The 55498-nt window shown below is 63.6% G+C and carries 58 protein-coding genes, 2 tRNA genes and 1 pseudogene (2 of these 61 only partly in view); 34 read left to right on the top strand and 27 right to left on the bottom strand.

Going from position 1 to position 55498, the window contains the following annotated elements; all coding sequences use genetic code 11:
• Positions 1-69, bottom strand: the 5' portion of a protein-coding gene (locus ASD73_RS03060; protein WP_056370359.1) for an aspartate kinase. Its footprint begins 1179 nt before the window's first position; 69 of the gene's 1248 nt are visible here — the first part of the coding sequence; it begins with the start codon at positions 67-69; its stop codon lies beyond the left edge, outside the window.
• Between the two features lie 160 nt (positions 70-229).
• Here ASD73_RS03060 and ubiG point away from each other — a divergent pair, with 160 nt between their 5' ends.
• Together ubiG and ASD73_RS03050 are read left to right on the top strand one after the other, a co-directional pair.
• Positions 230-955, top strand: a complete 726-nt coding sequence (gene ubiG, locus ASD73_RS03055) for a bifunctional 2-polyprenyl-6-hydroxyphenol methylase/3-demethylubiquinol 3-O-methyltransferase UbiG (RefSeq protein ID WP_056369245.1) — start codon at positions 230-232, stop codon at positions 953-955.
• Positions 956-969: 14 nt separating this feature from the next.
• Positions 970-1545, top strand: coding sequence for a YdeI/OmpD-associated family protein (locus ASD73_RS03050; protein ID WP_235534110.1), 576 nt, complete (start codon positions 970-972; stop codon positions 1543-1545).
• 100 nt (positions 1546-1645) lie between these two features.
• Here ASD73_RS03050 and ASD73_RS03045 read toward each other — a convergent pair whose 3' ends face one another.
• From ASD73_RS03045 to ASD73_RS03015, 7 genes are all read right to left on the bottom strand, one after another.
• Positions 1646-2317 carry a glutathione S-transferase family protein gene (locus tag ASD73_RS03045; protein WP_056369247.1) on the bottom strand — a complete coding sequence of 224 codons (672 nt, stop codon included), beginning with the start codon at positions 2315-2317 and terminating at the stop codon, positions 1646-1648.
• Between the two features lie 77 nt (positions 2318-2394).
• Entirely contained in the window at positions 2395-2820 is a 426-nt protein-coding gene (locus ASD73_RS03040; RefSeq protein ID WP_056369250.1) for a hypothetical protein, read from the bottom strand.
• Between the two features lie 155 nt (positions 2821-2975).
• Positions 2976-7508, bottom strand: coding sequence for a glutamate synthase large subunit (gene gltB, locus ASD73_RS03035; RefSeq protein WP_056369252.1), 4533 nt, complete (start codon positions 7506-7508; stop codon positions 2976-2978).
• Positions 7509-7531: 23 nt separating this feature from the next.
• The gene (locus tag ASD73_RS03030; protein ID WP_082521382.1) at positions 7532-8719 is read right to left on the bottom strand and encodes a hypothetical protein; all 1188 of its coding nucleotides are present in this window, start codon (positions 8717-8719) and stop codon (positions 7532-7534) included.
• Positions 8720-8739: 20 nt separating this feature from the next.
• Entirely contained in the window at positions 8740-10182 is a 1443-nt protein-coding gene (locus tag ASD73_RS03025; protein WP_056369254.1) for an NAD(P)-dependent oxidoreductase, read from the bottom strand.
• Between the two features lie 158 nt (positions 10183-10340).
• A complete protein-coding gene (locus ASD73_RS03020) occupies positions 10341-11141 on the bottom strand; it encodes an undecaprenyl-diphosphate phosphatase (RefSeq protein WP_056369256.1) in 801 nt (266 codons plus the stop codon).
• The gene (locus ASD73_RS03015) at positions 11141-12079 is read right to left on the bottom strand and encodes a complex I NDUFA9 subunit family protein (RefSeq protein WP_056369258.1); all 939 of its coding nucleotides are present in this window, start codon (positions 12077-12079) and stop codon (positions 11141-11143) included. The genes ASD73_RS03020 and ASD73_RS03015 overlap by 1 nt, the downstream gene beginning before the upstream one ends.
• Before the next feature lie 200 nt (positions 12080-12279).
• Here ASD73_RS03015 and ASD73_RS03010 point away from each other — a divergent pair.
• The 4 genes from ASD73_RS03010 to ASD73_RS02995 all read left to right on the top strand — a co-directional run bounded on the left by ASD73_RS03010 (position 12280) and on the right by ASD73_RS02995 (position 14999).
• Positions 12280-12366, top strand: a tRNA-Leu gene (locus ASD73_RS03010).
• A gap of 226 nt (positions 12367-12592) precedes the next feature.
• Positions 12593-13810 (top strand): tyrosine-type recombinase/integrase, encoded by a 1218-nt coding sequence (locus ASD73_RS03005; RefSeq protein ID WP_056369260.1) that lies wholly within the window; start codon positions 12593-12595, stop codon positions 13808-13810.
• Positions 13811-13849: 39 nt separating this feature from the next.
• Positions 13850-14257, top strand: a complete 408-nt coding sequence (locus tag ASD73_RS03000; protein WP_235534105.1) for an MbcA/ParS/Xre antitoxin family protein — start codon at positions 13850-13852, stop codon at positions 14255-14257.
• Complete coding sequence (locus tag ASD73_RS02995) at positions 14229-14999, top strand: RES family NAD+ phosphorylase (protein ID WP_056370368.1); 771 nt, start codon at positions 14229-14231, stop codon at positions 14997-14999. The genes ASD73_RS03000 and ASD73_RS02995 overlap by 29 nt, the downstream gene beginning before the upstream one ends.
• 99 nt (positions 15000-15098) lie before the next feature.
• Here ASD73_RS02995 and ASD73_RS02990 read toward each other — a convergent pair.
• Positions 15099-15174 (bottom strand) — tRNA-Thr (locus tag ASD73_RS02990).
• Between the two features lie 255 nt (positions 15175-15429).
• On the opposite strand from ASD73_RS02990, the gene ASD73_RS02985 reads away from it, so the two are divergent.
• From ASD73_RS02985 to ASD73_RS02975, 3 genes are all read left to right on the top strand, one after another.
• Positions 15430-17349, top strand: a complete 1920-nt coding sequence (locus tag ASD73_RS02985; RefSeq protein WP_056370371.1) for a hypothetical protein — start codon at positions 15430-15432, stop codon at positions 17347-17349.
• Positions 17350-17622: 273 nt separating this feature from the next.
• Entirely contained in the window at positions 17623-19323 is a 1701-nt protein-coding gene (locus ASD73_RS02980; protein WP_056369262.1) for an ATP-binding cassette domain-containing protein, read from the top strand.
• A 35-nt stretch (positions 19324-19358) separates the two neighbouring features.
• A complete protein-coding gene (locus tag ASD73_RS02975) occupies positions 19359-20480 on the top strand; it encodes an HlyD family efflux transporter periplasmic adaptor subunit (RefSeq protein WP_235534104.1) in 1122 nt (373 codons plus the stop codon).
• Positions 20481-20602: 122 nt separating this feature from the next.
• Here ASD73_RS02975 and ASD73_RS02970 read toward each other — a convergent pair whose 3' ends face one another.
• The gene (locus ASD73_RS02970; RefSeq protein ID WP_056369266.1) at positions 20603-21250 is read right to left on the bottom strand and encodes a YoaK family protein; all 648 of its coding nucleotides are present in this window, start codon (positions 21248-21250) and stop codon (positions 20603-20605) included.
• 153 nt (positions 21251-21403) lie between these two features.
• Positions 21404-21742: a GFA family protein gene (locus ASD73_RS22140; protein WP_082521325.1), complete on the bottom strand. Its 339-nt coding sequence runs from the start codon at positions 21740-21742 to the stop codon at positions 21404-21406.
• A 348-nt stretch (positions 21743-22090) separates the two neighbouring features.
• Here ASD73_RS22140 and ASD73_RS02965 point away from each other — a divergent pair, with 348 nt between their 5' ends.
• The 12 genes from ASD73_RS02965 to ASD73_RS02920 all read left to right on the top strand — a co-directional run bounded on the left by ASD73_RS02965 (position 22091) and on the right by ASD73_RS02920 (position 32025).
• A complete protein-coding gene (locus ASD73_RS02965) occupies positions 22091-23209 on the top strand; it encodes an amidohydrolase family protein (RefSeq protein ID WP_200934865.1) in 1119 nt (372 codons plus the stop codon).
• A 116-nt stretch (positions 23210-23325) separates the two neighbouring features.
• Positions 23326-23868 carry a hypothetical protein gene (locus tag ASD73_RS02960; RefSeq protein ID WP_056369268.1) on the top strand — a complete coding sequence of 181 codons (543 nt, stop codon included), beginning with the start codon at positions 23326-23328 and terminating at the stop codon, positions 23866-23868.
• Complete coding sequence (locus ASD73_RS02955) at positions 23865-24605, top strand: hypothetical protein (RefSeq protein WP_056369270.1); 741 nt, start codon at positions 23865-23867, stop codon at positions 24603-24605. Before ASD73_RS02960 ends, ASD73_RS02955 begins: the two co-directional genes overlap by 4 nt.
• A 265-nt stretch (positions 24606-24870) precedes the next feature.
• The gene (locus ASD73_RS02950) at positions 24871-25662 is read left to right on the top strand and encodes a hypothetical protein (protein ID WP_235534103.1); all 792 of its coding nucleotides are present in this window, start codon (positions 24871-24873) and stop codon (positions 25660-25662) included.
• A gap of 887 nt (positions 25663-26549) precedes the next feature.
• Entirely contained in the window at positions 26550-27083 is a 534-nt protein-coding gene (locus ASD73_RS02945; protein ID WP_056369272.1) for a GNAT family N-acetyltransferase, read from the top strand.
• A 74-nt stretch (positions 27084-27157) separates the two neighbouring features.
• Complete coding sequence (locus ASD73_RS02940) at positions 27158-27568, top strand: group III truncated hemoglobin (RefSeq protein ID WP_056370377.1); 411 nt, start codon at positions 27158-27160, stop codon at positions 27566-27568.
• 20 nt (positions 27569-27588) lie between these two features.
• Positions 27589-28305, top strand: a complete 717-nt coding sequence (locus ASD73_RS02935; protein ID WP_056370379.1) for an alternative oxidase — start codon at positions 27589-27591, stop codon at positions 28303-28305.
• Entirely contained in the window at positions 28211-28648 is a 438-nt protein-coding gene (locus ASD73_RS22135; protein WP_443027943.1) for a DUF1971 domain-containing protein, read from the top strand. The genes ASD73_RS02935 and ASD73_RS22135 overlap by 95 nt, the downstream gene beginning before the upstream one ends.
• Before the next feature lie 82 nt (positions 28649-28730).
• Positions 28731-29102 (top strand): hypothetical protein, encoded by a 372-nt coding sequence (locus ASD73_RS22680; RefSeq protein WP_156377269.1) that lies wholly within the window; start codon positions 28731-28733, stop codon positions 29100-29102.
• Between the two features lie 168 nt (positions 29103-29270).
• Positions 29271-29579, top strand: a complete 309-nt coding sequence (locus ASD73_RS02930; protein ID WP_327196895.1) for an ArsR/SmtB family transcription factor — start codon at positions 29271-29273, stop codon at positions 29577-29579.
• A 96-nt stretch (positions 29580-29675) separates the two neighbouring features.
• A complete protein-coding gene (locus ASD73_RS02925; RefSeq protein WP_235534102.1) occupies positions 29676-30221 on the top strand; it encodes a cytochrome b in 546 nt (181 codons plus the stop codon).
• A 286-nt stretch (positions 30222-30507) separates the two neighbouring features.
• Entirely contained in the window at positions 30508-32025 is a 1518-nt protein-coding gene (locus ASD73_RS02920; RefSeq protein ID WP_056369278.1) for an acetyl-CoA hydrolase/transferase family protein, read from the top strand.
• Between the two features lie 37 nt (positions 32026-32062).
• Here ASD73_RS02920 and ASD73_RS02915 read toward each other — a convergent pair whose 3' ends face one another.
• Positions 32063-32554, bottom strand: coding sequence for a DUF983 domain-containing protein (locus ASD73_RS02915; protein WP_327196894.1), 492 nt, complete (start codon positions 32552-32554; stop codon positions 32063-32065).
• Between the two features lie 157 nt (positions 32555-32711).
• Between ASD73_RS02915 and ASD73_RS02910 the strand changes: the two genes are divergently transcribed.
• From ASD73_RS02910 to ASD73_RS02900, 3 genes are all read left to right on the top strand, one after another.
• Positions 32712-33032 carry a helix-turn-helix domain-containing protein gene (locus ASD73_RS02910; RefSeq protein WP_056369281.1) on the top strand — a complete coding sequence of 107 codons (321 nt, stop codon included), beginning with the start codon at positions 32712-32714 and terminating at the stop codon, positions 33030-33032.
• Positions 33029-34690, top strand: coding sequence for a SulP family inorganic anion transporter (locus ASD73_RS02905; protein ID WP_056369283.1), 1662 nt, complete (start codon positions 33029-33031; stop codon positions 34688-34690). Before ASD73_RS02910 ends, ASD73_RS02905 begins: the two co-directional genes overlap by 4 nt.
• Positions 34691-34775: 85 nt before the next feature.
• Positions 34776-35081: an alkylphosphonate utilization protein gene (locus ASD73_RS02900; RefSeq protein WP_056370381.1), complete on the top strand. Its 306-nt coding sequence runs from the start codon at positions 34776-34778 to the stop codon at positions 35079-35081.
• A 392-nt stretch (positions 35082-35473) separates the two neighbouring features.
• On the opposite strand, the gene ASD73_RS02890 is transcribed toward ASD73_RS02900, so the two are convergent.
• Positions 35474-35941, bottom strand: coding sequence for an NUDIX domain-containing protein (locus tag ASD73_RS02890; protein WP_056370383.1), 468 nt, complete (start codon positions 35939-35941; stop codon positions 35474-35476).
• 186 nt (positions 35942-36127) lie between these two features.
• On the opposite strand from ASD73_RS02890, the gene ASD73_RS22675 reads away from it, so the two are divergent.
• The 4 genes from ASD73_RS22675 to ASD73_RS02880 all read left to right on the top strand — a co-directional run bounded on the left by ASD73_RS22675 (position 36128) and on the right by ASD73_RS02880 (position 38643).
• Positions 36128-36301, top strand: a complete 174-nt coding sequence (locus ASD73_RS22675; protein ID WP_156377268.1) for a hypothetical protein — start codon at positions 36128-36130, stop codon at positions 36299-36301.
• 2 nt (positions 36302-36303) lie between these two features.
• The gene (locus ASD73_RS23400) at positions 36304-36432 is read left to right on the top strand and encodes a hypothetical protein (RefSeq protein WP_267128009.1); all 129 of its coding nucleotides are present in this window, start codon (positions 36304-36306) and stop codon (positions 36430-36432) included.
• A gap of 131 nt (positions 36433-36563) precedes the next feature.
• A complete protein-coding gene (locus tag ASD73_RS02885) occupies positions 36564-38117 on the top strand; it encodes a flavin-containing monooxygenase (RefSeq protein WP_056369288.1) in 1554 nt (517 codons plus the stop codon).
• Between the two features lie 73 nt (positions 38118-38190).
• Positions 38191-38643 (top strand): potassium channel family protein, encoded by a 453-nt coding sequence (locus ASD73_RS02880; protein WP_056369291.1) that lies wholly within the window; start codon positions 38191-38193, stop codon positions 38641-38643.
• Here the strand turns inward: ASD73_RS02880 and ASD73_RS02875 are convergent.
• The 8 genes from ASD73_RS02875 to ASD73_RS02840 all read right to left on the bottom strand — a co-directional run bounded on the left by ASD73_RS02875 (position 38566) and on the right by ASD73_RS02840 (position 45537).
• The gene (locus tag ASD73_RS02875) at positions 38566-39561 is read right to left on the bottom strand and encodes an ATP-grasp fold amidoligase family protein (protein ID WP_082521323.1); all 996 of its coding nucleotides are present in this window, start codon (positions 39559-39561) and stop codon (positions 38566-38568) included. The genes ASD73_RS02880 and ASD73_RS02875 overlap by 78 nt on opposite strands.
• Before the next feature lie 193 nt (positions 39562-39754).
• Entirely contained in the window at positions 39755-40486 is a 732-nt protein-coding gene (locus tag ASD73_RS02870; protein ID WP_056369294.1) for a VIT1/CCC1 transporter family protein, read from the bottom strand.
• Entirely contained in the window at positions 40483-40857 is a 375-nt protein-coding gene (locus ASD73_RS02865; RefSeq protein WP_056369295.1) for an STAS/SEC14 domain-containing protein, read from the bottom strand. Before ASD73_RS02865 ends, ASD73_RS02870 begins: the two co-directional genes overlap by 4 nt.
• On the bottom strand, positions 40845-41402 hold the full coding sequence (locus ASD73_RS02860) for a hypothetical protein (protein WP_056369298.1): 558 nt from the start codon (positions 41400-41402) through the stop codon (positions 40845-40847). Before ASD73_RS02860 ends, ASD73_RS02865 begins: the two co-directional genes overlap by 13 nt.
• A gap of 73 nt (positions 41403-41475) precedes the next feature.
• Complete coding sequence (locus ASD73_RS02855; protein WP_082521322.1) at positions 41476-42129, bottom strand: hypothetical protein; 654 nt, start codon at positions 42127-42129, stop codon at positions 41476-41478.
• The gene (locus tag ASD73_RS02850; RefSeq protein WP_056369302.1) at positions 42126-43193 is read right to left on the bottom strand and encodes a zinc-dependent alcohol dehydrogenase family protein; all 1068 of its coding nucleotides are present in this window, start codon (positions 43191-43193) and stop codon (positions 42126-42128) included. The genes ASD73_RS02855 and ASD73_RS02850 overlap by 4 nt, the downstream gene beginning before the upstream one ends.
• Before the next feature lie 90 nt (positions 43194-43283).
• Complete coding sequence (locus ASD73_RS02845) at positions 43284-44900, bottom strand: MBL fold metallo-hydrolase (RefSeq protein ID WP_056369305.1); 1617 nt, start codon at positions 44898-44900, stop codon at positions 43284-43286.
• A 52-nt stretch (positions 44901-44952) separates the two neighbouring features.
• Positions 44953-45537, bottom strand: a complete 585-nt coding sequence (locus ASD73_RS02840) for an NAD(P)H-dependent oxidoreductase (RefSeq protein ID WP_056369307.1) — start codon at positions 45535-45537, stop codon at positions 44953-44955.
• A 328-nt stretch (positions 45538-45865) separates the two neighbouring features.
• On the opposite strand from ASD73_RS02840, the gene ASD73_RS02835 reads away from it, so the two are divergent.
• The 3 genes from ASD73_RS02835 (at position 45866) to ASD73_RS22980 (ending at position 48735) form a co-directional block, all read left to right on the top strand.
• Positions 45866-47734 carry a PAS domain S-box protein gene (locus ASD73_RS02835; RefSeq protein ID WP_082521380.1) on the top strand — a complete coding sequence of 623 codons (1869 nt, stop codon included), beginning with the start codon at positions 45866-45868 and terminating at the stop codon, positions 47732-47734.
• Complete coding sequence (locus ASD73_RS02830) at positions 47724-48338, top strand: response regulator transcription factor (protein WP_056370388.1); 615 nt, start codon at positions 47724-47726, stop codon at positions 48336-48338. The genes ASD73_RS02835 and ASD73_RS02830 overlap by 11 nt, the downstream gene beginning before the upstream one ends.
• Positions 48339-48411: 73 nt before the next feature.
• The gene (locus tag ASD73_RS22980) at positions 48412-48735 is read left to right on the top strand and encodes a response regulator transcription factor (protein WP_056369310.1); all 324 of its coding nucleotides are present in this window, start codon (positions 48412-48414) and stop codon (positions 48733-48735) included.
• Here ASD73_RS22980 and ASD73_RS02820 read toward each other — a convergent pair.
• The 4 genes and pseudogenes from ASD73_RS02820 to ASD73_RS02805 form a co-directional block, all read right to left on the bottom strand.
• Positions 48732-50050, bottom strand: a pseudogene (locus ASD73_RS02820) (NRAMP family divalent metal transporter). The gene ASD73_RS22980 and the pseudogene ASD73_RS02820 overlap by 4 nt on opposite strands.
• 59 nt (positions 50051-50109) lie before the next feature.
• A complete protein-coding gene (locus ASD73_RS02815) occupies positions 50110-51480 on the bottom strand; it encodes an MgtC/SapB family protein (RefSeq protein WP_327196893.1) in 1371 nt (456 codons plus the stop codon).
• A complete protein-coding gene (locus tag ASD73_RS02810; RefSeq protein ID WP_056369313.1) occupies positions 51410-51739 on the bottom strand; it encodes a TraR/DksA family transcriptional regulator in 330 nt (109 codons plus the stop codon). Before ASD73_RS02810 ends, ASD73_RS02815 begins: the two co-directional genes overlap by 71 nt.
• Entirely contained in the window at positions 51739-51987 is a 249-nt protein-coding gene (locus ASD73_RS02805; protein ID WP_056369316.1) for a YdcH family protein, read from the bottom strand. Before ASD73_RS02805 ends, ASD73_RS02810 begins: the two co-directional genes overlap by 1 nt.
• A 278-nt stretch (positions 51988-52265) precedes the next feature.
• Here ASD73_RS02805 and ASD73_RS02800 point away from each other — a divergent pair, with 278 nt between their 5' ends.
• Together ASD73_RS02800 and ASD73_RS02795 are read left to right on the top strand one after the other, a co-directional pair.
• Entirely contained in the window at positions 52266-52949 is a 684-nt protein-coding gene (locus ASD73_RS02800) for a Crp/Fnr family transcriptional regulator (RefSeq protein ID WP_056369318.1), read from the top strand.
• A gap of 4 nt (positions 52950-52953) precedes the next feature.
• Positions 52954-53931 carry a L,D-transpeptidase gene (locus tag ASD73_RS02795; RefSeq protein WP_056369320.1) on the top strand — a complete coding sequence of 326 codons (978 nt, stop codon included), beginning with the start codon at positions 52954-52956 and terminating at the stop codon, positions 53929-53931.
• 24 nt (positions 53932-53955) lie between these two features.
• On the opposite strand, the gene ASD73_RS23395 is transcribed toward ASD73_RS02795, so the two are convergent.
• Together ASD73_RS23395 and ASD73_RS02790 are read right to left on the bottom strand one after the other, a co-directional pair.
• Complete coding sequence (locus ASD73_RS23395; protein WP_268799960.1) at positions 53956-54078, bottom strand: hypothetical protein; 123 nt, start codon at positions 54076-54078, stop codon at positions 53956-53958.
• A 63-nt stretch (positions 54079-54141) separates the two neighbouring features.
• A complete protein-coding gene (locus ASD73_RS02790) occupies positions 54142-54627 on the bottom strand; it encodes an Hsp20/alpha crystallin family protein (protein WP_235534098.1) in 486 nt (161 codons plus the stop codon).
• 420 nt (positions 54628-55047) lie between these two features.
• Between ASD73_RS02790 and ASD73_RS02785 the strand changes: the two genes are divergently transcribed.
• On the top strand, positions 55048-55498 hold the 5' portion of the coding sequence (locus tag ASD73_RS02785) for a universal stress protein (RefSeq protein WP_056369321.1). 344 nt of this gene lie beyond the right edge of the window; 451 of the gene's 795 nt are visible here — the first part of the coding sequence; the start codon lies at positions 55048-55050; the stop codon falls past the right edge of the window.

Genomic DNA, 55498 nt, shown 5'->3' with positions numbered 1-55498 from the left:
CGCCACGGTGCGAATCCGCTCGGTGCCCGCCATCGACGTGCCCCCGAATTTCATCACGATCCGCGCCATGTCGCCCCGCTTTCCTGATCTGGTTTCCGCCGCAACTTTTCCAAGCATTTCCGCGGCGCTCGCGTCGTTAGGCAAGGGGAAGGGCGATGGCAAGACCGGCATCGTATGCGTCGGATAGAATTTCTTGCATGGCGCGAGGCACGGTGCCACATCGCAGGGCATGAGTACCGCCACGATCAATCCGCACGAAGCCGCCCATTTCGGGGCGCTCGCCGCCGACTGGTGGGATCCGCGCGGCTCGTCGGCGATGCTGCACAAGCTCAATCCGGTACGCCTCGCCTATATCCGCGACCAGATCGACGCGCATTGGCATGTCGATGCGCGCGAGCGTTATGCACTGGCCGGGCGGAGCGCGATCGATGTCGGTTGTGGCGCGGGCCTGCTCGCCGAGCCGCTCGCGCGGATGGGCGCGAGGGTGACGGGCGTCGACGCGGCGCCCGAGAATATCGCCGCGGCGCAGGGCCATGCGGCGGGGCAGGGGCTTGCGATCACCTACTTCGCTGGCGAACTCGCCGCGCTGCCGCCTGCGACCTTCGACCTCGTCACCTCGATGGAAGTCGTCGAGCATGTTACTGACCCTGCCGCCTTCATCGGCGAACTCGCGACGCGTCTTGCGCCCGGCGGGCTGATGATCCTGTCGACACCGAACCGGACGATGCTGTCGAAGCTGCTGCTCGTCGAGGCGGCCGAACGGATCGGCGCGGTGCCGCGCGGGACGCACGACTGGGACCAGTTTCTGAAGCCCGAGGAGCTGACCAAGCTGCTCGAGGGCGCGGGGCTGGAGGTTATCGACCGCTCCGGTCTGTCGCCATCGGCCGCGAAGGGCTTCAAGCTCGGCGGCAGCGAGGCGCTCAACTATCTTGTGGCAGCGCGGTGGCCGGCCTGAGTCGCGATCCACGCGTGGACGCCTATATCGCGAAAGCGCAGCCCTTTGCGCAGCCGATCCTGAATCACCTTCGCGAACTGGTGCACAAACATGCGCCGGGCACCGAAGAGACGCTGAAATGGGGCGTGCCGGCCTTCGTGCTAAAGGGGCAAAATCTGGCGGGAATGGCGGCGTTCAAGGGCCATGCGACCTTCGGTTTCTGGCGCGACGAGGAGGTCACCGGATCGCCGCGCGATACCGGCGCGATGGGCAGCATGGGACGGCTGGCCTCGCTGGCCGATCTGCCCTCCGACACGGAGATGGCAGCGTTCATAGCCAGGGCGGCGGCGCTCTGTGCCGGGGGGAAGCCGAAACGCCCGGCGCCGAAGCCCAAGGTGGCGCTCGATCTGCCGGCCGACCTCGGCACGGCGCTGAAGGCCAATACCGCGGCGCAAGGCCATTGGGACGCCTTCTCGCCCGGCAAGCGGCGCGACTATATCGAATGGGTGCTCGAGGCGAAGCGCGAAGAAACGCGCGCCAAACGCATCGAAATGATCGTAGCGCAGGTGGCCGAGGGCAAGGATCGGAACTGGAAATACAAGAGCTGTTGAGCAGCCAACTCGTAATTGCGAGCAAAGCGAAGCAATCCAGGACGGTTTACGACCTACTCTGGATTGCCGCGTCGCCTTCGGCTCCTCGCAATGGCGGCGTTTAGAAATCCACATCCTCGTAGTATTTTGGCGGCGACACGATCTCCATTCGCTCCGCCAGCAGCGGGCGGAAGCTCGGGCGTGATTTCAGCCCCGAATACCAGCCCTTCGTCTGTTCGTGCCCCGTCCAGTCGATGCCTCCGAGATAGTCGGCGACCGAGATATGCGCCGCCGCCGTCAGGTCGGCGAGGCTCATCGTCGCGCCGGCGAGCCAGGTGCGGTGGTCGATGAGGTAATCGACATAGTCGAGATGGTTGTTCGCCGCCTTCATCGCCTCGCGCAGCGCGCCGCCGTCGGGCGGCTGGCGGTGGACGATGCGTTTTTGCATCCGTTCGAACAGCAAGGGGCCCGTGACTTCATAATAGAAGTCGTGATCGAACCATGACGTCAGGCGGCGGATCTCGGCGCGGTTCGCCGCGGTGCCGTTGATCATCGCCTTGCCTTCGACGGTCTCCTCGAAATATTCGGCGATCGCATTGCTGTCCATCAGCACCTGACCGCGCGCCTGATCGACCATGACGGGGGTGCGCCCCGCCGGGTTCAGATCGATAAACTCGTCGCGGCGCTCCCACGGCGATTCGCGCACCAATTCATAACCGACGCCCTTTTCGCCCAGCAAAAGGCGGACCTTGCGCGAAAAGGGACAGAGCGGGAATTGATAGAGTTGCCACATGCATCCGGCATAGCGGCAGCGGGGCGCCGCGCGCAACGCCTATGGCGCGCGCCGGCACAGCGATTGTGGATTAAGCGTCAGCGGCGCGAGGCTTCGCGCTCGCGTTCCCACTGCGCCGCAAAGTCGCGCGCCATGTCCTTGAACACCGGCGCATAAGCTGCGAGCGCCGAGGCGGCATGGCCTGCCATGCGGGTACCCGCGCGGACGTCGGCGCCCATGCGCTCGGCATATTCGGGATCGCGGCCGGTCATATCGCCGAGCGTGGCGTCGGGCGGGATATAAGCGGCGTCGGATTCGGGATCGATCTGCGCCACGGCCTTCGCAAGCGGGCCGACCTGCATCTGCATCAGCGCCGCGACCATCGCGGTGACGGTGTCGGCCATCCGGTCCTGCGCTACGGGGTCGTTGAGCGTTTCGACGGCGCCCTGCATTTCATGGGCGGCAGCCGGAAGCGGCGCTGCGAGCGCGAGCAGGGGGAGGGCGATCAACGCAAAACGGGTCATGGCTCCATCCTTTCAAAGGACGTCAGGTTCAGCAAAGCGGCGTTTATAGGAAAGTGACGCTTTCGCTGCGGTGAACGCGTTTGAGACTTGCGATAAGCCGCGACACTAGCGCGATAAACGGTCCTCCCCATGGCTTTGCCACAGGGAGGATCAACCTATTCCGCCGCAACCACCTCGGCTTCGGCATTGCTCAGCGGATGCGCAAGGCGGGTAAGCATTTCCTTCGGGCAAACCTGCCAGAACTGGTCCCGCCAGCGGTCCCAGTCGGCGAGGACTTCGCTCGACCATTTGCTGCCGGTAGCCTGCGCATGGTCCTCGACGAGTTCCTTCACCACGGCTTCCCAATGCGTGCTCTCGATCCGCTGCCAGACGATCGATTCGCCGTTGGCGCGGCGTTCGAACTGGCCGTCGGTGTCGAGGATGAACGCCATGCCGCCGGTCATGCCGGCGCCGAAGTTCGATCCGACGGGGCCGAGGATGACCGCGGTGCCGCCGGTCATATATTCGCAGCCATTCGCGCCGCAGCCCTCGACGACGACCTTCGCGCCCGAATTGCGCACCGCGAAACGCTCGCCCGCCTGACCCGCCGCGAGCAGGGTGCCCGCGGTCGCGCCGTAGAGGACGGTGTTGCCGATGATGCTGTTGTGCTGGCTGACGAGCGGGCTCGACACCGTCGGGCGCACGACAATGCGGCCGCCCGACAGGCCCTTGCCGACATAGTCGTTGGCGTCACCGAACACTTCCAATGTGATGCCGCTGCACAGGAAGGCGCCGAGCGACTGGCCCGCGGTGCCGCGCAGGCGCACCTGCACATGATTGTCGGCGAGACCCTGCATGCCGAAGCGCGCGGTGACCTCGGCCGACAGGCGGGTGCCGACGGCGCGGTGCGTGTTGCGGACGTTGTACGTCAGCTGCATGCGTTCGCCGCGCTCGAACAAAGGCTTGGCGTCGTTCAATATCTGCGCGTCGAGGCTGTCGGGAACCGGGTTGCGGAAGCTCGGCCCTTGCGACCGGCGCTGGTCGTCAGGCGCGTCGACTTTCGCGAGGATCGGGTTCAAATCGAGGTCGTCGAGATGTTCGGCGCCGCGGCTGACCTGACGGAGCAATTCGGTGCGGCCGATCACCTCGTCGAGGCTGCGGCAACCGAGCTTCGCGAGGATTTCGCGGACCTCCTCGGCGATGAAGGTCATCAGGTTGATGACCTTTTCGGGCGAGCCGGTGAACTTCTGGCGCAGCTTCTCGTCCTGCGTGCAGACGCCGACCGGGCAGGTGTTGCTGTGGCACTGGCGCACCATGATACAGCCCATCGCGACGAGGCTGAGTGTGCCGATGCCATATTCCTCGGCACCGAGGATCGCCGCGATCACGATGTCGCGCCCGGTTTTGAGCCCACCGTCGGTGCGCAGGCGGATACGGTGGCGCAGGCCGTTGAGCGTGAGGACCTGATTGACTTCGGACAGGCCCATTTCCCACGGGGTGCCGGCATATTTGACACTGGTCTGCGGGCTGGCGCCGGTGCCGCCGGTGTTGCCCGCGACGAGGATGACGTCGGCGTGCGCCTTGGCGACGCCAGCCGCCACGGTGCCGATGCCCGCCGAGCTCACGAGCTTGACGCAGACGCGCGCCTTCGGGTTGATCTGCTTGAGGTCGTAGATGAGCTGCGCCAGATCCTCGATCGAATAGATGTCGTGGTGCGGCGGCGGGCTGATCAACGTCACACCCGGCGTCGCATGGCGCAACCGCGCGATGAACTCGGTGACCTTGAAGCCCGGAAGCTGGCCGCCTTCGCCGGGCTTTGCGCCCTGCGCGACCTTGATCTCGATCTCGTCGCACGCTCCGAGATATTCGGCGGTGACGCCGAAGCGGCCCGACGCGATCTGCTTGATGTTGCTGTTGGCGTTGTCGCCGTTTGCATAGGGGCGATAGCGTTCGCTCGCTTCGCCGCCTTCGCCCGACACCGCTTTGGCGCCGATGCGGTTCATCGCGATCGCCAGCGTCTCATGCGCTTCGGGCGACAGCGCGCCGAGCGACATGCCCGGGGTGACGAAACGCTTGCGGATCTCGGTGATCGCCTCGACGCTATCGAGCTGGACGCCTTGCGCCGGATAGTTGAACTCCATCAGGTCGCGCAGATAGATCGGCGGCAGGTCGGCGACCCCGCGCGCGAATTGCAGATAGGTCGAGTAGCTGTCGGTCGCGACCGCGGTTTGCAGCAGGTGCATCAACTGCGCCGAATAGGCGTGCGCTTCGCCGCCTGCACGCTGGCGATAGAAGCCGCCGATCGGCAGGGTGGTGACGCGCTTGTCGAACGCCGCCGTGTGCTTGTCGGTCGCGTTGATGAAGAGCGACTGATAGCCTTCGCCCGAAATCTTGGCCGGCATGCCGGGGAAAAGATCGTTGACGAGCGCGCGGCTGAGACCGACCGCCTCGAAATTATAACCGCCGCGATAGGAGGAGATCACCGCGATCCCCATCTTGGCGAGAATCTTGAGCAGCCCGTCGTCGATCGCCTTGCGGAAGCGCAAATGGCAGTCGTTCAGCGATAGCTCGCTACCGAACAGCCCGCGCGTCCAGCGGTCGGCGATCGCCGCTTCCGCGAGATAGGCGTGCACCGTCGTCGCGCCGACGCCGACGAGCACGGCAAAGGCGTGGGTGTCGAGCACTTCAGCCGAACGCACGTTGATCGAGGCGTAGCTGCGCAGGCCCTTGCGCACGAGGTGCGTGTGGACAGCTGCGGCGGCGAGAACCATCGCGACGCCGACGCGGCCTTCGCCGATATTCTGGTCCGACAGGAAGAGTTCCGAGCGGCCCGCGCGCACGGCGTCTTCGGCCTCGCGGCGGACTCGGGCGATCGCCTCGCGGAGCGTCGACGCATCGCCGCCCGCGGCAAAGGTGCAGTCGATGTCGGCGACGGCATCGCCGAAATAGGCGCGCAGCCGATCCCAGTCTTCGCCGACAAGCACCGGGCTGTCGATCACGAGGACGTGATCGCTCTGCCCCTTTTCGTCGAGGATGTTCGCGAGGTTCGCGAAGCGCGTCTTCAGGCTCATCACATGCCGTTCGCGCAGACTGTCGATCGGCGGGTTGGTGACCTGGCTGAAATTCTGGCGGAAGAATTGCGCGACGTGCCGCGGCTTGTCGGAGATGACCGCGAGCGGCGTGTCGTCGCCCATCGAGCCGATCGCTTCCTTGGCATCCTCGACCATCGGCGACAGGATCAGTTCCATATCCTCCATGGTGAGGCCCGCGGCGACCTGACGGCGGAGCAATTCGCTGCGCTCGAAGGTCGGCAGGCTCGACTTGCCGCCCTTCGGCAGGTCGGCCATCGTGCGGAAGCCCTTGACGCGCGAACGATAATCCTGCGCGTCGGCGATCTTGTCCTTGATCGCGAGATCTTCGTAGAGCGTCCCTTCGTCGAGATCGACCGCGATCATCTGGCCGGGGCCGAGGCGACCTTTCTTGCGGATGCTCGCTTCGGGAAGCAGCACCATGCCGCTTTCGGACCCGACGACGAGCAGATTGTCGGCGGTCAGCGTATAGCGCAGCGGGCGGAGCGCGTTGCGGTCCATGCCCGCGACCGCCCAGCGGCCGTCGGTCATCGCGAGCGCGGCGGGGCCGTCCCACGGCTCCATCACGCTGGCGAGGTAGGAGTACATCGCGCGGTGGTTGTCGGGGACGTCGCACTCGGTCGTCCACGCCTCGGGGACGAGGATCAGCTTGGCGGTCGGCGCGTCGCGGCCGGCGCGGCACAGCGCCTCGAACACCGCGTCGAGCGCGGCGGTGTCCGACGCGCCCGCCGGGATCACCGGCTTGATGTCTTCCGAATGCTCGCCGAACGCGAGGCTGGCCATCTTGATCTCGTGGCTCTTCATCCAGTTCTTGTTGCCGCGGATCGTGTTGATCTCGCCATTGTGGGCGAGGCAGCGGAACGGCTGCGCCAGCCACCATTGCGGGAAGGTGTTGGTCGAATAGCGCTGGTGGAAGATCGCGACGCGGCTTTCGAACAGCTTGTTCGTGAGGTCGGGAAAGAAGTCCGCGAGGCTCTCGGCAAGGAACAGGCCCTTGTAGATGATCGAGCGCGCCGACAGGCTGCAGATATAGAAGTCGGCGATCTGCGCCGCGATCACCTTCTTCTCGATCCGGCGGCGGACGAGATAGAGCTGCTTTTCGAACTCGGCGACCGTCTGTTCGTCGGGCAGGGGCCCCGCGATCATGATTTGCTCGATCTCGGGGCGCGTACGCTGCGCCTTGTCGCCGATCACCGACACATCGACGGGAACCTGGCGCCAGCCATAGATGGTAAAGCCGGCGTCGATGATCTCGGCCTCGACGATCGTGCGGCATTCCTCCTGCGCGCCCAGATCGGTGCGCGGCAGGAAGATCATGCCGACGGCGAGGCGGTTCGGGCGCACCTTGTGGCCCGATGCCGCGATCGCATCGTCGAAGAAGCGGACGGGCAGGTCGACATGGATGCCCGCCCCATCCCCGGTCTTGCCGTCGGCGTCGACCGCGCCGCGGTGCCACACGGCACGCAAGGCTTCGATCGCCGCCTCGACAACGCGGCGCGACGGCTTGCCGTCGGTCGCCGCGACCATGCCGACGCCGCAGGCATCGGATTCCATGTCGGGGCGATACATGCCTTCGGCTGCAAGCCGCGCGTGCTCGGGGGTGGGGTAGTGGGTCATCATCTTCGTCCTGACAGGCTGGATGCCTATTTGTTGGGCAGCTTCGAGCGCTTGCTTGCATTGGCCGCCGCTTCCTCGGCGGCCTGCTGCGCAGCGAGCGATGCATTTTCGTACGCGGTCTCGAGATCTTCGACGCGCTTGAGATCGGCGGCCGACCAGTTGCTGCGGTCATAGGCGGGGTCGGCGACCGCATCGACTGCAACGGCAGCGTCGGCCGCAGCCTCCGCGGCCACTGCTGCATCGGCGGCCGCGTCGACGGCATAATCGTCGGCCGCCTCGACCGCGACAGCGTCGGTCGCTTCGACGCTGTCGGTCTTCCACATGTCGCGCTGTTCCTTCAGCACCTTCACATCGACCTTCATCAGCTTGGCAAGCTTGCCGAGTTCCTTGTCGTCAAAGTCCGAAAGCTGCTTTTCCTTCGGCAGGTCCTTGAAATCCTTCTCGAGCTCGGGTGCGCGGTCGATGAATTTGGTGATCAGCGGCGGCACCGCCCTGATCACCGCGACCATCACCTCGGGATCAGCCTGCAGCGCCATCCATTCATTGGCGTAGAGCGTGCCGGTCGGGGTCGCGAGAAAGCCGTTGAGGTCGGTGAGTTGCGCCGCGGTGAACTTGCGCGCATAGGCTTTGGACATTCCTTCGCGCATCGGCGGCTCCATGTCGCCCAGCACTTCGCTGATCAGCGGCTTGATCACCTTGGTAATCTGGTCTTCGCGCTCCTTGCGATGCGGGTCGAACATATCGGCGACCTTGCCCTTGGTCGCTTCGTCGAGCTTGGCGATCTGTTCGCTTTCGACGCCGGTCTGGATCGAGAGCATCAGGTCGGACTGGCCGCCGAACTCGCCCATGATCGTCTTGAACATCTTGCCATAGAGATTGTCGATCATCTTCTCCAGGCTGCCGGCGGGGATCAGCGCACCCATCGTCTTTTGCGCGAGCGTCAGGCGGGCGGGTTCGATCGGCGGCAGGCTGCTGGTGTCGAACATTTTTTCGACGAGCGCGATCGCCTCGTCCATTTCCTTCTGCATCTTCGCCTTTGCCTCTTCGGCAGCGGCCTTGCTGTCATACTCGCTCGATGCCTCATCCTCGACCTGCGGCGGCGAGGGAACGGTAACCACTTCGGCCACCGGGGCTTCCTTCGGCGCGGCAAAAGCGTGTGCAGGCGCGATCGCGATCGCACCGGCGAGCAGGATCGATTTGAACGTCGGCGTCATGAAAATTCCTTCCCTGTTGGTCATGCCGCCTTCTTTTCGCTTTTCGCCTTCGCTTTCAACCACTTTGCCATCTGGTCGCTGACATCGCGCCCATCGCGGATGCCCCAGACGACCAGGCTGGCACCGCGAACGATGTCGCCGGCGGCAAAAACGCCGGGCAGGCTGGTCATCATCGTCTGGTGATCGACGCGCAAAGTGCCCCAGCGCGTGACCGAAAGGTCGGGTGAGCCAAACAGGTGCGGCAGTTCCTCGGGATCGAAGCCCAATGCCTTGATCACCATGTCGGCGGGCACATCGAACTTGCGGCCGGGATCGGCCTCGGGGCTGCGGCGACCGCTCGCGTCGGGCGCGCCGAGGCGCATGCCCGCGACCGCGACCTCTTTTACACGCTTGTCGGCGGTGAAGCTTTCGGGGGCGGAGAGCCAGACGAATTCGACGCCTTCCTCTTCTGCGTTCGCGACCTCACGCTGCGATCCGGGCATATTCTCGCGGTCGCGGCGGTAGAGGCATTTCACCGACTTCGCGCCCTGCCGCACCGCGGTGCGGACGCAGTCCATCGCGGTGTCGCCGCCGCCGATCACAACGACATGCTTGCCCTTGGCATCGAGGCGGCCGTCGTCGAACGCGGGAACATCGTCGCCGAAGCTCTTGCGGTTCGATGCGATCAAATAGTCGAGCGCCGCGATCACGCCGTCTGCACCATTGCCGGGGACATTGATCTCGCGCGCCTTGTACACGCCCGTTGCGATCAGGATCGCGTCATGCTTCTGCCGGAGTGCGTCGAGTGTCGCATCTTCGCCGACCGCGAAGCCGAGATGGAAGTGGATGCCGCCCGCGACCAGCCGGTCGATACGTCGCATCACCACATCCTTCTCCAGCTTGAAGCCGGGGATGCCATAAGTCAGCAGCCCGCCGGCGCGGTCGTGGCGGTCATAGACATGGACCTCGTGCCCCGCGGCGCGCAGATATTCGGCGGCCGTCAGGCCCGCGGGCCCGGCGCCGATGACGCCGACCGACTGGCCAGTCGCGGCGCCCGCGTGCAGCGGCTCGACCCAGCCCTCGGCCCAGGCGGTGTCGGTGATATATTTCTCGACGCTGCCGATCGTCACCGCGCCATGGCCCGAAAATTCGATGACGCAATTGCCTTCGCACAGGCGATCCTGCGGACAGATGCGGCCGCAGATCTCGGGCATCGTCGAGGTCGCGTTGCTGAGCTCATAGGCTTCCCGCAGGCGGCCCTCGGCGGTCAGGCGCAGCCAGTCGGGAATATGATTGTGGAGCGGGCAATGCACCGAGCAATAGGGCACGCCGCACTGTGAACAGCGCGCCGCCTGTGCGTCGGCGTCGGGCGCCGCGTAGCGCTCGGCGATCTCGCGAAAGTCGCGCGCGCGTTCTTCGGCGGAGCGCTTGTCCGGATAGGATTGTTCACGCTCCACAAACTGGAGCATGCGATCGGAAGCCATGCAATATCCCCTTCGTTGAGAGGCGAATTGCATGGTCGAAATTAGGCTGTCACGACCAAATTGCGAGTTAGGACAGCATTGCTAACCTAAAATAAGGGTAAATTTACCTCAAAACGTGTCCGCGCAATTATCTTTCGTCAATTGATACCGATTCGGACCTATCTCATGCCGAGCCAGATCAGCGCGGCGACGCCCGCGATGATTCGATACCAGGCGAAGGGCGCAAAGCCGTATCGCGTGACGACCGCGAGGAATGCCTTGATCACCGCCCACGCGACGACGAAAGAGACGAGCGAGCCCACCGCGATCAGGCTGAGATCGTTCGTCGTGATCGCATCGCGATGCTTGAACAGCTGCAGCACGGTCGCGCCCGTCAGCGTCGGGAGTGCGAGGAAGAAGCTGAACTCGGCTGCGGTCTTGCGGTCGACCCCGAACGACATCGCGCCGAGGATCGTCGCGCCCGAGCGGCTGACCCCCGGGATCATCGCGATGCACTGGACGAGCCCGACGAGCATCGATTGCCGAGCCGACACATTCGCGACGCCGCCGACGTCTTTCGTCTTCGCGAAACGCTCGACGAGCAGGATGGCAAAGCCGCCGATGATCAGTGCCCAGGCGACGACAACGGCGTTCTCGAGCAGCAGCTCGATATAGTCGCCGAAGGCGAGGCCGAGGATGACCGCCGGGAAGAAAGCGAGAAGAAGGTTGCGCACGAAAGCGATCGCGACCGGGTCGCGGCGGAAGAAGCCGGTGAACATCTCCCAGAAGAGTTTCCGGTACAGGACGACGATCGCGAGGATCGCGCCCGGCTGGATCGCGATGTTGAAGATCGCCCAGCGCGCGGCGTCATAGCCGAGCAATTCGGTCGCGAGGATAAGGTGCCCCGTCGAGGAGACGGGCAAAAACTCGGTCAAACCCTCGACGATGCCGAGGATGATTGCGGTCAGCCAGATACTCATTATCGCGAGGCGAACTGCGCGAAGCGGCCGTGGCGGCGATATTGGACGAGCCAGCCCTCGGCGACCGAGGCGAGCGAGGTCGGCGTGACGCCGAGCTGGGCGAGGCTCGTGGCGCCGTCGGCGACGACATTGTCGCGCTGGAGCATCAGCCATTGATCCTTGGTGATCGGCGCGCCGGGCGCCCAGCCGAAGCCGCTCGCGAGCGCCGAGGCGACGAAGTCGGGCACGTCGACGAACAGCGGCGAGCGGCCGGTCGCATTGGCAACCCAGCGAAGCAATTCGGCCATCGTCAGCACCTGCGGCCCGCCGAGTTCGAAAGTCTTGCCTGCAGCGTCGCTGCCGAGCGCCGCGACCACCGCATCGGCGACGTCGCCGACATAGACGGGCTGAAATTTCGCATTCGGGGCGATCACCGGAACCACCGGCGCCATGCGCATCATCGTGGCGAAGCGATTGATGAACTGGTCCTCGCGGCCGAACAGGATCGACGGGCGCAGGATCGCGGCGTCGGCAAAGGCCGCGCGGACCGCCGCTTCGCCATAGCCCTTGCTGCGGCCATAGGCCGAGGCGCTCGCGGGATCGGCGCCGATCGCCGAGACATGAACGAGCGCACCGGCGCCCGCCGCCTTGGCTGCGGTCGCGACATGGCCCGCGCCGTCGGCCTGCACCGCCTGCATGTCACCGAACGCGCCGACGAGGTTGATGACGGCGTCGCTGCCCTGCACAGCGCGCAGGACGCTCGCCGCGTCGCGAACATCGACCGCGACGAACTGGGTCTGGCCGAGCCCGCCGAGCGGCTTCAGGAAGGTCGCGGCGCGGGGTTCGCGCTGCGCGATGCGAACGCGCGCACCGCGTGCGAGCAGGCGCTGCACGACATAGCGGCCGAGGAAGCCGCCGCCCCCCAATACCGTGATCAATTGCCCGTCGAGTTTCTGCATGTCGTCCGCCTGTGATCGATTCTCTGGATGGCGCGGGGCGCGCCGAAGGCCTTCCCATGCCGCGAAGCGGGGAGGGGAGCAAGGGGCGAGGACGGCATTCCGACGCGAAACCGGCAGCTTTGCGATAAAATGCACTCTGGCTGGTCCGACGCGGTTGACAAGCCGACATACGCGCCGCTAAGCGCCCGCTCCTACCCCGTGCCCAGATGGCGGAATTGGTAGACGCACCAGCTTCAGGTGCTGGCGATCGCAAGGTCGTGGAGGTTCGAGTCCTCTTCTGGGCACCATTTTCCCCTATCACGACGCCCCAGAACCATCGACAAAACGGCAGAAATCTGCCATTTTATCCTTGGTCTTGTCTTTGGGCGTCCGAGGAAGTTTCACTCGATCTCACCAAAAACGGGCCACCGAAACGGGGCACGATGGCCCGGGAAATTTCGGTGGCCCCTTTTGTCGATTTTGAGCCCGCTCCTCCCGCTCTGGCCAAGGCCTGTTTGCAGGAGTCGCCCCCCAATGCCCCTTACCGATACCCAGATCCGTTCGCTCAAACCCGAGAGCCGTCCCTACAAGCGGGCCGATGCCAATGGTCTCTACATCGAGGTCAGGCCGACGGGCGCTAAGCTGTGGCGATACAAATATGGCTTCATGGGCAAGGACAATCGCATCGCGCTTGGACTTTATCCCGAAGTGAGCTTGGCAGAGGCGAGGCGCCTTCGCGATGATGCGCGCCGAAAGCTTCGCGACGGGATCGATCCGCTGGCGGAGCGAAAGCGCGATAAGCTTGTCGCTCAGTACAAGGCCGCCAACACCTTCGGCGACATCGCCAAGGAGTATATCGACAAATCGGTTGCCGATGGCCGGGCGGATGCAACCACGGTCAAGGCCAACTGGCTCCTCGATCAATTGAAGCCTATCGCCGCAATGCCTGTCGCTGACCTCAAGCCGGTCGACGTCCTTGCCGCGCTCAAGAAAATTGAAGCGCGGGGTAAATATGAAACGACGCGCCGTGCCCGGTCCTTTGCCAGCAGAGTGTTCCGCTACGCGGTCGCGACAGGGCGGGGTGAAAGCGACCCCACGGCGGTCCTGCGCGGAGCGCTCATCGCGCCGCGTGTGACGCACCACGCAGCACTTCTTGAACCGGAAGCCGTCGGCGCGTTCCTGCGAACGATCGATGGTTATACCGGGAACGCCATCACGCGGCTCGGATGCCAGATCGCACCCCATGTGATGGCCCGTCCGGGTGAGATGCGCAAAGCGCTGTGGCCCGAGATTGATTTCGAGAATGCCGTATGGAGCATCCCGGCCGAGCGAATGAAGATGCGGCGTCCCCACGCCGTACCCTTGTCGCGTCAGGTGATCGCCTACCTCAAGCAGCTCCATGAACTGACGGGGCCCGAGGGCTTCGTATTTCCGGCATTTCATACATCGCGCCGGCCGATGAGCGAGAACACCCTAAACCAGGCGTTCCGGCGGATGGGATATTCGACCGGAGAAGTTACCGCTCACGGCCTTCGGACGACCGCCTCGTCACTGCTCAATGAAAGCGGCAAGTGGCACCCCGATGCGATCGAGCGGTCGCTTGCGCACGCCGACGCCAATGCGGTTCGCGGCACCTACAATCGCGGACGCTACTGGAATGAGCGCGTCGCGATGCACCAATGGTGGAGCGATTATCTCGATGCCCTTCGTGCATCCGATGAAGGCCAGATTGCGGCACTGACTGCGAAATGAACCCCTTCCACTTGCAAATTCACCGAATTGTTCCTATGAATGATATTGTGGAATTTCATTCAGGAGAATGTTGTGGCGACGCGGCTGGTTTCTCAAGCGGATCAGAGCCGAGTTCTTTCGGAAGCGGTCGCGCGCGTCGCCACGTGCTGGAAATTGACCAACGAGCAATTGGGTGCGGTCGTCGGCATTTCTGCTGCCACGGCGTCTCGACTTCGGTCCGGCGGCTACAAACTCCAGCGAGTCGAGAAAGCGTTCGAGCTGGGGCAGTATCTCATTCGCCTTTTTCGCAGCCTCGATGCGCTCATGGGGAGCGACGATGCGGCCTCAATATCGTGGCTGAAATCCGAGAATCTGGACCTCGGTGGCAGACCTATCGATCTGATCCGGACGATCCGCGGTTTGAGCGAGGTAGCCGACTATGTCGATGACTACCGCGCCCGCGTTTGAACAAACGCCGAAGCCAGAGCATTTTCGCGTCTATAGTGGAAAGCTCTGGCGGATTGTTGAGGCGCAGCATCGGATTTCGACAAACCGTCTCGCGGCTGGCGCGGAAGATCAGGCTTTGCTCGAACGGTTGGCCGACGACGTGAAGCCGAACATGCCCGTGGCGGCCAGGGATCTCCACTACTTGCTCGCCACCCCGTTTCGTTACGGACACAAGAGTAGTTCAAGATTCCGTCGCGTCGGCGAAAAACCCGGCATCTTCTATGCGGCTGAGACAATCGACACGGCGATCGCGGAGACAGCCTATTGGCGTCTTCGATTCTATTCCCGATCGCCGGAGGCTCAACCGCCGAGCACTACTGTGGAGCATTCGGCAATCAGCGTTTCCGTGAGCATGGATCGCATGCTCGATCTGTGCGCGCAGCCATTTGTCGGGGGTGCATCGCTATGGATGTCGCCGGATGATTATTCGGCGTGTCAGTTGTTTGCCGTTGAGGCACGGTTAATCGAGGCGCAAGCAATACGTTACGCGTCCGTTCGAGACCCTCAGCATCGCGCGAATGTCGCCTTGTTTGACGCATCCGTCTTCCACGATCGGGAGCCTCGCAATGCCCAAACCTGGCATTTTCGTTACGAGCGGGGCGAGCTTACCGCATTCGGGGCATTTCCCTCCAACGACCGGTTCAGCTTTCGGCCGTCCGACTTCGGGCTCTCTGCCAGGCGCCCAGTCGCGGGCCGCGGATAAAGATAGCTATTCGATTCTTATCCCGGCGGTCGCAAGCATCGATCCGGCCCACGCGCAACCAGTCGGAGTGTCGCCTAAGTCATTGATTTATGGGGTCGATGGTGCCGCTTACAGGACTCGAACCTGTGACCCCATCATTACGAATGATGTGCTCTACCAACTGAGCTAAAGCGGCAACGAGGGGCGCCTCTACCAGCGTGTCGGCGCGAAAACAAGCGTCGTGGCGCACTTTCCCTCGAGGACCGCAACAGACGGTTTGCGACCGCATTCTCCTTCAACCGGATAGCGAGCGATCGAGCCGTTTTCGATTTGAAAGGGAGCTTCTGCCATCGGGCGCAGCCCCGAAATCGAATGCAGGAGTCTATATAAAGTGCCCACCCTCATGGCTGAATGTCCGTCCCTTTTTCCCGATATCGAGATCGCCGGGGCCGTGGGTCATGCTAAAAAGAAGCGGGGTCCGAAGCCCAAGCCGGTTGTCGAGTTCCCGCAGGCTTTGGAAGGGGACTGGGTCGACCCATCCTCCTTTCCGGAAGCACTCGCGCTGCACATGCGGCGGCATGGCGACAGCTGCAATCATCTCCATCGCGCGATTATCGGCCCGCGCGACAAGACCGATCGCAAGACGATCCAGACTTGGGTTCTAGGGACAAGAGCGCCGGGAACGATCGAGAGCCTCGCCGTGCTCGAACGGATCGAGCACCGCTATCGGCTTCCCGCGGGATATTTTCGGGACAAGCTGGACCGAAGTGGCCGCGCTACGGCCAGGCGGGCCATTCCCACATTGTGCACGCCCGAGCGACGCCGGCTCGCGTGGCACCTCCCCGGCGATTTCGCGAAGCGCCCCAAGCGTGAACGCGATGAAATATTGGAATGGGTGCGCTCGGTCATCATTGCCGGCACTACGGACTATCGGCGCTTCCAGCGTGGAGCGACGCAGCAGCGCTTCTCTCTCCGTTTCCCGCGGATCGACTGCCATGATTTCGTACCGGGCGATGTAGCTGTCGCTGCAGCGGACCCAGTCGACGAGAATCTGCCCGGTTGCCGCGACGCGCCCTTGCATCTCCAGCATGAGGTAGGCCGTCTTATCGCGTTCAAGACATCTACGCTGGCTCCATCGGGGCTGTTACGTCAGGGCATGTGGGGTGAGGAGACCGCGTCGCAGAAGCTCGAACATCTGGGACTTCTCTTCGGCGCGCTGCGCTCGCCGCTCGACAGCGAGGTCAAGGGCCATGGCGTTCCGCTCGACCGGCTGTGCCTGGCCATGCTTCTCTTTCCTTCGGTCTGGGATTGGTATCTCCAGTGGCGCGAGGATCGCCGCGGCTTCTACACGAGCTGGGAGGTCAATATGCTCGACTTCGCGCTGTCGCTCTCGCGCGACAAGACGGGCTGGATGCGGCAGAATCCGGGGCTTGCGGGCGCGCTGCAACCAGTCGATGGCCTGATATCGCCGAGCGAGATCGACGAAGCCCGGCAGGACTGGGATGCCCTTTGCGATCGCTTCACCATCTATGCGTTGAACCGGAAGAAGGATGTCCAGCGCGTCGCGAAGGTCCACCGCGATCCGTTCGAACCGATACTGCCGATCCTCGAAGCGGCGAGCCCCGTCGGCGAGTATCGCAAGATCACCGAGGAAATATTGGACCGGATGCCGAATGCACGGCGTCACCCAAAGTCGGCTGCCGAGGCCGTGCGCGCCTTCTTGATGTTGCGTTTCGGATTACATCTCGGACTACGCCAGAAGAATCTGCGGCAGCTTCGTTTCTGCGTCCGGGGCGGACGGCACAGCACTGAGAAGCAGCTTGAGATGCTGAAATGCGGCGAACTCAGATGGAATGATCTTTCGGGTGGATGGGAGGTCTTCATTCCGGCGGTCGCCTTCAAGAACGCGTCCTCCTCCTTCTTCAGCAGGAAGCCTTACCGGCTCCTGCTTCCCGATCTCGGGCGGCTCTACGAGTTCATCGACATCTATCTCCAGCGGGACCGGCAAATCCTCCTTGGCGGCGCTGAGGATCCGAGGACCTTCTTCGTAAAGTCTGCCAAGCTGACGACGAAAAATGCCGCCTATAGCCAATTAGGCTTTTACGATGCGTGGCGCCTTACAATCCAGCGATACGGCATCTACAACCCCTACACAGGGCAAGGCGCAATCAAGGGCTTGCTGCCACACGGCCCACATAATGTTCGCGACGTACTGGCAACCCATGTGCTCAAGAAGACCGGCTCCTATGAGCAGGCGGGCTATGCGATTCAGGATAGCCCCGAGATCGTCGCCAAACATTATGGCCGGTTTCTGCCGCATGACAAATCCGCGATGGCGGCGGTCGTGCTCAACCTCGCGTGGGAGAGCTGACCGCATCGGCTGGGCTCGACGGTCATAGTGAGCGCGGCCTCAAATGAGCGTACACTGACGGCGGCAGGCGCCGCCAGAGGTCGCGCGTTTGCACGATTGGCCGCGCAGCGCTCTTGGCTCGCTGTTCTTGGCGGGGCGGCGGCTAAAAGCCCAGGCCCGCGCGCACGCCGCCCCGCCTGCGGCTTCGCCAAGGGCGCGTTTGTTGTCCGATGAGGCGCGGCACCCAGCCCATCGTCGAGCTTTGCCTGTCGATTCCGACCTTGGTCGGCCATTATGCGCCGCAAGCATGTCCTGTTCGAAACCGTCGTCGCGACCGTCGTCGTCAACGCGCTCGCACTCGCTACCTCGCTTTATTCGATGCAGGTCTATGACCGTGTCATCCCGCGCGGGGGCTTCGCCACTCTTTGGGTTCTGACGGCGGGGATCGGTTTCGCGCTGCTCATCGACTTCATAATGCGCATCATCCGGGCCTTGATGGTCGGCCGCGAAGCCATGGCAATCGACGCCGAAGTCTCTGAATATTTCTTCGATCGAATGCAAGCCGTCCGCCTCGATGCGCGGCCGCCGGGCATAGGAACGATGGCGGCGCAGTTGCGCGGGCTCGAGCAAGTACGCCAGATTTTTTCCTCCGCCTCGATCTTCGTCATGGCGGATCTGCCGTTCGCGCTGCTGTTTCTCGTCGTAATGGCCATGATCGGCGGTGTTGTCGCGGTTGTGCCGCTGGCGATCTTCGCGCTCTCGCTTCTGCTCGCCCTCATATTTTCGCGTGGGATTCGCGAGCATGCCGATCGAACGCAGGTCACCGGCAATCGCAAGAACGGTCTTCTGGTTGAAGCGCTTGACGCCTCAGAAACGATCAAGGCCAACCGGGGAGGGTGGCACATGCTCGCCGCGTGGAACAGTCTGATCGATACGGTCAACAGCCATGATGTGAAAGTCCAACGGTGGTCGGTCATTGCCAGCCAGACCTTCGCTTTTCTTCAGCAAGTCGCCTATGTCGGCATCGTCGTGTGGGGCGCCTATCGCGTCAATCAGGGCGAGATGACGATGGGCGGGCTGATCGCTTGCACGATCATCAGCGGCCGCATAAACGGTCCTCTCGTCGCATCGCTGCCCGGCTTCGTCGTCCAGTGGGGCTACGCGCGCGCGTCGCTTCGCGCCCTCGATCAATTGCTGGCGATGCCGAGCGATCAGCCGCTCGACATGCAGAAAATCCGTCCTGATACCCCGGGGTCGGCTTTGAAGGTCGAGAATATCGTTTTCGCGCACGGGGAATCGCGTTTCGGTCTTGCTGTTCCGAAGCTCGAAATCGGAGCGGGAGAGCGAGTGGGCATCATCGGATCTGTTGGCGCCGGCAAATCGACCCTGCTGCGGTTGCTGGCAGGGTTGGTACCCCCGCAAAAAGGGCACGTACTTCTTGGCGGCATCGCGCTCGACCAGATCGCCGAAGACAGCCTCCGGCGCGAGATTTGCTATTTCCCACAGGATTACCGCCTCGTTTCGGGTACGCTGCGCGACAATCTGACCATGGGGCTGCCGACGGTTACAGACGATCAGTTGCTTGAAGCCGCGTCGCGCTCGGGTCTCGATGACCTAGTGCGCACCCATCCTAAAGGTCTCGATCTTCCGATATTCGAAGGTGGCGGCGGATTGTCGGGGGGGCAGCGCACGATGGTGGGGTTGGCGCGCGTCTTCCTGCTGCGCCCGCTTTTTCTGCTGCTCGACGAGCCGACGTCGAATCTCGATCAGGAGAATGAGGCGCGTGTCCTCGGATTTTTGACGAAGGAGAGCGAGCCGTCGACGGCTATCGTCATCGTCACGCATAAGCTGCAATTTCTTGGCGCGATGTCGCGGTTGCTGGTTATGCAGGGGGGGCGCGTCGTGCTCGATGGCGACACGGCATCGGTTATCGACAAATTGCGTCGCGGAGAGAAAGCGGCTTCCGCGATTCCGCAGCCGCAGGCCGGGAGTTAAGGATGCGGGTTCCCCAAACTCTTCGCCGATCCAGCTTGGTCATCAATGTGACCGCGGTCGCGTTGATCGGCATGCTCATTTGGGCCGGCTGGGCCGAGATCGACCAGGTCAGCCGCGCCACGGGCCAGGTTATTCCGGCGGGACGGGTGCAGGTGATCCAGAGCACCGACGGCGGCGTCATTGGCGAAATCCTCGTGCGCGAAGGCGACCGCGTTCGTCGCGGGCAGAAACTCGTCGTCCTCGATCCCATCCGAATTCAGGCGGCGGTCGAGGAATCGCGTGCAAAGGTTGCAAGCTACCGCACGATCAAGAGCCGCATCGAGGCCGAGCTATTCAACCGTCCGCTCGCCTTCACGGACGATGTTCAGGCGTTCCCCGAATTCGTGGCTAATCAGCGGCAGCTCTACAGTCGTCGGCGCACGGCGCAGGCCGAGGATATAGGCACTTTGCGAAACATGCAGGCGATCGCGCGCCGCGAGCTCGAAATGAATATGCCGCTGCTCGAATTTGGGGACGTTAGCCGCAGCGAAATAATGCGGCTTCAACGGTCGGTTGCGGACATCGAGGGGCAGATCGCGAACCGGCAGAATAAATATCTTCAGGACCTTCAGGCCGAGTATAGCCGGACCGAAGAAGAACTCGTCGTCGCCGACCAAACGTTGAAACAAAGGGTGGCCGCGCTCGATGCCGCCATATTGTTTGCGCCCACCGACGGCGTGGTCAAGAATGTGCGCTTTACAACGATCGGCGCCGTTCTGCGTCCCGGCGACGAAGTGCTGCAAATCGTCCCCACCGGCGACAAACTGATCATCGAAGCCAAGGTGTCCCCGGTCGATATCGCCTATTTGCGGGTCGGCCAGAACGCCTCGGTGAAATTCGATGCCTATGATTCCTCGATCTATGGCTCGGCAAACGGGCGGGTCACCTACATCAGCCCCGATACACTGACCGAGCAGAAGCCGTCCGGTGAACAGATATTCTACCGGGTTAACGTCGTCGCCGACGCCCGTTCGCTGCGCCCGAGGACGGGTGAAAAGATCGAGATACAGCCTGGCATGACTGCCTCCGTCGAGATCAAGACAGGCAAGAACACGGTGCTCGGATATCTGTTGAAACCCATATCGAAGACATTCGGTGACTCGATGGGCGAACGATGAGTTCTATGGGTTGCGAATAACTACATCCAAGATCAGTATGTTCTCGTGATCGACCGGCGAGATGTGCCCACTGATGCTTTCGCTGATTTCGATCCAAAAGCTGCCAGTCTGCTATCGGCCAATTACGACTTCAAGGAGCCGGTGATTCTTTGTACTACGGGAATGAGGAAGAGAGCGAAGGCCGCTGCGAAGCCAAGACTTGCATCTTGAGACCAGGAATAACTGGCGGCACCGAGAATTCCGCCGAGGACAAGGGCAAGCCAAAGGAGCAAATAGGGAATCCAATCCGTCCGGCTACCACCCAGTGCCGCATCAGCGAGCCTGTGCCCGAGTTTGACAAGGTTGCCGGTCATATAAGTGACGCCGATACTCACCTCTCCGTCGCGGCGGAAGATCGTGTTTGAGGCGCCCATTGCAACGCAGAGAAATCCTGTGGCAGCGACATCGAACCCGGTCCATTTGCAGCATGCAGCGCAGAGGAGAAGCACGGCGACGCCCGATATTGCCACGACCTTGCGATGCGCGACGGTTATTTTCGCCGTCACGATGATGTTGAGGAACACACCGGCAACGAAGAGGCCGATCAGCGCTGCAGCCGCCAAGGCGACAGTCTTCGCTTCCGTTATACCAATGGCCAGTCTGGTCGAGTTGCCGCTCATGAACGATACGAAGAGTCCGCCAGACCCGAGGAACCCGATGGCATCGACAAAGCCCGCAAGTCCCGCGAGGCAGAATGCCAGTCTTTGAAAGCTGGTGTCGTATCGGATCATGAACTCGTCGATAGCATCGGACTAATGGCCATGTCTGCATCCTGTTATTCGACGCGAGCCAGCCTCACGCCCTTGGTCGCTGAGAGCAAAGTCCGCTTCGCACGATCTCGGTCTGAAAGCTGACGGACAACTACCGGCCAGAGTTAAATCCCTTCAGTAAGACGCGCCATCAACAAGACGACGCGGCAAATCGCGCCACAAATCGGGTTCGAACATCCTGAGATTGACTCCCATGCGCTGGTAATTGGGATCAGTTGGCGTCCAGTGTGTCGTACAGCCACAGGCTTGGCAGTGCCACGTGTCGAGTGCGCGATCACCCTGCTGGTAGGCTACTCCCTCTCCCTCGACCGTGACCGATTTCGGCGGGCAATAGTGCCACAGTCCGGCGGTACGCCGGCAAATCGAGCAATTGCATTCGCCGACTTCGGTTGGCTCGTCGCGCAGTACCAAGTGAACCCGCCCGCAATGGCAGCTGCCGTGGTGCTCGATCATCGTCGCTCCTTCTAACTCAAGTCATCTTGAGCGCCTACTTTTAACAATCCCGCCAGTTCAAAGCGATGACCGAAAACGGTCGCGAGCTGCCAACCTCGCCCCACCGGTTTCGAACGTCCGCTTCTCCAAGTTCGCCGCCTGAAAGCTGCCAGTCCGAAATCGGCCAAACCTCACGCGCCACGTGCAAACAGATTTTCGGCTTGCCGCCTCAGGTAAAGCCGCGCAATATCTTGGTAATCCATGGGGGTCGCAAAATCTTGCCCATTGGAGACCTTCCATGAAAATTCCCAGTTTCATTGCGTGCGGCCTTCTGCCCCATATTGCTTTGCCCTCCGCGGAGGTACGCCCATGACCACCAGTCGTCGAAAATTTCTGGGTGCAACAACGGCTATTTTAGGGGCCTCGGTGGCAAGCCGGCCAGCATCAGCTCAACTGGCCAAGGCGCCACTGCGCAAGATCGCGACCGAGGAAGCCTTTGCTACGCCGGAGCTCGCAAAGGCATGGCTGGAGATTGCCCGGTCAGAGCCCAACTCCAGCTTGGATATTCCCACTGGTATCCTCTCGATTTTCGACAACCCGCGTCCCGGATCGAACCAAGACCGGTTTCGCCGCCAGCTCCTTGATGTGGACGCAGAGCGCATCCGCGACATGGACGAAGCCGGCGTCGACATGCAGCTTCTATCAGTGACGATACCAGGCGTGCAGATCTTCGAGCCAGCCCGGGCGAGCGAGCTTGCAGCGACAACCAATGATTATCTCGCCGCCGCCATCGCGCGGCACCCGACACGCTTTGCCGGACTTGCCTGCTTTGCGCCGCACGATCCGGTTAGAGGGACGCAAGAAATGGAGCGCGCAGTGAATGCGCTGGGCCTGAAGGGCTTTATCGTCAATTCACACACCCACGATCTTTATCTGGACGATCCGCGCTTTGCTCCCATCCTTGAGGCGGCGCAGTCGCTCGATCGTCCGATTTATCTTCACCCGCGCGCGCCCTCGAACGGCATGGCCGCTCCGTTTCGGGACTACAGCATGGGAGGATCGATCTGGGGCTTCGGCGTCGAGGCCGGGACGCATGCTGTGCGGATGATCTTAAGCGGAGTTTTTGATCGTTATCCGCAGCTACGTATCGTTCTTGGGCATATGGGCGAAGCACTGCCGTTCTGGATGTGGCGCCTCGATCATATGGCGGCCCGCCGCGCCAAGGACGGCCGGATGAAACCCTTGTCGCTGGCACCCAGCGACTATTTCCGGCGCAACTTCGCGGTGACGACCAGCGGCTTCGAATCTCCCGATGTGCTGGATCTCGTCATCAAGGTTGCCGGCATCGAGAATATCATGTGGGCGATCGACTATCCCTATGAAAGTTCGCGCGATGCGGTGACCTTCATCGAAGGCGCCGACCTGACGGCCGATCAGCGCGCCAGCATTTTTCACCGTAATGCGGAGCGGCATTTTCGCCTGTCTTGAGACGCTTCTCCGCGAGCCTTGATTTGGCAGGAACGGCTCGCCAATGTCTGCGGATATTCGGTATAGATTCTCACAATGCAAACGAGGGGGCTTGGATGCATCGGTTTTTATGTGGGATGGTGCTGTCGATCGCCGTCATGACCCCTGCAAGCGCGGAATATGGCTGGTGCACGATACAGAAGGACGGGTCGTACGACACATATCTTTCAGCGGTCGTCGACATCGGCGAGGGATCGAATGTCCATCAGGAAGTCCTGACGCGCCAGTTCGGCCGCGCCTTTCAGGGATATGTTGCACAGTTCGAGACAATCGTTCGCGAGCCCGACTGCCACTCCTCCAAACGGTTGAGCGATGCCGAAGAAGGCAACAGGCGCTATTCGATGAGCGTCGGACAAGTCATTCGGACCAACTGGCGGGGAGCATGGCCCGCGCCCGGCGCATCTTCTGGTCCAGTCGCAGCATCGGGTAGCCATCTTACCGTCTTCTCACCGCCAGCTCCCGCGGCTCCGGAGTGGAGCGAGGCGCAGCAGCAACAACAGCGTCAGGCGGCCGCGGAACTAGCCCGCAATATCGCCGCCAGCGCCAAGGCGCGGGCGGAATCGGAGGCGGCGCTCACCGCGTTTCTCGACGCCATGCGCAAGCGGGGGCGCGCGCAATGAAACATCATCTGAGGCTCTTCGTACTGGCGGTCGCGGCCGCGATGATTGGCCGTCCCGCGATGGCGCAGATCGAAAGCGCACAGCCTTTGCCGGTTGGCCAGCCGCTCACGCTTGCGGCGGGTGAGCGCAACGCAGTGCGCTATTTCTATTTCGCCGGCGTGCCCGGGGAAACGCGAAGCATCGACGTCAGTCTCGCCGGGAAAGTCATCATCGAAGTCTATGACGCCGCTGGAACGCTTTTGATGGCGCGGAGCGCGAGCGCTGGACGGTCATTCGACTTCATACCCTCCTACGCCGAAACCTATGTCATCGCCGTCATCCGACCGGGCGCGCCGATCGAAGCGGTGCTGCGGACGTCCGTCGTGGCGCCGACCTTTCAGCAATCTATCATGGCCATAGGCGTGGGCTATGAGTTCGCAACCGCGCATGGTATCTCCCGATCATGCTGGAGCGAGCAAGGCGCCGAGGTCACGCACACAGGCACGCTTCGGAAGGGCGACGCCTTCACAATGCGTATCAGGCTCGGCGCCGATCGATTGTCGCAAACCAATGAGACGCTTGTCGGGGCCATCGCTTCGCGCAGCACGGTCCGTAGCTGGCTGGAGGGTGCAAACAGGGTCAGCGAAGTCGACACGAACGGCTCGGTCAGCGTTTCCAAACAGGTAAACGATCCAGCCAGCTTCCGCTGGCCGCCCGGCGTCGCGCGCAAGTGGTATCGCTACACCTGTCCAAGCTAGAAGGAGGCGGATACTCGCGACGCTGCAGGCGGCATTTGGACGATCCACTTCGTCACCGAGAACCCCTTCGATAATTTCCGCTATCTTAAATCCACGGCTAGAAGCCGCCAATCCTTGGTCGACCAATCTTACTCAGCAAGATGTACTGGAAGCCGACCGGTGATCCTGTACCGGCCTTACTCTGCGGCAGGTGTGAAATCGACGTGACAGCAATTGCTCGGCGCGGCAAAGTGCAAGCCTGATTTCCCCTCGCTCGGAGGCTCAATTGGCGACCGTTGCACATCCGCGGCCCGGCTACGGCCGAGACGACCGGTTCTTCCTCTCCATGGCGCTCATCATGGCAGCCATCATAGTCGCGGGATTTTCCATGCAACTGGCGATGGGGCGCTCAAGCTTCTCGGCTCCGCCGCTCGTTCATTTTCATGCCGTCATATTCTTCGGCTGGGTCGTGATTTATGTAACGCAAAGCGCCCTCGTGACGCGCGGATCGATGCTGCTTCACCGTCGGTTAGGCTGGCTCGCCGCGGCCTGGGCCACGATGATGGTCGGCGTCGGTATCTTCACCACCATGACCATGGCGCGTCAGGGGACCGTCCCCTTCTTTTTTCAGCCGGCCTATTTTCTCGTCATGAATTCGATAACCATGCTGTGCTTCGGCGCGCTTGTCGCAACTGCTATCACGTTGCGCAAGCGGACCGAGTGGCACCGGCGCCTTCTGTTTTGCGCCATGGCCTTTCTTACCGGACCAGCGTTTGGCCGTCTGCTGCCAATGCCCCTCCTCATCCCGTTTGCCGAATGGGGCGTGTTTGCGGCCCTGATGGTCCTGCCGCTCGTCGGCATGGTCGCCGATCTACGACGCCGGGGATCGGTGCATGCCGCTTGGTGGTGGGGTGTCGCCGCTATGACAGTATCGCAGCTGGCGATGACGTTGATCGCGCACAGTGTGCTCGGCCTCGCCATTTATGACGCAGTGACGCGCGGGTCTCCCGGAGCTGCGGCGCCGCCGTATGAATTCGCGCCTCCGCCCGATAGCCCTTTGATTACGGGGCGTGGGTAGCCGCTTAAGCCTGTCAGGCGTCGCGCGGTTTCTTATTTGTCTGACGGTGCGCGAGCATATGGACCTAGCGCAACTCTGGAAGCTGGACGGCGGCCGGGACCAGCGACCGCCGCCCTACTTAATGCCGCATGTGTGTGGGGCACATGGGGGTGCGGCACGGGGAGATCGTGGCGCCAGATGGTTAAACAAACCTTAATTTTCAGGCAAATTGAGACGAGGTGAATGTGGCGGCGGGTCTCACCGCGACTGTTCCTGTCGAACCAAGCTATCAGCCGAAATGCTCGCGTCAACGACGGCCGGCAAAGCGCCTATTTGACCAGTTGGAGCGGTTCTGGAAGGGGCGCCAAAAAAACGCCCGCCCGAACGAAATCGAGCGGGCGCAAGATGAAGATCTCTGTTTTCCTAAAAGGAAGAGCTCTCCTGGGTCGCAGCGCGCGGATAGCCTCGCAGTCCAACCGATAATTGTACGGCAGCGCCAAAAACGAGACTCGTGGCCATTGGTCGGGGACCGGAGAGATGAAAGCCGTTTCTGTATGATCGCGCGGCGCGCCCGTCGCGCATGGCGTATATGTATATCGCGCGCAGTTCATTTGAAGGCGGCGCCGGGTCGATTATTCCCGGGGGGCATGTTCGCTTGGAACAACTTCGACGTCCGCTCCTGAGCCTCGCAATCTAAGAACGGAGTGGCGGCAAGCGGCCAAGCCCGGTCAATTTCGAACTCTTTTGCCAAGCTGCCGGATGCTATCACAGTTGTGGGAATCCCCACCTAATCGCCCGTCGCGACGCCGGATGAATACGGGGAACTACGGATAGGGTTACGCCTCGCTCCGGTTCAAAAGCGTCTCGATACATTCGGCAAATGACCGCGCCGCATCGAAAGGACGAAAATGAACAACCAGAGCTGGAGCGGCGATCTTACAACCCGGACGGGGTTCAAATTCCATGTTCGCCCGATCAGTCCGAACGATGAACCGGCGCTCGCGGAGCTGTTCACGCATGTGACGCCCGACGATCTGCGATTCCGCTTTCTCACCGGCATCAATATCGTTGGTCATAACCGTTTGGCCGCATTGATCGATGTCGATCATCGCCAGAAAGAGAATTTTCTCGCGCTTGCCGAAGATGGCGCAACGGTCATCGCAACCGCGATGCTCGCATGTGACGACGCGATGGAAACCGGCGAGGTCGCGATCAGCATCCGGTCGGATTACAAGGGCCGCGGCGTGAGCTGGAAGTTACTCGAATATGTCGCGCGTTTTGCCGAGGCTGCGGGCGTGATGACCCTGCAGTCGATTGAAAGCTACGCGAACCACGCCGCGATCGAACTGGAACGCGACATGGGGTTCACCGCGCGCCCCTATCCGGGCGATGCCACGCTCGTGCTCGTCGAAAGGAAACTGCCGCTGCCGGTCGATGCGTGATCGATCTTTGAGGGTTGGGCCGGTCGCTAGACCGCCCGGCATATGGCCATGGCAGAAAGGAGCGGCATTTGGACATCAGCGGCAAAGTTAGCGAGGCGCAGCTCGAGCGCCTGATTCCACGCTTTTACGCGCGCGTCCGGGACGATGCTCTGATCGGTCCGGTGTTCGATAGTGCGATCGGCGACTGGCAGCAGCACCTGGGAAAGCTGGTCGACTTCTGGTCTTCTGTCATGCTGACCAGTGGTCGCTACAAAGGCAGCCCGGTGGCCGCGCACCTCACGCACATGCCCGCGATCACGCCGCCGATGTTCGATCGCTGGCTGATGCTCTGGACCGAGGTAACTGCCGAGATGTTGCCACCGACCACCGCTGCCGCGCTCCAGGGCAAAGCGGCGCGGATCGCCGAGAGTCTCAAGCTCGCACTATATTTTCGGCTCTCTCCGGCGCCCGGGAATACATCCCGACCGACTCCCACGCAGTCCTGAAAGGACTTACGATGACGAATATGATCCTGGTCCCCGACAAGCTCGCCCTTGCCACCGAACGAAATATTCAGCCCGCGGTGCATCACCAGCCGAACGGCTTTTCCGATCGGTTTGCGCTCGGCTTCACCAAGCTTCTGCGCTTCAGCGCCGACAGGTTGTTCGCCAAGCGCTACGGCCACCGGGCGATCGTCCTTGAGACGGTCGCAGCGGTGCCGGGCATGGTCGGTGCCATGTTCACCCATCTGAGCTGCCTGCGCCGGATGCGCGATGACGACGGCTGGATCCGGACCTTGATGGAGGAAGCCGAAAACGAGCGCATGCACCTCATGACTTTCATCGAGATCGCCAAGCCCACGTGGTTCGAGCGGCTGATGATCCTGTCTGTCCAAGGCGTGTTCCTGGTTGGATTTTCGATCCTCTATCTCCTCTCCTCGCGTACCGCTCACCGCGTTGTCGGCTATTTCGAGGAGGAAGCCGTCACCAGCTACACATTGTACCTCCAGGAAATCGACGAGGGCCGGTCGCCGAACGTGCCCGCTCCTGCCATCGCCAAACATTATTGGAAAATGGCCGACGATGCGAAATTGCGCGATGTCGTATTGCTGGTGCGCGCCGACGAAGCGCATCACCGCGACGTCAATCATGGTTTCGCAAACCAGCTCAATGGAGAGCATGTCGATCAATCGCAGGTCGCAGCCTATCCCGACCACGCTACCGAAATCCGGCTGCATGCTTGAGATGCGTGACGGAATGCAGGGCGGCGGTATCCCGATGCGCGGCGACCGACGCCCGGACGGCCCCGTGAAGATTGGCGCACCTGAACCGTACAGAAGTACCCCCATCTTTGACGAGACCACGCTTCCGGCCGGGCTTCGCCGGGAGCATCGAACTAAAGTCGGCGTTTGGGGCGTCATTCGGGTGCTCGAAGGCTGGCTTCACTACAGGGTACTCGATCCCGTTTCGGAACTATCCTCGACGCCGAGCATCCGGGGATCGTCCTTCCGGACCAGCCCCATTTGGTTGAACCGATTTGCCCCGTCCGCATGGTCGTCGAATTCTACGATCAGGAGCCACAGTTAGCCAGTATGGGAGACTGTGCCATCCACGTTTGATTGCGACGCTGCTTTGCAACCTCGCTACCCGGCCCCCAGAAAGGCTCGCCATGCAGATTTCACGACTGTTCGTCGTACTGACAACCGCTCTGCTGTGCGCATGCGTGCCCGCTGAGAGGGAAGTTGCTACTTCCAATACAGCAGCCCTTGCGACCGCGCCGCAAACTCAGGACGCGCGAACGCTTTCTTTTGTCGAAGAGCGCTGTAGCGGTTGTCATGCATTACGCCCGGGCGTTGAGCCCCCCAATTCGCAGGCGCCCAGCTTTGTGGCGGTGGCGAATGACATGGGGTTTAACCAAGATTTGCTGCGCGAATTTTTTCGCGATGGACACGATACACCGGATGCGATGTCGATCATGTTGACCAGAGAAGAGGCTGAGATGGCCTCTGCTTACATTGTGTCGCTTCGCTCTCCCCGCTGACACCATGCGAAGACTTTGACAAAAGTGACCTAGCTGGAGAAGTTCCGGCCAACCCGGGAAAATAGCCGCTATGCTCACTGGTAAACGCTGTGAAAGCCCGATTTTGAGTGAGCGGGGATAGAACGGCCATCCAATACCTGATCGCGCCGGACCGGAAGTTCGGCGGGTTTGCGACAAACTGCTGCGCGCTGCTTGAGATCGCGGTTCCGCCGGTCTCAGAATAGGGCGGCGCGTTGTTTGGCGGAGCGAGAGCGGCTGATGATGCTGTGCCAGATCGCCGAACGCGAGGTGTCGGTTGGCGAGCTGACTGAGATTTGCGGCCTGTCGCAGTCTGCGGGTTTGCAGCATCTCGCTCGTCTCCGAAAGCAGGGGATCGTGTCGATGCGCGGTAAGGCGCAGACGCGATATTCTAGTTTGTCGGACCCCAAGATGCGGAGGGTCGCCGCCGCCCTTTGCCAGGCGTGCTGCGGCGTCTAGCCCGCGCCGCACAACGCCATTGGGCATTTCGCGGGTTTGATGCAAATCAATGTGCCGAGATACTGACTGTGGTGAATCGGCTTGAGGAGAACCGATGTGACGCCCAAGACCGACCCGGAGCATTATGCACTCCCATCGATCATACTTCATTGGCTTATGCTTCTACTCCTTGTCGCCGTCTATGCGGCCATCGAGTTGCGGGAATTCTGGCCGAAAGGCACCATAACCCGTGAAGCCTTCAAAACCTGGCACTTCATGTTGGGCCTCTCGGTCTTTGCACTCGTCTGGCTCAGGATCGCGGCGCGCCTGATATGGGCGCCGCCGGCAACGGTGAATGAACCGGCGTGGAGAAACGCGATTGCCGGCGCAACGCACGCCGCGCTGTATGTCCTGATGATTGCAATGCCGGTCGCTGGCTGGCTTGTCCTGAGTGCAGAAGGCGAAGCGATACCCTTTTTCGGCATCGAGCTACCGCCGTTGGTCGCAGCGAACGGCGCCCTAGCCGAGCGAGTGGAGGAGCTCCACGAACTGGGCGGTACGATCGGATATTGGCTGATCGGGCTTCATGCCGCGGCGTCTTTGTTCCACCATTATATTCTAAGGGACAGGATGTTGGCGCGGATGCGGCCTTCGCAGATCTGAAAGGATCTTCATGCGGCCAACCCAAAGCAAGGGGCCGCTTGAAGCTGAAAGCGCTTCGGCAGGCCGGTCCGCGTTATCACCTGCTTATGTCCGGAAATTATTCGCACGCTATCCGGTGTCGCGGCTTCTCCGCTTTCTTTCGTGCGGCATCGAGAGCTGAACGATGACCACCACCCATCATCGGGTGGCACTTCATCGAGTCATCGAGAAAAGGCGTTGCGTCGGCCTTGCGTCACAGCACGATCTGACCAATGAGTAGCTATATTTTGATGATCGGAGATTTCACGTGGCCAGCTCTCGCATTGGTCTGACGTTGTTGCGCTCGCGCGTAATGGACGCGGATGCCGCAGCGGCGATGATTGCGCCCGGTTCGACGGTTGGCATGAGCGGTTTCACCGGGGCGGGGTATCCCAAGGCGGTCCCGATCGCGTTGGCGCGACGCATCGAGCGGGCGCATGAAGCCGGCGAACCCTTTTCGATCAAGGTGTGGACCGGCGCATCGACAGGACCCGAACTCGACGGCGCGCTGGCCAAGGCCAAGGGAATAGAATTTCGGCTCCCCTATAATTCCGACCCCATCGCCCGCGACATGATCAACCGCGGCGAGATGAACTATTTCGACATGCATCTGAGCCAGGTCGCACCGATGGCCTGGCAGGGTTTTCTGGGGCCGCTTGATACCGCCTTGATCGAAGTCACGGCGATCCTGCCCGATGGCTCGCTGGTGCCGTCATCCTCTGTGGGAAACAACAAGACCTGGCTCGACCGCGCCGACAAGGTCATCCTCGAAGTGAATCGGTGGCAAAATCCAGCGCTCGAAGGAATGCACGACATCTATTACGGTACTGCGCTGCCGCCCGATCGCGTCCCGATCCCGCTCGTTCGCCCCAACGACCGGATCGGGCAGGCCAGCTTTCGCTGTGACCCGGAAAAAATCGTCGCGATCGTCGAAACCGAAAACCCGGACCGGAACCTGCCGTTCAAACCGGCCGACGATACGGCATTGCGCATTGCGGGCTATCTGCTCGAATTCTTTGGGCATGAAGTGTCCCGGGCGCGTCTTCCCGCCCATCTCCTGCCGTTGCAGTCGGGAGTCGGCAACATTGCCAATGCCGTGCTGAGCGGCCTTCTCGACAGTCCGTTCGATCAGCTCGACGCCTATACGGAAGTCCTTCAGGATGGAATGCTCGACCTTCTCAAGGCCGGCAAGCTGCGAATGGCGTCGGCGACCGCCTTTTCGCTGAGCCCCGAGGCGGCGTTGGAGCTCAATGCCGATATGCAGCGCTATCGCGAGCGGATCATATTGAGGCCCCAGGAAATTAGCAATCACCCCGAACTGATCCGCCGACTGGGATGCCTCGCGATGAACGGGATGATCGAAGCCGACATCTACGGCGCGGTTAACTCGACCCACGTCATGGGCTCGCGCATTCAGAACGGTATCGGCGGGTCGGGCGATTTCGCCCGCAACGCCTATATTTCAGTCTTCATGGCGCCATCGACCGCAAAGGGAGGAAGCATTTCCACGATCGTTCCGCAAGTCAGCCACGTCGATCATATCAACCAGGATGTGCAGGTGATCGTCACCGAGCAGGGCCTCGCGGACTTGCGCGGCCTGTCGCCCAAGCAACGAGCGCGGTTGGTCATCGACAACTGTGCGCACCCCGATTACCGCCCCATGCTCGCGGACTATTTCGAGCGGGCACAGCGCGGCTCATATGGCCAGCATGCTCCGTCGCTGTTAACCGAGGCGCTGTCGTGGCACCAGCGGTTCATAGACACGGGAACCATGCGGCAGGCATGAGTCCGCTCTCCCGAGGCGCAGCGGCCATTCATCTTCCCTATTGTTTGCGGTCGAACGCCTCCGCGTCTCGCCGTTCCTTCTCGAATCCATGCATGCCGAACCACCATTGCAGGGCGATGATCGCCCCTTTCGCGGGCTGGATAAACCCGATCATCAGCGCCAGCATCAGCGGGACGATGATCGCGGCAAGCCCTGCGAGCGACAGCGCCGTCTCCTGAACGAGCGCGATGATGATCGGCGCCATGATATGCCCGGTCAGCAGGATCGAGACATAGGCCGGAAAATCATCGGCCTGTTGATGCGTCCAGTCCTGCAGGCAATGGGGGCAAGTCGCCACCGGCTTGAGAAAGCGGGTAAACAGCTTCGCTTCGTTGCAGCGAGGGCAGCGGCTTCTCGCGCCGCGGAGCATCGACTCCCAGCCCGACGCCGGAAGGACAAAGCTATCCACATTCGACACCTCATCGTTCGCTGGCGGCGAGATATTCCGGGTGACGGGACGGTCGAAGGGCGACACCATGAAATTGGGCATCAGCCGGGCTCCTTGCGGCAAACTCGCGAACGGCATTGGCGGGGCGCGCCCCTGAGAGCGCGACAAGTTGATCTATCGATTGGCATGCTCGATATATACAGCATTAGTTGATGATGTTAAGATTTATAAATGATGTATAAAGCATCAAGGAGCTGATATGATCACGTCACAGCAGATGCGCGCCGCCCGTGCCCTTCTCGGGATCGACCAGCGCCAGCTCGCCGAACTGGCCGGGCTCTCCCTTCCAACCATCCAGCGGATGGAAAGCTCCGGTGGCCAGGTGCGCGGCGTCATCGACACGCTGGTGAAAGTGATCGCCGCGCTCGAAGGCGCGGGAATCGAGCTTCTTGGGGAGAATGCGCCGAGCATCGGGATCGGCCGCGGAGTCCGCTTGCGCGAGACGATCGAAGGCAAGCCCAAAGGGCTGGGGTCTTCGCTTCTCTACGACAAGGACGTCAGCGAGGCAGCCGCCCGGTGACGGCGAAAGCCTATACGCCCAAGCTCCTGACGGTTTTTCGCGAAGGCTATTCCGCCGCAACCTTCCGCGCCGATGCGATTGCCGGCCTGACCGTCGCGATCGTCGCGCTGCCGCTCGCCATGGCGCTCGGCATCGCCAGCGGTGCCTCGCCCGACAAGGGGCTGATCACCGCGGTCGTCGCCGGCTTCCTGATCTCGGCGCTCGGCGGATCGCGCGTCCAGGTCGGCGGGCCGACCGGCGCCTTCGTCGTCGTGATCTTCAATGTGATCGCGAGCCACGGCTATGACGGGTTGCTCATCGCCACTTTGCTCGCGGGACTGATGCTGATCCTCGCCGGTGTGCTGCGGCTCGGGCAGATGATCAAATATATCCCGCATCCGGTCGTGATCGGTTTCACCGCGGGCATCGCAGTCATCATCGCGTCGAGCCAGGTCAAGGACTTCCTCGGTCTTGCCATTGACAAGGTGCCTGCCGATTTCCTTCCCAAATGGCAGGCTTATCTGGGGGCTTTGCCGAGTGCTAGCTGGGCCGCCATCGGCGTCGGCATCGGTGCCCTCGCGATCATCATTGGCTTTCGCAGGCTGGCGCCGCGACTTCCCGGCTTCCTGATTGCCGTGGTGGTCAGCGCGTTCGTTGTGGCGTTGCTGAATCTCCCGGTCGATACCGTCGGTTCGCGGTTTCCGGATATTCCGGCGGGTCTTCCAATGCCGTCGTTTCCGGAGATTTCATTCGCGAAGATCAGCGCCGTCCTGCCGTCGGCCTTCACCATCGCCTTCCTCGCGGGGATCGAGGCGTTGCTATCCGCAGTCGTCGCCGACGGCATGGCGGGGACGCGGCACCGCTCAAACCAGGAACTGATCGGCCAGGGCGTCGCCAATCTCGGCTCGGCGCTGTTCGGTGGTCTCCCCGCAACGGGGGCGATCGCCCGCACCGCGACCAATATCCGCTCGGGCGCGAAGACGCCCGTCGCGGGCATCATGCATGCGGTCTTCTTGCTGCTGTTCATCCTCTTCGGCACCGATCTGATGGCCTATGTGCCGATGGCGGCGCTCGCCGCGATCCTGTTCATGGTGGCGTGGGGTATGAGCGAGTATCAGCGCTTCCTCGCCGTGCTCCGCATGCCAAACAGCGATCGGGCCGTGCTCTTGCTGACTTTCGGGCTGACGATACTCGTCGACCTGACGGTCGCGATCGGCGTTGGCGTGACGCTCGCGTCGCTTTTGTTCATGGCGCGCATGGCTGAGGCCGTCGAGGTCGGGTCCGGCAGGCCGCGCGATATCGATCTCGATTCCGAAGATAGGCATCAGCGCGACGATTTACCGCCGGGCGTCGAAGTGTTCCGGATCGCCGGTCCCTTCTTCTTCGGCGTCGCTGGCGAACTTCTCGATACGCTGCGCCGGTTGGGCCAGTCACCGCGCGTCATCATCCTCCGCCTGCGGCTTATGCCCCTACTCGACGCGAGCGGGGCGCAGGCGCTCGAGGAATTTGTCGAACAGGCGCGGCTCGCCGGGGCTGAGGTCATATTGTCGGGTGTGCAGCCGCAGCCCCGTTCGATGTTGGGTCGCGTCGGGCTTGGCGAAACGTCGATGAAGCTCTCCTATGCGGCCGATTATGCGCGTGCGCAGGTGCTTGCCGTAGAGCTGCTCGGAAAGAAGTGAATGCAGTTCCGCGCTTTGCGCGCTTTCAAAACTATATGCGTCCGTTCGACCGACCGAACGGCCGCCAACCTCAATGGAGCATGAAATGACCAGCGATAATGATTATGTCTATGACGAAGAGAGCGGCGAGTGGATGCCTGCATCCGAACTGGCCAGCCGAAACGCGGCGGCCGGGCAGGTCGAGGTACGCGATTCGGTGGGCAACATCCTCCACGACGGCGATCAGGTGGTTCTGGTCAAGGATCTCGACGTCAAGGGGGCCGGCAAGACACTCAAGGTAGGGACCGTCATCAAGTCGATCCGGCTGACCGGCGATCCGCAGGAAATCGATTGCCGCCACGAAGCCATCAAGGGTCTCGTGCTTCGCGCAGAGTTTGTCCGCAAGCGCTGAGCCTCCCCGTCGGCGGCCCGCCCGCCTATGCGGGCCTATACGGTGCGATGGCGGATGACGGTCGTAGTCGATCCGCACAGGCTGCACGAAGCTTTGCCGCGGTCGATCGAGGTCAAGCAGTACCCGGCCCCCGCTCATGTGAAGAGGCGCATCGTCTCCGCCTTCAAGCGCCAGGCGGATCTCGACGCGGCCGCGGTTACCACCGACGGCGGCATCATCAAACTCGGCGGCAAGGTCAAGGCATGGGCCGAACGCGGGGTCGGCGAGAGGGCCGCATGGTCGGCGCCGGGGGCACCCGGGTCGAGGATAATATCACGATCGCCCTTTGAGCGGAGCGATCGGGAAAGATTCGCTTTGCGGCCGTCCCAGAAACGGGGGCGGCCGCTTTTGTGTCAGTGTCTCAGGGCCAGATAATCGGCGAGCCGGTCGAGGAATGGCTGTTGGCTGGGAAGCATCATGGCCTCGGCCTCCGCGACCGTGAACCATTGCGCCGCCTCGATCTCTGGAAAAGACTGGCGCCGGCCGCTGCGCGGAGGCCACTCGATCTCGAAGCAATTGCTCACGATCGCGGCAGTGTCGAGATCCTGCTCGAGCGCGAAGCCTTCGACGATCTTTCCACCGGCCTGCCGGAGCCGCCCCATTGGAACGAGCGTCCCTTGCAACGCCGTGCCAAGCTCTTCTTGAGCTTCGCGCAAGGCCGCCGCCTCCGTGCTTTCGCCGGCTAAAATATCTCCCTTCGGAATCTGCCAGGCACCACGATCGCGCCGGCGCCAATAGGGTCCGCCGGGATGGACGAGCAAGACCTCCAAGCTCCCGCCTATCAGCCGATAAAGCAATATCCCGGCGCTTCGAGCCGTCATCGGCCGCGGCATCGATCAGGTCTCCCAATCATCGCATCGACCTGCTGGGTCCGCGAGGTACCGCCGGGCAGGCATTGCAGAACGGTAACGCGTCCTTCGCGCCCCGGCCACATGCGGGATCTACGTATTTCGCGCCCTGCCCCTTTCGCCCAGTCTCTGGCCACGCTCAGGACGAAGGAGGACAATATGGATTTGCCTAATGTCGACAGGTCGCTTGCGAAGCTCGGCGTCCCGCGCCGGATGCGCAAGAAGATCGGCCGCGTTTCGCGATCGCCCAAGCTACGCGCGGCGGCGGCGCTCGTTCCGCTTCTCACCGCAGGCCTCCTCGCCGCGCGAAGATTTGCGCGCAAGGGATCCTGACGGTGGCGCCGTCGAACCCCGAAGACCCGATCGAGCGGAACCGCGAGCACGCGGGTGCGCTCGGGCTGTGGCTCGTCTACTTCGCCTTCGTCATTCTGGGGTCGGTCTGGTTCTTTCTCTTCCGGCTCTGACTGGCACTGCTGGCGCCTGGGCAGCACATCCTCGAACAGATGGGGGCGCCGGCCTGGTTGATCAAGGTCAATGACCTTTGATGATGCGGTGTTCATGCCGTTCCACGGATACAAGGAAAAGGGAGCTGTCGATGGCGGAAACCAGGAACCGAGCGGACCCAGGCCAGCCCCGTCCGATCCATGTCGATGTGCTGATCGTCGGTGCCGGCATCTCGGGCATCGGCTCGGCCTATCACCTCCAGCAGCAGTGTCCGGGCAAGAGTTACGCGATCCTCGAGGCAAAACCGACTTTTGGCGGGACATGGGAGACCCACAAATATCCCGGCGTGCGATCGGACTCGGACCTCTACACATTCGGCTATCGCTTCAAGCCCTGGGTCGGCGCGCCGATCGCCAGCGGCGCCGAAATCCTCAAATATATGGGCGAGGTGATCGAGGAGAACGAGATCGGCGTCCATATCCACTATGGCCATCGCATCACTGCCTGCCACTGGTCGAGCACCACCAATCGCTGGACGATCGAGGCCGTGCGCGCGCCGGATGGCGCGGCGGTCACCTTTACAGCCGGCTTCCTCTGGATGTGCCAAGGCTATTATGATCATGAGGAGCCCTACATCCCCGATTGGCCCGGCCTGTCGAATTATGAGGGGCAGTTCATCCATGCCCAGCTCTGGGACCCGGCGATCGATTATGCGGGCAAGCGCATACTCGTTATCGGCTCGGGCGCCACCGCGGCAACCATCGTGCCGGCCTTCGCCGAAAAGGCGGCGCATGTGACGATGCTCCAGCGTTCGCCGACCTATTTCTACTGCAGCGAGAACAGGAACGAACTTGCCGACCGGCTTCGCGAAGTCGGGATCGACGAGCCCACGGTCCATCGCGTCGTGCGGGCACAGATCATGCACGACCAGGATCTGATGACACGGCGGTGCCAATCCGAGCCCGACGCGGTGTTCGAGGATCTGAAAGCGCTGATCCGGGCTTATTCGGGGGATCCCGACTTCGTGTTCGAGCCGCATTTCACGCCGAAATACCGCCCGTGGCAGCAGCGCCTCGCCTTTTGCCCCGACGGCGACATCTTCAAGGCCGCTACGCAAGGGAAGCTGACGGTCGTCACCGATATGATCGATCACTTTACCGCGACGGGTGTCCGCACGGCCGGCGGCGAGGCGATTGAAGCCGACATCATCGTGGCGGCGACCGGATTCAATCTGTCGGTCATGGGCGGAATCCCGTTCGATATCGACGGCGCACCGGTCGATTGGGCGCAGACGATTACCTATCGCGGCATGATGATGACCGGCGTGCCCAACCTCACCTGGGTCATGGGCTATTTTCGCGCCAGCTGGACCCTCAGGGTCGATATGATGGGGGACTTCGTTTGCAACCTCCTCAACCATATGGACGACATCGGTGCAAAAAGGGTCGAGGTCGCGCTGCGGCCTGAGGATGAGGGCATGCAGATCCTGCCATGGATCGAGGAAGATAATTTCAATCCGGGCTATCTGATGCGCGGTCTCGACGCGATGCCGCGCCGCGGCGACAAACCCGAATGGCGCCACAATCAGGATTATTGGGCGGAGAAGGACGCCTTCCCGCGGATCGACCTGCGCGGAGCGGAGTTCGTCTATGATGGTGAGCGCCCGGCGTTGTCGGCTCGCACCGGTACGGAAATCGCGGCCTGATGGCGCGGCCGCGCCGCAAGGCCGGCCGGGGGCATAGCTCCGCGATCGTGCAGCAGGCCGTCGGGAGCGGTTCGTGACGCTCGCCCATCAGCTCGGTCTCGCTACCCTCGTCGTCGGGGTTACGGTCGTGGTGCATCTCGCCGGGTTGGCGCTGTTGCTTGCGATCCTGCGCCGCTACCGGCGTGCGTCGCGGCGCTATCTCGTCATTCTTCTCAACGGCGGCGCAATTCTCGTCGCCGCTTTCGGGCTGTTCGCGCTGCACTCGGCTGAAATCTGGATCTGGGCGGGAATTTATCAGCTCCTTAGCGCTTTCACGGACTTTGAGCATGCCCTGTATTTCTCGACGTCAACCTATGTCACCATAGGCTATGGCGACATCGTCCTGCCCCCGGGACTGCGCATCCTCGGCGCGATCGAGGGCGCGAGCGGGATCATCCTGATCGGCTGGTCAACGGCCTTCTTTTTCTCGATCGTCGATCGCATGAAACTCCTCGAACGCAGTTTCGATACCGATCATGGCCGATGACGGGGCGACGACCGGGCCGCGGCATGGCTGCTCGGTCACGAATTTCAAAGGGTCTGACGGCGCCGCATTTCTCGCCATCGCGGAGAGCCAGAGCGCCCCGAGTTCAAAATCGATCCAGTCCGCGGCAAAGGGGTCGAGCCCGGAACCCGGATAGAGACAATATTCCCCGAAATAGGGCCGGCCCCCGACGTCGTAGAAGTCGACGCGAAGAAAGTTCATGTCGCCGGCTAGCGCCTCGGCTGCCTCCAGCATCGCGGCCAGTGAGGGCGGCGGTGGCGGTTCGTCCGCGGCCCTGACGAGCTGCCGCCAGCTGCGGTCGTGAAGGATCCATCGATGCCGACGGCCGCGCCCGAGATGGACCTGGACATGCGTCGCGACACCCCCGAACACATATATCTTATAGTCGATCGGCAGCGGAAGCGCGCCGCCAAGCAGTGGTTCGGCGAGGATGCCGCGCGGAACGTCGTGATAGGCCCACTCGTCGAGCCAGCGCCCATAGGGCCTGCGCTGCCAGCGGCGCGCGATTCTGCGCAGTTGCTGCCATCGTTCACAGTCGGGTACCGCGGTGACGACACGATATTGGTTGCAGCCGTGACGCGACTTGATAATCGCGGGGACTGGAAACAGGATAAGCCGGGGCAGGGCCGTGCCTTGCCAGATGGTCGGCACGATCCACTCCTCACCCAGCCGCGCTCCCGCAAGGCGCTTCGCCGCTATTTTGTCCATCATCTGGGTCTGGATCGGGGACCGGTCGGTCAGCTTTCTAAGCTGCACAAGTTCGGTGAAGCGGGCGGGATGGTCCCAGGCGACGCGGCGCCCATGGCGCCAAGCATAGAGAAGGCCGACGCGCTGCGCAGCAAGCGGAAATACCCGATCAGGGCCGAAGTCCGTTGGTGCGGGGGCAACTGCCGCGGTCATGGCGCCTTTGCTCCATAATGACCGCCGATGCCCAGGTTCTCGCATGCCTGTAGATTGGCGGAGGCGGCCGGGAGCCGCGAATGTTTCGTTAGTTCGGCCGCGGCCACCATGAAGCAGGAAACCGCGCCAGAGCGAAAAGGCTGCCTCTGCCGATCATTTGTTCGAGGATCGGGGCCGCGCCCGCCCATGCCCGTCAGACAGCCGTGCCCACCAGTCGGCCGATTCCGGCCGTGATGGCCATCGCAAGCGCCCCCCAGAATATGACGCGTGCAACCGGACGGGCAGGCGCGGCGCCGCCGGCCAATGCGCCCAGCCATCCCAGCGCGGCGAGGAACAGGAGGGACCCGAGAGCTTCGAGCGCAACGATCCGCGTCGTCGGCGCCAGGGCCGCGACAAGGAGCGGTAGCGACGCGCCGGCGGTGAAGGTGGCAGCAGATGCCAGCGCCGCGGTGACCGGGCGCGCCGCCGTCATATCGGTGATATGGAGTTCGTCGCGGGCATGCGTCGCGAGCGCGTCGAACGCGGTCATCTGGCTGACCACGATGCGCGCGGTTTCCGGATCGAGGCCGCGGCTTTCATATATGCCGGCCAGCTCATCGCGTTCGGCAGCGGGGTCGCTCGCCAGTTCTCTCTTTTCGCGCGCAAGGTCCGCTCGCTCGGTATCGGCTTGCGAACTGACCGACACATATTCGCCGGCCGCCATCGACATGGCGCCGGCAACGAGGCCGGCAATCCCCGAAACCAGTATCGATTGATGGGTGGCGCCGGACGCCGCGACACCGATAATGAGGCTTGCGGTCGACACGATCCCGTCGTTGGCGCCGAGCACGGCTGCCCGCAGCCATCCCGTCCGCGATACGAGATGGGCTTCGCGGTGATCGCCGCGCGCGGACGGCCAGGGACCCAGCGGGAGGGTGCCCGTCATCCGTCGTGCCCTTCGACCCACATCAGGGCCGCGCCGCGATCTTCGGGCTTGAACACCCGATAGCTGATGTGCGGCAGAAGCGCGCTTTCGATCCGCGTGAGGGCCCGGATCCATAGTTGGTCGGCGACGACCGCGACGCGTCCGAACCGGTCGAGCTTTGCGAAAAGCGGTGCGGCCCGCGCGATATGCGCGGCCAGCCCGCTGATCTCGATACCGTCGATCGACCGCGTCTCGGCATAGACATGCACAGTCTCGTTCGCCGCCATCGCGGCGTCGAGCCGGTCCATGATCGAGGCCAGATCCTCTCCCGTGATCTTGCCGTCGATACGGACGGCAAGCACATCGTACTTCGAGTGGATTATTTCGAACATGTCGGGGCCTTTCCGGTAACGCTCGCCAGCATCGCCGCGACGGCGAGCAGGTCGAGCGTGAGACTTTGCGCCGCGGGGAGGATCGAGGCGAACGGCCAGGCGAACCCGATCGCGAGCGATACCATCATGCTGACCGCGCCCGAGAGATAGAGCCAGCCGCGGCCGGCATGGTTGCGCGCGAGCGCGAGCGTCAGCCGCGCCGCCGCTCCAACCGCGAGCACGCCAGCCATCGCCATCGCGGTATGATAACCGCCGAGCAGCGGATCGACGAACAGGATGATCGCCTGAACCAGGCAGGCGAGCGCGCTTGCGAGCCAGAGCCGACGATCCAGCCGGTCGTCGCAGGTCGCCGCCATGCGGCCCTGGACGATCGCGGCGAACAGCATCGCGGCAACGAGCATATAGATGGCTGCAATCGTCTCGAGGAAAGTGCGCGACAGGATGAACAGGATGAGAAGGCACACGGCCACCCCGATCTCGAGCACCGATATTTCCTTCCAGAGGCCGCTTTGCACCGGGCGGCCGGGCGCATTGGTCGAAATCATCAATCGTCTCCCTCGCGGAAATGGCGTCGGGAGCAGGCATAACCCCTTGCTGGAAGCGCCGCATTGCGGGATTCTACGGACTCGTCCCTTCCTGCGCTTCCGCCCGCCGCGCCGCGGCGCCGCGCTCCGCGGAGCTGTCGTCGCCATCCGCGCTCAGCAACGCGCGGAACGCGGCAAGGCGCGTCCGATACCCCTCGGCATCGCCAAATTCGAGAAACTCATAATAGCGCTGGTGCGGATCGCTGATCCTGAGCGCATGCTTGATCGGGCACCAATATTGCTCGGTCCGGCTTCCGATCTCCCGGGCGTAGGCGATCACGCCATTGGCGTAGGCGCAATAGGCGCAGTTCAGCGCTTCGACCCAGTTGAGATAGGCGAGGCGTCCCCGGTCGAACGCGATATAGTCGCGCCGCTCGACGCGGGCGATCCCATAGGCGCGAAAGCAGATGGCCTGGTAGAAGCTGATCCAGATATCGAGGAGGAGCAGAGGAAGCAGCATCGAGTAGATGACGGGTGCGCTGATCACGGCGCCGAAGGACGAGCGGGCGAGAAAAGCGCGGACGCTAGTCTTGAGTTTCCGTTGTTCGATGACGATGCCGCGCTCGAATTCGACGAGCCGGTCATGGACCTGCACGCCGAGCGCCCTGCGCCGATGCTCGATCTCGCGATCGAGTTCGGCCTGCAGATCGACGATGGTCCGCGCGATCTCGTGCATGCGCTGCGTCACGCGGCGGATCTCGCCGCGCGTGGATCGGCCGCTTCGATGATGACCTTGAGCGCCTTCGTTTCGGCGGCCCGGGAGAAGACGTCATAAGCGTCCATCATGTCGGCCATCGCAAAATGGTGGGTGACAAGCTGTTCGGGGTCTAATTGTTTCGCCTCGACCATCCGCAGCAGCTGCGGCGTCGAGACGGTGTCGACCAATCGCGTCGTGATCGTGATATTGTGGGACCACAGGCGCTCGAGGTGCAGGTCGGCCTTGGCGCCATGCACGCCGACGTTCGCAATCGTTCCTCCGGCTGCGACAAGCAGCTGGCAAAGTTCGAAGGTGGCGGCGATGCCGACCGCCTCGATCACCGGATCGGCTCCGCGCGCCCCCGTCATCTCCATCAGCGCCGCCGCGGCGTCGCGCGTGCCGCTGTTGATCGTGTCGCTGGCGCCGAACCGGCGCGCGACAGCGAGGCGTGCCTCGTCCAGATCGATCATGATGATACGGGCGGGCGAGAAGAGCTGTGCGGTGAGCAGCGCGGCTAGGCCGATCGGCCCCGCGCCGACGATCGCCACGATCGACCCCGGGGCGACCTTGCCGTTGAGTACGCCGCATTCGAAGCCGGTCGGGAGGATGTCGCTGAGCATGACAAGCGCATCCTCGTCGGCCTGCTCGGGGATGGCATAGAGGCTCGTGTCGGCATGCGGGATGCGAACATATTCGGCCTGGGTGCCATCGATGATGTTGCCGAGGATCCACCCGCCCGTCGCGCAATGCGATTGCATGCCCCGGCGGCAATATTCGCAGCGCCCGCACGCGGTGATACAGCTGATCAGAACATGATCGCCGGGCGCGAAAGCCGTCACGCCCGCCCCGATGCTGTCGACGATGCCCACGCCCTCATGCCCGAGGATGCGCCCCGGCGCGCAGCTGGGGACATCGCCTTTGAGAATGTGAAGGTCGGTGCCGCAAATGGTCGTCTTGGTGATGCGCACGATCGCGTCGCCAGCATCCTGCACCTGGGGGACGGGCCGCTCCTCGACGGCCTTCAGGCCGGGACCGTTATAGACGAGGGCTTTCATGCGAAGTCTCCTTTTGTGGGTGGAAGGGCGTCTGGACCTTTGCCTGGACGGCCTCGATCGCATCGGCATCGCCGGATGCGAGGTTTTTGCCTATGCCGCACGGCGGCGCCGTTTCTGTTCGGAGCGCGCCGCCTCATAGCCGGCGAGTACGCGTCGCATCTCGTCGAGCGCCCTTCGGCGACCTTTCTCGCTGCGGATATGGGCGAGGTTGTGCTTCAGATTGGCGGCGAAATCGGCATAGTCATTCTGCCAGTCGTCGCCCGCGAGCTGGGCAAGATCGACGCGTCCGGTCTGGACTCGCTTGGGCGGTGCTCCGGGGGTGAGCGCGAAGCTCTCGCCGATCGCAGGAGCGACGACGGCGAGGCCCGGCGTTTCGGATTGGACGAGGACGCGAAGCGCTTCGATCGCTTCGCTCTCGCCATGGTCGAGAAAAAGTCCGCCGCGGATCGGATGACGTTCGCGAATCCAGGCCGCGAGCTCGTCCCGGTCGGCATGCGCCGAATAGCTCTCGATGCGCCGTACGGCGGCGCGAACATTGATGTCCTTGCCCGAAACCCGCACGCGCTCAGCCCCGTCGAGAATGACCCGCCCGAGCGATCCGCGCGCCTGGAAACCGACGAACAAGATCGTCGACTGGCGCCGATGCAGATTATGCTCGAGATGGTGGCGGATGCGCCCGCCCTCGCACATGCCCGAGGCAGCGAGAATGATGGCGCCCGACACGCTGTTGAGGCGGATCGATTCGGCGACATCCTCGACATAGCGGATCGAGGGGTGACGGAAGATGTCGCTGCCCGCGACATCCTCGAGCTCGGCCGCGTGCGCCGCGAAGACTTTCGTTGCCCGGCTCGCAAGGGGGGAGTCGACGAAGATGGGGACGTTCGGGATGCGGTTCGCCTCGGCGAGGCGGGCGAGGTCGAGCAGCAGCTCCTGCGTCCGCTCGAGCGCGAACGTCGGGATGATGAGATTGCCGCCGCGCGCGAGCGCGGCCTTCACTTCGGTTTCGAGGAGCTGACGGCGGTCCTCGATCGTCAGTTTCGGCCGCGGCCGGTCGCCATAGGTCGATTCGCATATGATGAAGTCCATGCCCGTGGGCGCATCGGGATCGCTCTGGAATGCCTTGTTGTCGGGTCCAAGATCGCCCGAGAAGAGCAGGCGAACCCCGCCCGCCTCAAGCTCGACCGAGGCCGACCCCAGAATATGCCCGGCATTCCACAGCCGCGCCTTGAAGCCCGGTGCGGGCTCGAACCAGGTCCCAAGCTCGGCAGGCTGCGTCAGGCGCCACGCGCGCAGTCCATCGGCCTCGGTGTAGAGCGGCTCGAACATCTTTTCGCCCGCGCGGTCGTAGCGGCGGTTCCGCCGCGCGGTGTCGCTTTCCTGGATTCGGCCGGCGTCGGCGAGCATATATTCGAGTAGGTCGGCGGTCGGCGCGGTACACCAGACGCCGCCACGATATCCTTTTTTCGCCAGCTTCGGCAACAATCCGCAATGATCGATATGAGCATGGGTAAGAAGGACCGCGTCGATCGTACCGACGTCGAACCCGAAGGCGCCGTGATTAAGCGTCTCGAGGCTTCGCGATCCCTGGAACAGCCCGCAGTCGATCAGAATCCTTCGCTGTCCGAGCGTGAGTTCCATGCACGAGCCGGTGACCGTGCCCGCGGCCCCATGAAAGGCGATCTTCAGCTGCGTTTCGGGGTCGGCCATGACAAACTCTCTTTCGTTCGCAGGTGGAAGGGGACGCGGCCTTGCATCGCGCTCAGCGCCCGGCCGCGCCATATTCGGTCATTGTCTCGAGCCACGTCGTGCGGTGCTTGGCATCGCCCTCGACATTGCCGACGATGCTTCGCTCGGTGGGCGTGATGCCGACAAAGCCCAAAATGTTGCGCTCGAGGCTGCGCAGGCTGTGCGCGCGAAAATAGACACGGTAAAAGAGCGCGGGCATCCCCATCGTCACGACGATATGCGCCGTCCGGCCCTTTAGGCGCTTTTCGGGCAAACCCTTCGCCTTGGGCTGAAAGGCGAAGCCGGGACGCATCACCTGTTCGAAGAAGCCCTTGAGGCGGGCGGGCAGGTCGCCGAGCCAGAGCGGGTAGAAGATCGCCAGATGTTGGGCCCAGGCAATATCGTCCTGCGCCTCGGCGATCGCGGGCGGCAGCGGACCCTCTTCCCACTCGGCGCGACTTTCGAGCAGGTCGAACGCGAGGCCCGCGACGGCGATGCGGCGGACGTCATGACCCGCCGCCAGCGCCGCCGCCGCATAGGCGTCGGCGAGCGCATGGACGAACCGCCCCGGATCGGGGTCGGGGTGTCCGTCGATGAGCGTGATCCGTCTGGCCTTCATGGCGAATTCCTAAAGGTGCGCGCGATGGCGCGGCCGGAACGGACCACCGCGCCGGGCCGAGCTGGACGGATGGGCGAGGTGCGGCGATCCGCCCGCCGCTTTTGGGATCGCGGACGCATTCCTCCTATCCGTAGTTTCCCGCATGGTCCCGCCGCGCGCACGGCCTTAGCGAAGCGGCATGCCCCTTAAGGATCAATACGGATCGCCCACGCAGCGAGCGTTTCGCTCTCGCCCGAAAATCGCTATGGATGGCGACCGGGGGAAGGCGCACCTTCAGGATGGCGGCGCCTTTTTTGCAGCGCGGGCGGAGGCCGCGCGGTCGATGTCGATGTTGCAACGCTCTTTCGCGGCGCGTCTCGCCTGCGCGCTGGCTCTCGTCGCTGCCGCCGGGCTGCTGCGCTATGCGCTTGAGCCCTGGCTTGCCGACAATGCACCCTTCCTGCTGTTCGCGCCCGCGATTCTCGCCGCCGCCGTCTTCGCCGGACCGCTTGCGGCATCGATCGCGACCGGTCCCGCTCTGCTTCTCGGCCTCTATTTTGCCGGCTATCGCGGCGACGGGACCTATAATCTGGTCGAGGCCGCGGTCTTCCTGCTCACCGCGGCCGGCATCGTCGCGCTGTCGCAGGCTTTCGAGCGGATGCGCAAGCGCATGCACGAAAGCGACCGCCACGCCGCACGGCGCGATGCCGAGGCGGCGCTCGTTGCCGAGGAGCTCAATCTGCTGATCGACGGCGCGCAAGGCCACGCCATCTATCTGCTCGACGCCGAGGGCCGGATCACGATCTGGAACAAGGGCGCCGAGCGCCTCAAGGGGTGGTGCGAAGACGAGGTCGTCGGCAAGGAATCGGCGATCTTCTATCCGCCCGACGCGGTTGCCGCGGGCAGGCCCGCCGAGGATCTCGCGACGGCCGTGCGCGAGGGCCGCCTCGAGACCGAAGACTGGCGCGTGCGCAAGGATGGCTCGGAGTTTCTCGCCGACGTCTCGATCACGGCGCTTCGCAACGATGACGGAAGCCTTCGCGGCTTTGCCAAGATCGTCTCGGACATCACGGGGCGCCGCGCATCCGAGGAAGCTTTGCGATCGCAGCAGAGCCATCTCCGCTCGATCCTGTCGACGGTGCCCGATGCGATGGTCGTGATCGACGATCAGGGGCTGATCGTCTCGTTCAGTGCCGCCGCAGAGCGCCTGTTCGGCTATCAGGAAGCCGAACTGCTTGGCGTCAATGTCAGCCGGCTTATGCCCTCGCCTGATCGCGAACGCCACGACGCCTATATTCGCCGCTTCCTCGAAACCGGCGAGAAACGCATCATCGGGATCGGGCGGGTGGTGTTCGCCGAGCGCAAGGACGGCTCGACCTTTCCGATGGAATTGTCGATCGGCGAGGCGTCGAGCGACAGCCATCCGCTCTTCACCGGCTTCATTCGCGATCTCACCGAGCGCCAGCGGACCGAGGCGCGGCTCGAATCGCTCCAGTCCGAACTGATCCACGTCTCGCGCGTGAGCGCGATGGGGACGATGGCCTCGACGCTTGCGCACGAGCTCAACCAGCCGCTCACCGCCGTCGCCAATTATGTCGAGGCCATTCGCGACCTGCTCGCCGATCCCGATCCTGCCGATATGCCGATGGTTCGCGATGCGCTCGACGATACGGCGAAGGAGGCGCTGCGCGCCGGTCATATCGTCCGGCGCCTGCGCGATTTCGTGGCGCGCGGCGAGGTGGAGAAAACGATCGAGAAACTGCCGTTGCTCATCAACGAGGCGGCGGTTCTCGGGCTGATGGGCGCGCGCGAGAAGAGCGTCGAGCCCCGTTTCGACCTCGATCCCTATGCGTCGCCGGTGCTCGTCGACAAGGTCCAGATCCAGCAGGTATTGATCAACCTCATTCGCAACGCCGTCGAAGCGATGGCCGACAGCCCGGTGCGGCAGCTGACCGTCACGAGCCGTCCCGACCAGCGCGGCTTTGTCCGGGTGATCGTCGCCGATACCGGCCCGGGGGTCACCCCCGAGGTCGCGGAGCAACTCTTCACGGCGTTCGTCAGCACCAAGGCCGAAGGCATGGGCCTCGGCCTCTCGATCTGCCGGACAATCGTCGAAGCCAATGGCGGCCGCATCTGGATGGCAAAGCGCCCCGGCGGCGGGACCGAGTTTCATTTCACGCTGGTGAGCGCGAAAGCGGAGGAAGATGATGTCGGATAGAAAGCTTGTGCATATCGTCGACGATGAGGAGGCGATCCGGCGCTCGGCGAGCTTCATGCTCAAGACTTCGGGCTATGCCGTCGAGACCTGGGCCAATGGCATCGCTTTCCTGAAGGAAATCCGGCACGTCTCCGAAGGCTGCATCCTGCTCGATGTGCGTATGCCCGAAATGGACGGGCTCGAGGTCCAGCAGGCGCTGCTCGAGCGCGGCGTTACCATGCCGGTGATCGTGCTGACCGGCCATGCCGACGTCTCGATCGCGGTGCGCGCGATGAAGGCCGGCGCGGTCGATTTTCTGGAGAAGCCTTTCGAAAAGGCGGTGCTGATCGGCTCGATCGAGACGGCTTTCGCTCGCATGGCCGCCGCTGGGGGGGCCGCAGCGCGCGCCGCCGAAGCCGAGGTGGTTCTCGCCATCCTCACCCCGCGCGAGCGCGAGGTCCTCGAAGGCCTCGCGCAGGGGCTGCCCAACAAGACGATCGCCTATGATCTCGGCATCTCGCCGCGCACGGTCGAGGTCCACCGTGCCAACCTCATGGCGAAGCTCGACGTCCGCAGCCTCTCGGACGCCCTCCGGCTCGCTTTCGCGGCCGGACTCGGCTCGTGACATCTGCGGACATTACGTAACGACCCGATGCTGCGTCCCCGATAGACTTTTGTCCTTCGGAAGGATGCACCGCATGACCACAGGCCGCGGCGAATACCCCATGGCATCAACGCGCCGCTCGGCGTCGGCCGCTGCCGCACGGCAGCGGGGTACCGCGCCTCCGGTCGATCTGCTGACGCATCGCGAGATGGAGGTCGCGGCCGGGCTAGTGCGCGGGCTCACGAACAAGCAGATCGGGCAGGAGCTCGGCATCAGCCACCGAACCGTCGAAATCCATCGCGCGCGCCTGATGCGCAAGCTCGGCGCCGCAACGCTTGCCGGGCTTCTCGGCATCGTCCTGCCGCAGCGCGACCGGATCGACGCGCTGATCGCCGAACAGGCAAGCGCGCGAGCCTAGACCTGTCCCGCGACGAGGAAGAAAAAGAAGAGCAGGGTGGCCGCTGCCATCACCGCAGTCGCCCCCCAGCCCGACCAGAGCTGCTGCCGCGAAATACGGAGGCGCCCCATCGCGCGCGGATTGCGCGCAATCAGCATCATCACGACCATGAGCGGCGCGGCGAGCACGCCATTGACGACCGCGGCCCAGTAAAGCGCGCGCGCCGGGTCGATCCCGATCGCCGAGAGCGAGGCCCCCGCGAGCGTCGTCGCGGCGATCGTGCCGTAGAAGAGCCGGGCAGAGAGGGGATTGGCGTCAAGGCTGCCCGCCATTCCCGCCATCTCGGTCACCGCATAGGCGGCCGATCCCGCCAGCACGGGAACCGCGAGAAGGCCGGTGCCGATGATCCCGAGCGCGAACATCGCGAAGGCGAACTCCCCCGCGACCGGGCGCAGCGCTCTGCCGCCTGCGCCGAGGTCGCGATGTCGCGCACCCCCTCCGCATGTAGCGTCGCCGCGGTCGCGAAGACGATCGCGAGCGAGATCAACGTGCTGAGCGCCATGCCGGTCAGCGTATCGATACGGATGCGCTTCAGTTCGGGACCCGCCGCCGCCGGCGTCAGACACAGCGGTTTTGCATGATGGCGATGCTGTTCCTCGATTTCCTGCCCGGCCTGCCAGAAGAAGAGATAGGGGCTGATCGTCGTGCCGAGGATCGCGACAAAGGCGGTGGCATAGGCGGCGTTGAGCTCGATGTCCGGGACCACCATCGCGCCGAGCGCTTGGCTTCAGGGCACATGGACGACGCACAGCACCGCGACATAGGTGAAGAGGGTGAGCGTCGTCCATTTGAGGATCGCGGCATAGCGCGGATAGCTGAGGCCGACCTCGAGGACGATGCTGAGGATGCCGAACAGCAAGGTGTAGAGCCCGGCATCGCCGCCGGCGAGCAGCGCCAGCGCCGCGCCCATGGCACCGAGATCGGCGCCGAGGTTGATGATGTTCGCCACCAGCAGGAGCGATACCATCGACCAGAGCAGGGGACGCGGATAGTGCCGCCGCAGATTGCGGGCGATCCCCGCTCCGGTGACCCGCCCGATCTCGGCGGCGATGCCCTGGATCGCGACCATCAACGGGAAGCTGAGCACGAAGGTCCAGGACAGGCGATAGCCGAAGGCCGCACCGATCTGGCTATGCGTCCCGATCCCGCTCGGATCGTCGTCGGCGGCGCCGGCGATCAGCCCTGGGCCCAGCGCGCGAAGAAATTCTCTCGGGCTCGGCCTGGCCTCCGCCGATGCGGCGGGAGCCCGTGCGTCCTCGTCGCTTGTGATCGGCATGAATGCCCTTTCTTTCGGTAACTTTCGCGCTCGCGAGGGCGATGATCCGTCTCCGCGCTTCAGAAGAGAAGGATCGGGACCAGCGTGAGGCTCGCCGCGACGCTGAGGACGAGCGGCAGCGCAAGTTTCCACCCCTTCCGCCAGCCGGCGATCGCCACGGCGGTCGCGCCCTTGAACAAGGTGTTGGCGAGAACCGGGGCGACGATCACGACCGTCGCGAGCTGGCCTTTGAGCAGACCCTGGGGAAGCGAGCCCACGGCGATGATCGCGGAGTCGACGTCGGCCAGTCCCGAGAGCGCGATGACGAGCGCGAGGCCGCGCTCGCCGACCAGTGCCATCGTCCAGCGGGCGGCCACCGTCAGCAGCATGACGAGTAGCATGAGGCCGATCGCCGGAGCGAGGCGGAACGGGTTCTTGAGGTCGACGGGGCGGTCGGTGGCACTGGCGTCGCGGCGGCTGCGCAACGCAAAGAAAATGGCTCCGCCGCTCACCAGCGCCGCGGGCGCGGCGATCCAGGCGAATCCGGGCATGGCCGCCGGCGCCAGCACCGCGGTCAGGATCGCCGCGCGGATCAGCATCACCGCCGACGCGGCGCCGATCCCGGCGATCGCCATCGCTTCGCTTTCCTCGCCGTCGCGCACGCGCATCGCGAGCGCCGCGGTGACCGCGGTCGAGGAGACCATTGCGCCGGTCGCGGCCATGACGAGCGTTCCGCGCGAGGCCCCGAAGCGCTTCGCGGCAATATAGCCTAGAAAAGAGAAGCCCGAGACGAAGACGACGACCAGCCAGAGCTGGCGCGGGTTCCAGGCGTCATAAGGGCCGAAGCGCTGGTCGGGCAGCAGGGGCAGGATGGCGAGCGCGATGAGCGCGAAGCGGACGATCGCCCCGACCTCGACATCGCTGAGCCCCGCGACCCAGCGATGCAGCTCGTCGCGGAGCGCGAGCACCATCGTCATGGCAACGGCAATCACCGCCGCCATCTCGGGTCGGCCGCTCGCCGCAAGATAACCGCAGCCGAGCGTGATGAGCGCGGCGAGGCTCGTCGTGCCGCTGAGCTGGTCGGGCGGACGCGCGCTCTTCGCATAGCCGATGAGGATGAGGATCGCCGCGGCGCCGAAGACGATCGCGGCAATCGCCGGGGCCTGGGCTGCGGCGGCTGCCGCCATGCCGCCCGCGAGGCCGAACAGGGCAAAGGTCCGCACGCCGGCGAAGCGGCTGCCCGCCGCCTCGTTGCGCAGGCTCCAGCCGCGCTGGACGCCGACGAGCAGCCCGAGAAGGAGCGCGAGCCCAAGTCCGGCGAGCCCCTCGAGTCCAGCGCGTGATAGTACGTCGTTCATGGTGCGCGTCCGGTGCCGCCGCTCAGCCGCCGCGCTCGCGTTCGCACGCGATGCAATGCGTCGCAGTCGGCAAGGCCGCAAGGCGGGCGGCATCGATCGGCGTGCCGCACGAGGTGCAGAGGCCATAATGACCGGCATCGAGCCGCGCGATCGCATGCCGGATCGCTTTCATCTCCGCGTCCGCGGCGCGCTGCTGCGCGTCGAGCGCCTCGTCATCCTCGCGTTCGACGGCCTGCTCGGCTGTATCATCGTCGAGTGGCGCGCGCTGCTCGCTTTCCACCCGCTCGACCAGGGCGGCCAGCCGATCGAGCCGCGCGACGAGGTCGGCGCGAACCTCGGCCAGATTGTGCATCACGCCGCCTCCTCGTGCGCGATGAGCGCGGCGATCTCGTCGAGGATGAACAGTCGCTTCTTCTTCAGCGTCTCCAGCTCTTCGTCGGGCACCGCGTCAAGGCAGGCCTCGGAGCGCTGGATCTGGCTCGAAAGGTCATGATGATCTTCGGCGAGCTTACGGAAATGGGTGTTGCCCAGCTTGAGCGCATGGAGCGTCGGTCCATGGTCGGGAAACAGCGTGTGAAGGTCGTGGCCGGCTTCGCTCATCTTCGGTCCTTTCGTCGCGGATTTGTCTCGCCGGATTGCGCCGCGACGCGCCAACTGTCGTTACGCAATAGCCCTTACGCCCGGCCCGGTCGGACCGCCGACCGTGCCCCGCAAAGCGTCGCGCGAGCGGCATACGTACAGTTGCGTAATCACCTATGCGCGGCGGACCGCTATCTGGACCGAATGACGGGTCAGCCACATCCATTCCGCCGCCAAGGCGGCAACCGCCCGGCACCGGGCCGGAGCGCCGTGCGCGCATCACTTGCGGGAGGACGGCGATGAGCGACTGCGCTTCCTGCGCCGTGCGACGCCGCGCCATCTGCGCCAGCCTTGCCGTCGACGAAGCCGCCGAACTTGGCCGCATGGGGCGGCGACAGCGCGTGAAGGCAGGTCACACTCTGCTCTGGGAAGGCGACGAAGCGCCGACGGTCGCGAATGTCCTGGCAGGCGTTCTCAAGCTCGTCGTCGCCACCGCCGATGGCCGCGAGCAGATCGTTGGCCTGGTCTTCCCTTCCGATTTCATCGGCCGTCCGTTCGGCAAGCAAAGCCCTTACCGGGTCACCGCGATGACCGATGCCGAGGTCTGCATCTTCAATCGCCAGCAGTTCGACGATTTCGCGGGCCGCCATCCGCATTTGCAGCAAAAGCTTTTGCACCGCACCCTCGACGAACTCGATCGGGCGCGGCACTGGATGATGCTGCTCGGCCGCAAATCGGCGCCCGAGAAGGTCGCCTCCTTTCTTCTCGATATGGAAGAACGGCTTCCTGGCGGCGCCGGCGGCGGGTCTGGCGGCTTCGAGCTGCCCTTCGGCCGCCAGCAGATTGCCGACATATTGGGGCTGACCATCGAGACGACCTGCCGGCAGCTCACGCGCATGCGCAGCGACGGTCTCGTCGACCTTCCCTCGCGGCGCGCGGTGCGGATCAACGACCGGGCCCGCGTCGCGGCCATGGCCGGCTGAACCGATGGCCAGGTACGTGAAGCTCGCCGGAAAGGCGGGGATCCTCCTGGGGGCGGCCCTATGGCTTCCCCTCGCGGCGTCGGCCGAGCCCGCGAGCCCGCAGGGGAGCGTTCTCGAGGCGGCCGAGCGGCTGGCGCCCGGCGATTATATCTGGGCGCCCGAGATCGCGCCGCGCGGACCTTTGCTCATGATCGTAAGCCTCGCGACCCAGCGCGGCACCCTCTATCGCAACGGTGTGCCGATCGCGATCACCACCGTCTCGACGGGCAAGGCGGGCCATGAAACCCCGACCGGCGTCTTCACGATCCTCCAGCGCGACATCGATCATCGCTCGAACCTCTACGACGATGCGCCCATGCCCTATATGCAGCGGCTGACCTGGGGCGGGGTTGCGCTGCATGGCGGACGCTTGCCGGGCTATCCGGCGTCGCATGGCTGCATCCGGCTGCCGCAGGCTTTTGCCCGCCTCCTCTATGGCGTGACCCGGCTCGGGATGACGGTCATCGTCACCGAGGCCGCTGCCGTGCCGCGCGCGGCTCCCGGCGATCCCCTGCTCCGGACCGGGCCGGCGCTGGCCGAAGGCGCGGTGCTATGGGAGCCGGACCGGGCACCAAGCGGCCCGGTGTCGATCATTGTCAGCGCCGCCGACCAGCGGCTGCTGGTGCTGCGCAACGGGATCATGATCGGATCGGCGCCCGCGCGCATCGAAGGTCCGGTTACCGGCACCTCGGCATTCGTCCGCCAGTCGGGCGCATCGGGCGCGGCAGCCTGGCTCGAGGTCGCCATCCCGGGCGCAATTGCCGCCAAGGTGCCCGTGCCCTTCGCCGGACGCGTCGATATCGCGGCCGATCTGCGCGCGCTGCTTGCCCCGCTCATGACTGGGGGAACCAGCGTTATCGTGACGCCGGACTCGCTTCGCACCGCGAGCCCGGCGCCGCTCGAGATTCTCGGCGGCGACGAGAGTGGCGCGCCAACGCGCTAAGGCGCGATGGGTTCGGCCAAGCGGCTAAAGGCGCGGGGCGAGCGCCAGGATAAGCGTCGCGCCCATCACCAACGAAAGGATCGCCGATCCGAGCTTGAGCCGCAGCAGTGCCTCGCTGCGCGAGGCCGTGTGATGGGTCAGGGACATTGTTCTGCTCCGGTAAGGGGGGCGGCCGGGACCGCCCCGCAGGCGCGGCCCCGGCGCACGCGTCTAGCTGCCGATCTTGATCTTGCGGGCATGATCGCGCGCCTTTTCGGTCTTCGCGATCTCGACGCTGAGCAATCCATGCTTGAACTTCGCTTCGATCTCGTCGGCGTCGGCGTCGGCGGGGAGAGCAATCCGGCGCCGGAAGCTGCCGTGGCGCCGCTCGCTGATCAGATGCCCGTCCTCGCGCCGTTCGGACGACTCCTCTTTCTCCCTCGCGAGCAGAAGGACGCCGTCGGCGACCTCGAGCCGGATGTCCTTTTCGGTGAGCCCGGGGAGCTCGGCGGTCAGCTTGTAGGCCGACCCGGTATCGACGAGCTCGACCGCTGGGAGCGGGCTCACGAGCCGCGGGACGTAGCTCAGCAGGCTGCGGCCGGGCGGTGCGAATTCCTCGAACATGCGGTCGAGTTCGCCGCGTAGCCAGTTCATCGCGCCAAGCTCGGCTTGGGCGGGCTGGCTGCCTGCGGTGCGGGTCGGGGTAAGGTCGTTCATCATACTGCTCCTTTTCAAAGCGGATATTGTCAGGACGGCGGGCCGCGCCGGAGCAGGGGCCGTCGCCATCGGGACGCGACCTCGGACCTACCGAGCCGTTGCTGGCGGCTGAATTGGGGAAGCTCCCAATCGGAACCCTCCTTACGGGAAGTTGCGGATAAGCGGCCGGCTCGGCCTCGGGCAGGGTGTGCACGCTCGCCGGGCGCTCGCTCGGGGCCGTGCCGCGAGCCCGGCTCCCCGGGCGTGACCGACGTCGAGGATTATCTCGCGGTCGACAGCTGATCCCGCTCGCCTTGGGGAAGAGGCGACCCCCTGCGGCCGTCCGGACATCCGGGCGGCCGCCTTTCTATCCGTATCATTGCGCATATCGGCCGGGGCGTGCGGCCCATAAATTCATCGCAGACACAAAGGAGACGGCTTATGAAAAATATCCTGTTGCTCGTACATGACGACCATGGCCAGGAAGCCCGCCTGCAGGCGGCGCTCGATATCACCCGCGCGGTGGAAGGCCATCTGACCTGTATCGACGTCACTCCCTATCCGCTCATCGCGGGCGATGGGTTCGGCTTTGCCGAAACCGTCGTCGTCCTCGACGAGCGCGAAAGCGAAGCGAAGAACAAGTCGGTGATCAGCGATCGCCTGTCGCGCGAGGATGTCAGCTGGAGCTGGATCGACGCGATGGACGAGATCGCAAACGCGGTGCTCGATGCCGCCGACCTCGCCGACCTCATCATCCTCAATCGCGCGCTTGACGGCTTTCCGATGCCCGACATGCGCGACATTGCGAGCCGCATCGTGGCGCGCGCGAGTGCGCCCGTGCTCGCGGTGCCCGAGACGCTCGAACGCTTCGAGCTCGAGCGGGCGCTCGTCG

Source organism: Sphingopyxis sp. Root154 (assembly GCF_001427105.1).
Classification (GTDB): domain Bacteria; phylum Pseudomonadota; class Alphaproteobacteria; order Sphingomonadales; family Sphingomonadaceae; genus Sphingopyxis.
The sequence above is the reverse complement of the archived record's forward strand: the minus strand, read 5'-3'. Positions and strand labels throughout refer to the sequence as shown.

What these genes read in the sequence shown, in the direction of transcription:
- ASD73_RS02970 (WP_056369266.1), bottom strand. Translation starts at nt 21,250, where the DNA reads ATGATCCGATACGACACCAGCTTTCAAAGACTGGCATTCTGCCTCGCG.
- ASD73_RS02900 (WP_056370381.1), top strand. Translation starts at nt 34,776, where the DNA reads ATGACCAGCGATAATGATTATGTCTATGACGAAGAGAGCGGCGAGTGG.
- ASD73_RS02915 (WP_327196894.1), bottom strand. Translation starts at nt 32,554, where the DNA reads ATGCCCAATTTCATGGTGTCGCCCTTCGACCGTCCCGTCACCCGGAAT.
- ASD73_RS02965 (WP_200934865.1), top strand. Translation starts at nt 22,091, where the DNA reads ATGACCACCAGTCGTCGAAAATTTCTGGGTGCAACAACGGCTATTTTA.
- ASD73_RS02815 (WP_327196893.1), bottom strand. Translation starts at nt 51,480, where the DNA reads ATGCCGCCCGCCTTGCGGCCTTGCCGACTGCGACGCATTGCATCGCGT.
- ASD73_RS03040 (WP_056369250.1), bottom strand. Translation starts at nt 2,820, where the DNA reads ATGACCCGTTTTGCGTTGATCGCCCTCCCCCTGCTCGCGCTCGCAGCG.
- ASD73_RS02945 (WP_056369272.1), top strand. Translation starts at nt 26,550, where the DNA reads ATGAACAACCAGAGCTGGAGCGGCGATCTTACAACCCGGACGGGGTTC.
- ASD73_RS03000 (WP_235534105.1), top strand. Translation starts at nt 13,850, where the DNA reads ATGATATTGTGGAATTTCATTCAGGAGAATGTTGTGGCGACGCGGCTG.
- ASD73_RS02995 (WP_056370368.1), top strand. Translation starts at nt 14,229, where the DNA reads ATGTCGATGACTACCGCGCCCGCGTTTGAACAAACGCCGAAGCCAGAG.
- ASD73_RS22680 (WP_156377269.1), top strand. Translation starts at nt 28,731, where the DNA reads ATGCAGATTTCACGACTGTTCGTCGTACTGACAACCGCTCTGCTGTGC.
- ASD73_RS22135 (WP_443027943.1), top strand. Translation starts at nt 28,211, where the DNA reads ATGGTTTCGCAAACCAGCTCAATGGAGAGCATGTCGATCAATCGCAGG.
- ASD73_RS02810 (WP_056369313.1), bottom strand. Translation starts at nt 51,739, where the DNA reads ATGCACAATCTGGCCGAGGTTCGCGCCGACCTCGTCGCGCGGCTCGAT.
- gltB (WP_056369252.1), bottom strand. Translation starts at nt 7,508, where the DNA reads ATGATGACCCACTACCCCACCCCCGAGCACGCGCGGCTTGCAGCCGAA.
- ubiG (WP_056369245.1), top strand. Translation starts at nt 230, where the DNA reads ATGAGTACCGCCACGATCAATCCGCACGAAGCCGCCCATTTCGGGGCG.
- ASD73_RS02935 (WP_056370379.1), top strand. Translation starts at nt 27,589, where the DNA reads ATGATCCTGGTCCCCGACAAGCTCGCCCTTGCCACCGAACGAAATATT.
- ASD73_RS02875 (WP_082521323.1), bottom strand. Translation starts at nt 39,561, where the DNA reads ATGACCGCGGCAGTTGCCCCCGCACCAACGGACTTCGGCCCTGATCGG.
- ASD73_RS22675 (WP_156377268.1), top strand. Translation starts at nt 36,128, where the DNA reads ATGGATTTGCCTAATGTCGACAGGTCGCTTGCGAAGCTCGGCGTCCCG.
- ASD73_RS03015 (WP_056369258.1), bottom strand. Translation starts at nt 12,079, where the DNA reads ATGCAGAAACTCGACGGGCAATTGATCACGGTATTGGGGGGCGGCGGC.
- ASD73_RS02845 (WP_056369305.1), bottom strand. Translation starts at nt 44,900, where the DNA reads ATGGCCGACCCCGAAACGCAGCTGAAGATCGCCTTTCATGGGGCCGCG.
- ASD73_RS02910 (WP_056369281.1), top strand. Translation starts at nt 32,712, where the DNA reads ATGATCACGTCACAGCAGATGCGCGCCGCCCGTGCCCTTCTCGGGATC.
- ASD73_RS22140 (WP_082521325.1), bottom strand. Translation starts at nt 21,742, where the DNA reads ATGATCGAGCACCACGGCAGCTGCCATTGCGGGCGGGTTCACTTGGTA.
- ASD73_RS02840 (WP_056369307.1), bottom strand. Translation starts at nt 45,537, where the DNA reads ATGAAGGCCAGACGGATCACGCTCATCGACGGACACCCCGACCCCGAT.
- ASD73_RS02960 (WP_056369268.1), top strand. Translation starts at nt 23,326, where the DNA reads ATGGTGCTGTCGATCGCCGTCATGACCCCTGCAAGCGCGGAATATGGC.
- ASD73_RS02835 (WP_082521380.1), top strand. Translation starts at nt 45,866, where the DNA reads ATGTTGCAACGCTCTTTCGCGGCGCGTCTCGCCTGCGCGCTGGCTCTC.
- ASD73_RS02850 (WP_056369302.1), bottom strand. Translation starts at nt 43,193, where the DNA reads ATGAAAGCCCTCGTCTATAACGGTCCCGGCCTGAAGGCCGTCGAGGAG.
- ASD73_RS03005 (WP_056369260.1), top strand. Translation starts at nt 12,593, where the DNA reads ATGCCCCTTACCGATACCCAGATCCGTTCGCTCAAACCCGAGAGCCGT.
- ASD73_RS02790 (WP_235534098.1), bottom strand. Translation starts at nt 54,627, where the DNA reads ATGAACGACCTTACCCCGACCCGCACCGCAGGCAGCCAGCCCGCCCAA.
- ASD73_RS03025 (WP_056369254.1), bottom strand. Translation starts at nt 10,182, where the DNA reads ATGGCTTCCGATCGCATGCTCCAGTTTGTGGAGCGTGAACAATCCTAT.
- ASD73_RS03045 (WP_056369247.1), bottom strand. Translation starts at nt 2,317, where the DNA reads ATGTGGCAACTCTATCAATTCCCGCTCTGTCCCTTTTCGCGCAAGGTC.
- ASD73_RS02800 (WP_056369318.1), top strand. Translation starts at nt 52,266, where the DNA reads ATGAGCGACTGCGCTTCCTGCGCCGTGCGACGCCGCGCCATCTGCGCC.
- ASD73_RS02865 (WP_056369295.1), bottom strand. Translation starts at nt 40,857, where the DNA reads ATGTTCGAAATAATCCACTCGAAGTACGATGTGCTTGCCGTCCGTATC.
- ASD73_RS23395 (WP_268799960.1), bottom strand. Translation starts at nt 54,078, where the DNA reads ATGTCCCTGACCCATCACACGGCCTCGCGCAGCGAGGCACTGCTGCGG.
- ASD73_RS02795 (WP_056369320.1), top strand. Translation starts at nt 52,954, where the DNA reads ATGGCCAGGTACGTGAAGCTCGCCGGAAAGGCGGGGATCCTCCTGGGG.
- ASD73_RS02885 (WP_056369288.1), top strand. Translation starts at nt 36,564, where the DNA reads ATGGCGGAAACCAGGAACCGAGCGGACCCAGGCCAGCCCCGTCCGATC.
- ASD73_RS02860 (WP_056369298.1), bottom strand. Translation starts at nt 41,402, where the DNA reads ATGATTTCGACCAATGCGCCCGGCCGCCCGGTGCAAAGCGGCCTCTGG.
- ASD73_RS22980 (WP_056369310.1), top strand. Translation starts at nt 48,412, where the DNA reads ATGACCACAGGCCGCGGCGAATACCCCATGGCATCAACGCGCCGCTCG.
- ASD73_RS03030 (WP_082521382.1), bottom strand. Translation starts at nt 8,719, where the DNA reads ATGACGCCGACGTTCAAATCGATCCTGCTCGCCGGTGCGATCGCGATC.
- ASD73_RS02980 (WP_056369262.1), top strand. Translation starts at nt 17,623, where the DNA reads ATGCGCCGCAAGCATGTCCTGTTCGAAACCGTCGTCGCGACCGTCGTC.
- ASD73_RS02890 (WP_056370383.1), bottom strand. Translation starts at nt 35,941, where the DNA reads ATGACGGCTCGAAGCGCCGGGATATTGCTTTATCGGCTGATAGGCGGG.
- ASD73_RS03020 (WP_056369256.1), bottom strand. Translation starts at nt 11,141, where the DNA reads ATGAGTATCTGGCTGACCGCAATCATCCTCGGCATCGTCGAGGGTTTG.
- ASD73_RS02830 (WP_056370388.1), top strand. Translation starts at nt 47,724, where the DNA reads ATGTCGGATAGAAAGCTTGTGCATATCGTCGACGATGAGGAGGCGATC.
- ASD73_RS02870 (WP_056369294.1), bottom strand. Translation starts at nt 40,486, where the DNA reads ATGACGGGCACCCTCCCGCTGGGTCCCTGGCCGTCCGCGCGCGGCGAT.
- ASD73_RS02955 (WP_056369270.1), top strand. Translation starts at nt 23,865, where the DNA reads ATGAAACATCATCTGAGGCTCTTCGTACTGGCGGTCGCGGCCGCGATG.
- ASD73_RS02805 (WP_056369316.1), bottom strand. Translation starts at nt 51,987, where the DNA reads ATGAGCGAAGCCGGCCACGACCTTCACACGCTGTTTCCCGACCATGGA.